Origin of the sequence: Citroniella saccharovorans (assembly GCF_035481615.1) — a bacterium.
GTDB classification, from domain to species: domain Bacteria; phylum Bacillota; class Clostridia; order Tissierellales; family Peptoniphilaceae; genus Citroniella; species Citroniella saccharovorans.
In genome coordinates, this window is the sequence record NZ_JAYKOT010000003.1 from 1153426 (window position 1) to 1211096 (window position 57671).

Annotated in this window: 43 protein-coding genes, 19 tRNA genes and 3 rRNA genes (2 of these 65 only partly in view); 3 read left to right on the plus strand and 62 right to left on the minus strand. The window is 32.9% G+C overall.

The window, feature by feature from the left end; all coding sequences use genetic code 11:
- The 5 genes in view from VLK81_RS08125 to VLK81_RS08145 are tightly spaced (at most 20 nt apart) and all read right to left on the minus strand, a layout consistent with a single transcriptional unit that may run on beyond the window.
- Window positions 1–538, minus strand: the 5' portion of a protein-coding gene (locus tag VLK81_RS08125) for an ATPase domain-containing protein (RefSeq protein WP_324620128.1). Its footprint begins 857 nt before the window's first position; the window shows 538 of its 1395 coding nt (coding positions 1–538); the start codon lies at window positions 536–538; its stop codon lies off the left edge, out of view.
- Between the two features lie 20 nt (window positions 539–558).
- On the minus strand, window positions 559–2991 hold the full coding sequence (locus tag VLK81_RS08130) for an ATP-dependent Clp protease ATP-binding subunit (RefSeq protein ID WP_324620129.1): 2433 nt from the start codon (window positions 2989–2991) through the stop codon (window positions 559–561).
- A 12-nt stretch (window positions 2992–3003) separates the two neighbouring features.
- The gene (locus VLK81_RS08135) at window positions 3004–3996 is read right to left on the minus strand and encodes a hypothetical protein (protein ID WP_324620130.1); all 993 of its coding nucleotides are present in this window, start codon (window positions 3994–3996) and stop codon (window positions 3004–3006) included.
- A complete protein-coding gene (locus tag VLK81_RS08140; RefSeq protein ID WP_324620131.1) occupies window positions 3980–4558 on the minus strand; it encodes a UvrB/UvrC motif-containing protein in 579 nt (192 codons plus the stop codon). Before VLK81_RS08140 ends, VLK81_RS08135 begins: the two co-directional genes overlap by 17 nt.
- 9 nt (window positions 4559–4567) lie before the next feature.
- On the minus strand, window positions 4568–5026 hold the full coding sequence (locus VLK81_RS08145; protein WP_324620132.1) for a CtsR family transcriptional regulator: 459 nt from the start codon (window positions 5024–5026) through the stop codon (window positions 4568–4570).
- A gap of 290 nt (window positions 5027–5316) precedes the next feature.
- On the opposite strand from VLK81_RS08145, the gene VLK81_RS08150 reads away from it, so the two are divergent.
- Together VLK81_RS08150 and VLK81_RS08155 are read left to right on the plus strand one after the other, a co-directional pair.
- Window positions 5317–5982 carry a hypothetical protein gene (locus VLK81_RS08150; protein ID WP_324620133.1) on the plus strand — a complete coding sequence of 222 codons (666 nt, stop codon included), beginning with the start codon at window positions 5317–5319 and terminating at the stop codon, window positions 5980–5982.
- Between the two features lie 12 nt (window positions 5983–5994).
- A complete protein-coding gene (locus VLK81_RS08155; RefSeq protein ID WP_324620134.1) occupies window positions 5995–7206 on the plus strand; it encodes an AI-2E family transporter in 1212 nt (403 codons plus the stop codon).
- 480 nt (window positions 7207–7686) lie between these two features.
- Here the strand turns inward: VLK81_RS08155 and VLK81_RS08160 are convergent, their stop codons facing one another.
- The 24 genes from VLK81_RS08160 to VLK81_RS08275 form a co-directional block, all read right to left on the minus strand.
- A complete protein-coding gene (locus tag VLK81_RS08160) occupies window positions 7687–7878 on the minus strand; it encodes a hypothetical protein (protein WP_324620530.1) in 192 nt (63 codons plus the stop codon).
- Window positions 7879–8075: 197 nt separating this feature from the next.
- The gene (locus tag VLK81_RS08165; RefSeq protein WP_324620135.1) at window positions 8076–8834 is read right to left on the minus strand and encodes an EFR1 family ferrodoxin; all 759 of its coding nucleotides are present in this window, start codon (window positions 8832–8834) and stop codon (window positions 8076–8078) included.
- Window positions 8835–8983: 149 nt separating this feature from the next.
- Window positions 8984–9060, minus strand: a tRNA-Ile gene (locus VLK81_RS08170).
- A 12-nt stretch (window positions 9061–9072) separates the two neighbouring features.
- Window positions 9073–9149: transfer RNA gene (locus tag VLK81_RS08175), tRNA-Ile, on the minus strand.
- 21 nt (window positions 9150–9170) lie between these two features.
- Window positions 9171–9245: transfer RNA gene (locus VLK81_RS08180), tRNA-Trp, on the minus strand.
- A gap of 16 nt (window positions 9246–9261) precedes the next feature.
- Window positions 9262–9337 (minus strand) — tRNA-Phe (locus tag VLK81_RS08185).
- Between the two features lie 27 nt (window positions 9338–9364).
- A tRNA-Ser gene (locus tag VLK81_RS08190) sits at window positions 9365–9456 on the minus strand.
- Between the two features lie 9 nt (window positions 9457–9465).
- Window positions 9466–9554: transfer RNA gene (locus VLK81_RS08195), tRNA-Ser, on the minus strand.
- A gap of 25 nt (window positions 9555–9579) precedes the next feature.
- Window positions 9580–9655 (minus strand) — tRNA-Lys (locus tag VLK81_RS08200).
- 8 nt (window positions 9656–9663) lie between these two features.
- A tRNA-Gln gene (locus VLK81_RS08205) sits at window positions 9664–9740 on the minus strand.
- Between the two features lie 3 nt (window positions 9741–9743).
- Window positions 9744–9820 (minus strand) — tRNA-Arg (locus tag VLK81_RS08210).
- A 3-nt stretch (window positions 9821–9823) separates the two neighbouring features.
- Window positions 9824–9897: transfer RNA gene (locus tag VLK81_RS08215), tRNA-Gly, on the minus strand.
- A gap of 53 nt (window positions 9898–9950) precedes the next feature.
- Window positions 9951–10036, minus strand: a tRNA-Tyr gene (locus VLK81_RS08220).
- A gap of 5 nt (window positions 10037–10041) precedes the next feature.
- Window positions 10042–10117 (minus strand) — tRNA-Thr (locus tag VLK81_RS08225).
- Between the two features lie 28 nt (window positions 10118–10145).
- Window positions 10146–10221, minus strand: a tRNA-Val gene (locus VLK81_RS08230).
- A 35-nt stretch (window positions 10222–10256) separates the two neighbouring features.
- A tRNA-Glu gene (locus tag VLK81_RS08235) sits at window positions 10257–10331 on the minus strand.
- A 98-nt stretch (window positions 10332–10429) separates the two neighbouring features.
- Window positions 10430–10506, minus strand: a tRNA-Asp gene (locus tag VLK81_RS08240).
- Window positions 10507–10545: 39 nt separating this feature from the next.
- Window positions 10546–10622 (minus strand) — tRNA-Met (locus VLK81_RS08245).
- Between the two features lie 7 nt (window positions 10623–10629).
- A tRNA-Leu gene (locus tag VLK81_RS08250) sits at window positions 10630–10718 on the minus strand.
- A 5-nt stretch (window positions 10719–10723) separates the two neighbouring features.
- Window positions 10724–10798: transfer RNA gene (locus tag VLK81_RS08255), tRNA-Asn, on the minus strand.
- Between the two features lie 31 nt (window positions 10799–10829).
- Window positions 10830–10946 (minus strand): 5S ribosomal RNA (rrf, locus tag VLK81_RS08260).
- 53 nt (window positions 10947–10999) lie between these two features.
- A 23S ribosomal RNA gene (locus VLK81_RS08265) occupies window positions 11000–13886 on the minus strand.
- Window positions 13887–14019: 133 nt separating this feature from the next.
- Window positions 14020–14095, minus strand: a tRNA-Ala gene (locus tag VLK81_RS08270).
- Window positions 14096–14197: 102 nt separating this feature from the next.
- Window positions 14198–15716, minus strand: a 16S ribosomal RNA gene (locus VLK81_RS08275).
- The 16S, 23S and 5S rRNA genes sit together here with 19 tRNA genes alongside, the layout of an rRNA operon.
- 553 nt (window positions 15717–16269) lie before the next feature.
- Between VLK81_RS08275 and VLK81_RS08280 the strand changes: the two genes are divergently transcribed.
- On the plus strand, window positions 16270–16911 hold the full coding sequence (locus tag VLK81_RS08280; protein ID WP_324620136.1) for a hypothetical protein: 642 nt from the start codon (window positions 16270–16272) through the stop codon (window positions 16909–16911).
- 214 nt (window positions 16912–17125) lie between these two features.
- Here VLK81_RS08280 and VLK81_RS08285 read toward each other — a convergent pair whose 3' ends face one another.
- The 33 genes from VLK81_RS08285 to rpoB form a co-directional block, all read right to left on the minus strand.
- The gene (locus VLK81_RS08285; protein ID WP_324620137.1) at window positions 17126–18019 is read right to left on the minus strand and encodes a hypothetical protein; all 894 of its coding nucleotides are present in this window, start codon (window positions 18017–18019) and stop codon (window positions 17126–17128) included.
- 51 nt (window positions 18020–18070) lie between these two features.
- Window positions 18071–18268, minus strand: a complete 198-nt coding sequence (locus VLK81_RS08290; protein WP_324620138.1) for a hypothetical protein — start codon at window positions 18266–18268, stop codon at window positions 18071–18073.
- Between the two features lie 34 nt (window positions 18269–18302).
- Window positions 18303–19436 (minus strand): amidase domain-containing protein, encoded by a 1134-nt coding sequence (locus VLK81_RS08295; RefSeq protein WP_324620139.1) that lies wholly within the window; start codon window positions 19434–19436, stop codon window positions 18303–18305.
- Window positions 19437–19608: 172 nt separating this feature from the next.
- The gene (locus VLK81_RS08300) at window positions 19609–19878 is read right to left on the minus strand and encodes a YhbY family RNA-binding protein (RefSeq protein WP_324620140.1); all 270 of its coding nucleotides are present in this window, start codon (window positions 19876–19878) and stop codon (window positions 19609–19611) included.
- A 9-nt stretch (window positions 19879–19887) separates the two neighbouring features.
- Window positions 19888–21165 (minus strand): GTPase ObgE, encoded by a 1278-nt coding sequence (gene obgE / locus VLK81_RS08305; protein WP_324620141.1) that lies wholly within the window; start codon window positions 21163–21165, stop codon window positions 19888–19890.
- A gap of 47 nt (window positions 21166–21212) precedes the next feature.
- Window positions 21213–21500 (minus strand): 50S ribosomal protein L27, encoded by a 288-nt coding sequence (gene rpmA, locus VLK81_RS08310; protein ID WP_324620142.1) that lies wholly within the window; start codon window positions 21498–21500, stop codon window positions 21213–21215.
- Entirely contained in the window at window positions 21493–21846 is a 354-nt protein-coding gene (locus VLK81_RS08315; RefSeq protein ID WP_324620144.1) for a ribosomal-processing cysteine protease Prp, read from the minus strand. Before VLK81_RS08315 ends, rpmA begins: the two co-directional genes overlap by 8 nt.
- Before the next feature lie 2 nt (window positions 21847–21848).
- Window positions 21849–22160, minus strand: a complete 312-nt coding sequence (gene rplU, locus VLK81_RS08320; protein WP_324620145.1) for a 50S ribosomal protein L21 — start codon at window positions 22158–22160, stop codon at window positions 21849–21851.
- Window positions 22161–22315: 155 nt separating this feature from the next.
- On the minus strand, window positions 22316–23776 hold the full coding sequence (cls, locus tag VLK81_RS08325) for a cardiolipin synthase (protein WP_324620507.1): 1461 nt from the start codon (window positions 23774–23776) through the stop codon (window positions 22316–22318).
- A 3-nt stretch (window positions 23777–23779) separates the two neighbouring features.
- Complete coding sequence (typA, locus tag VLK81_RS08330) at window positions 23780–25606, minus strand: translational GTPase TypA (protein ID WP_324620509.1); 1827 nt, start codon at window positions 25604–25606, stop codon at window positions 23780–23782.
- A gap of 190 nt (window positions 25607–25796) precedes the next feature.
- Window positions 25797–27062 (minus strand): glucose-6-phosphate isomerase, encoded by a 1266-nt coding sequence (locus VLK81_RS08335; RefSeq protein WP_324620146.1) that lies wholly within the window; start codon window positions 27060–27062, stop codon window positions 25797–25799.
- A gap of 3 nt (window positions 27063–27065) precedes the next feature.
- A complete protein-coding gene (locus VLK81_RS08340) occupies window positions 27066–28193 on the minus strand; it encodes a SpoIIE family protein phosphatase (RefSeq protein ID WP_324620148.1) in 1128 nt (375 codons plus the stop codon).
- 2 nt (window positions 28194–28195) lie between these two features.
- The gene (locus VLK81_RS08345; RefSeq protein ID WP_324620150.1) at window positions 28196–29359 is read right to left on the minus strand and encodes a THUMP domain-containing class I SAM-dependent RNA methyltransferase; all 1164 of its coding nucleotides are present in this window, start codon (window positions 29357–29359) and stop codon (window positions 28196–28198) included.
- Window positions 29360–29489: 130 nt separating this feature from the next.
- Window positions 29490–30020, minus strand: coding sequence for a HutD family protein (locus VLK81_RS08350; protein ID WP_324620152.1), 531 nt, complete (start codon window positions 30018–30020; stop codon window positions 29490–29492).
- Complete coding sequence (locus VLK81_RS08355) at window positions 30013–31728, minus strand: proline--tRNA ligase (RefSeq protein WP_324620154.1); 1716 nt, start codon at window positions 31726–31728, stop codon at window positions 30013–30015. The genes VLK81_RS08350 and VLK81_RS08355 overlap by 8 nt, the downstream gene beginning before the upstream one ends.
- Before the next feature lie 411 nt (window positions 31729–32139).
- On the minus strand, window positions 32140–32556 hold the full coding sequence (locus VLK81_RS08360) for a DUF5301 domain-containing protein (protein WP_324620155.1): 417 nt from the start codon (window positions 32554–32556) through the stop codon (window positions 32140–32142).
- 170 nt (window positions 32557–32726) lie between these two features.
- Entirely contained in the window at window positions 32727–33263 is a 537-nt protein-coding gene (locus tag VLK81_RS08365; protein WP_324620156.1) for a flavin reductase, read from the minus strand.
- A 49-nt stretch (window positions 33264–33312) separates the two neighbouring features.
- Window positions 33313–33834 (minus strand): methylated-DNA--[protein]-cysteine S-methyltransferase, encoded by a 522-nt coding sequence (locus tag VLK81_RS08370; RefSeq protein WP_324620157.1) that lies wholly within the window; start codon window positions 33832–33834, stop codon window positions 33313–33315.
- A gap of 52 nt (window positions 33835–33886) precedes the next feature.
- Complete coding sequence (locus tag VLK81_RS08375) at window positions 33887–34798, minus strand: DUF422 domain-containing protein (RefSeq protein ID WP_324620158.1); 912 nt, start codon at window positions 34796–34798, stop codon at window positions 33887–33889.
- Window positions 34799–35334: 536 nt separating this feature from the next.
- A complete protein-coding gene (locus VLK81_RS08380; protein WP_324620159.1) occupies window positions 35335–37755 on the minus strand; it encodes a cell wall-binding repeat-containing protein in 2421 nt (806 codons plus the stop codon).
- A gap of 535 nt (window positions 37756–38290) precedes the next feature.
- Window positions 38291–39334 carry a hypothetical protein gene (locus tag VLK81_RS08385; RefSeq protein WP_324620161.1) on the minus strand — a complete coding sequence of 348 codons (1044 nt, stop codon included), beginning with the start codon at window positions 39332–39334 and terminating at the stop codon, window positions 38291–38293.
- Window positions 39335–39431: 97 nt separating this feature from the next.
- On the minus strand, window positions 39432–42290 hold the full coding sequence (locus VLK81_RS08390) for a cell wall-binding repeat-containing protein (protein WP_324620163.1): 2859 nt from the start codon (window positions 42288–42290) through the stop codon (window positions 39432–39434).
- 938 nt (window positions 42291–43228) lie between these two features.
- Entirely contained in the window at window positions 43229–44089 is an 861-nt protein-coding gene (locus VLK81_RS08395; RefSeq protein WP_324620165.1) for an aminoglycoside 6-adenylyltransferase, read from the minus strand.
- Window positions 44090–44113: 24 nt separating this feature from the next.
- The gene (gene rlmD, locus VLK81_RS08400; protein WP_324620167.1) at window positions 44114–45526 is read right to left on the minus strand and encodes a 23S rRNA (uracil(1939)-C(5))-methyltransferase RlmD; all 1413 of its coding nucleotides are present in this window, start codon (window positions 45524–45526) and stop codon (window positions 44114–44116) included.
- Window positions 45526–46974 carry a TrkH family potassium uptake protein gene (locus tag VLK81_RS08405; protein WP_324620169.1) on the minus strand — a complete coding sequence of 483 codons (1449 nt, stop codon included), beginning with the start codon at window positions 46972–46974 and terminating at the stop codon, window positions 45526–45528. Before VLK81_RS08405 ends, rlmD begins: the two co-directional genes overlap by 1 nt.
- A 1-nt stretch (window position 46975) precedes the next feature.
- Entirely contained in the window at window positions 46976–47587 is a 612-nt protein-coding gene (locus VLK81_RS08410; protein ID WP_324620170.1) for an NAD-binding protein, read from the minus strand.
- Entirely contained in the window at window positions 47550–48329 is a 780-nt protein-coding gene (locus VLK81_RS08415) for an NAD-binding protein (RefSeq protein WP_324620172.1), read from the minus strand. The genes VLK81_RS08410 and VLK81_RS08415 overlap by 38 nt, the downstream gene beginning before the upstream one ends.
- A gap of 208 nt (window positions 48330–48537) precedes the next feature.
- A complete protein-coding gene (tuf, locus tag VLK81_RS08420; protein ID WP_324620173.1) occupies window positions 48538–49731 on the minus strand; it encodes an elongation factor Tu in 1194 nt (397 codons plus the stop codon).
- Window positions 49732–49759: 28 nt separating this feature from the next.
- Window positions 49760–51841 carry an elongation factor G gene (gene fusA, locus VLK81_RS08425; protein ID WP_324620174.1) on the minus strand — a complete coding sequence of 694 codons (2082 nt, stop codon included), beginning with the start codon at window positions 51839–51841 and terminating at the stop codon, window positions 49760–49762.
- A gap of 27 nt (window positions 51842–51868) precedes the next feature.
- Entirely contained in the window at window positions 51869–52339 is a 471-nt protein-coding gene (gene rpsG / locus VLK81_RS08430; RefSeq protein ID WP_324620175.1) for a 30S ribosomal protein S7, read from the minus strand.
- Window positions 52340–52458: 119 nt separating this feature from the next.
- On the minus strand, window positions 52459–52872 hold the full coding sequence (gene rpsL / locus VLK81_RS08435; RefSeq protein WP_324620177.1) for a 30S ribosomal protein S12: 414 nt from the start codon (window positions 52870–52872) through the stop codon (window positions 52459–52461).
- Between the two features lie 437 nt (window positions 52873–53309).
- Window positions 53310–56939: a DNA-directed RNA polymerase subunit beta' gene (rpoC, locus tag VLK81_RS08440; RefSeq protein WP_324620178.1), complete on the minus strand. Its 3630-nt coding sequence runs from the start codon at window positions 56937–56939 to the stop codon at window positions 53310–53312.
- A 32-nt stretch (window positions 56940–56971) separates the two neighbouring features.
- A protein-coding gene (gene rpoB / locus VLK81_RS08445) for a DNA-directed RNA polymerase subunit beta (RefSeq protein ID WP_324620179.1) crosses the window boundary here: on the minus strand, window positions 56972–57671 show its 3' end. The gene runs 3167 nt beyond the window's last position; only the last 700 of its 3867 coding nucleotides appear in the window; its start codon lies off the right edge, out of view — the gene reads right to left on this strand; the stop codon is at window positions 56972–56974.

The following is a 57671-nucleotide window of genomic DNA, read 5'->3' on the forward strand; positions in this document are numbered from 1 at the left end:
GCCTTACAGTTTGAATACTATCTAAAAATATAATATCTGGATCAATTTCTTCTATGGCATTTAATCCATCATCAAGAATTGATGTAGAAACAATCCAAATACTCTCAGGCAGCTTAGAATTTATCCTCAGAGCTCTAGATTTAATTTGAGATGCTGATTCTTCTCCTGATATATATAAAACTTTTAATCCTTTACTAGCATAGCAAATGGATAGTTCAAGAATAAGTGTTGACTTGCCTGCTCCCGGAACAGCTGTAAGTATTGTGACTGAATCTTTTACTAAGCCTAGACCAATAGTCCTATCAAACTCAGATATTCCTGATAAATATCTTTCATTTCCTTCGATTTTTATATCTTTTAATTTTTTAATATCATTATTAGATTTTCCTTTATCGGATCTAGAAAAAGTTTTTTTATTCTCATCTGATAGGATTTTCTCTTCAATAGAATCCCAAGCTCCACAATTTGGGCATCTTCCCATCCAGCCATTAGTCTTATAGTTACACTCTTTGCAAATATATTCCTTTTTAATTTTCATTTTAAAAAACCTTGAAGAGGTTATTTAACCTCTTCATAATCCTTTTCTTCTTCAAATATTATTTCGTCGTCTTTAATATCAATATATAAACTATTATTTTTAATTTCACCCATAAGAATTTTTTCAGAAAGTGTATCTTCTATTTTATTTCTAATAAATCTTTCTATTGGCCTTGCTCCATAAGTCTTGTCATATCCCTTATCGGCGACATAATTAATTATATTTTCACTATACTTTGCACAAAGTCCTATTTTAGAAATCTTTTCAATCATTTTGTCAAGTAAAAGCTTGGAAATTTTTTTTGTAGCATCGAAATTTAGACTGTTAAATACAACTATATCGTCAATTCTATTTAAAAATTCGGGCTTAAATGTATTTTTAAGTTCCCTATCTACAACAGATACAATTCTTTCATATTCAGTCTTATCTTCATCATTTAATGTTCCAAATCCTAGAGTGGACTTTTTATCAAGTAAGTCTGCCCCAACATTTGATGTTAAAACAATAATTGTATTCTTGAAATTTACAGTTTTACCTTTTGAGTCTGTAAGTCTTCCTTCATCCAGAATTTGTAGAAGCATATTAAAAACATCTGGGTGTGCTTTTTCAATTTCATCAAAAAGTACAACCGAATAAGGTTTTCTTCTTACTTTTTCTGTAAGCTGTCCACCTTCATCAAAACCAACATATCCTGGAGGAGAGCCAACTAATCTTGCCACAGAATGTTTTTCCATATACTCACTCATATCTATCCTAATAATAGCATCTTCGTCTCCAAAAAGAACCTTAGCTAGAGATTTTGCCAAAAATGTTTTACCAACTCCTGTAGGGCCTACAAAGATGAATGAACCTACTGGCTTGTTTGGATCTTTAAGTCCGACTCTAGCTCTTTTTATAGCCTTTGAAATAGATTCTACCGCCTCATCTTGACCAATTATGAATTCTTTTAGTTTTTTATCTAAGTTTAAATATTTTGACTTTTCTTCTCCAGTCATCCTATTTACAGGAACATTTGACCAATCTGATACAATTTGGGCGATTTCATTATAACCTATTTTTAAATCTTTATTGTTTTTTTCTTTTGACCAACCCTTTTCTAACTCTTCAAGTTCTTTCCTTAACTCTTTTATTTCATCCCTTTTTTCAGCCGCCTTTTCAAATTCTTGCAAAGTTATTGCCTGTTCTTTTTCCTGAACTACCATATCAATCTTATTCTCTAAAGCTTTTTTATCTTTTGGTGGAATATAATTTTTAACTCTTATTTTTGATGCGGCCTCATCAATAAGGTCAATTGCCTTATCAGGAAGAAATCTATCAGTTAAATATCTTGATGAAAGCTCTGCAGCTGCTACAATCGCTTCATCTGTAATTTCAACTTTGTGATGAGCTTCATACTTGTCCCTAATTCCTTTTAAAATAGAAATTGTATCCGATACCGTAGGCTCATCAACCATTATCGGCTGAAGCCTTCTTTCAAACGCCTTATCCTTTTCAATATGCTTTCTATACTCATCTATAGTAGTAGCTCCAATTATTTGTAGCTGGCCCTTAGTTAATAAAGGTTTTAGAATATTTGAAGCATCCATAGCTCCTTCTGCACCACCAGCTCCAATCACATTGTGAATCTCGTCTATAAATAGAATAGTATTATCCATCTTGATTAAGTCTTCGGTAAGATTTTTTAGCCTTTCTTCAAAATCCCCCCTATACTTTGTGCCAGCAATTAAAGAACCCATATCTAAACTTAAGATTCTATAATCTTTTATTATTTCAGGTACATCTTTTTCGACAATTCTTTGGGCCAATCCTTCAGCAATTGCAGTTTTTCCCACTCCTGGTTCACCAATTAAAACAGGGTTATTCTTGGTTCTTCTTAAAAGAACTTGAATTATTCTCTCAATTTCTTTTTGTCTACCAATAACAGGGTCAATTTTTCCATCTTCAGCAAAACTATTTAAATCTTTAACAAATTTTACCTCAGTATTCTCATCCTCATCTCCCATAGCTGAATCCTCATCCTTAGAATTTTTAAATCCCATTATTTTAGCAAGCTCTTCAATAACTCTTGTAGGATGAACACCTGAAAGAGTTAAAAGAACATAGGCAAAAGAGTCTCTATCTTCCATAAGTGAAATTAATAGATGCTCTTGACCAACATAGTTATGGCCAAATTTTCTAGCAATAATTCTAGCATTATCTATTATTTTTTTAACCCTAGGAGAAAGAGATGCTGGTGGCATAAGTGCCTCTCCATATCCTATATTTGAGATAACAAAATTTTTTATAACATCGTAGTCAACTCCAGCGTTTTGAAGTGCCATAGCATCTACTCCGTTTGATGTTATGTGAGCGAGGAGTAGATGCTCTGTACCTATATAATTATGTTTCAATTTATAAGCTTCTTCTTTAGCTTTATTTATAATACTATCAATACTTCCATAATTTTTATCCATATAAGCCCTCCTTTACAAATGATCTCTTATATATTTTGCCCTAGCTTCATTTTCACTTAAATTAGGGCAGAATTCTTTTTTATAAGCAAGTATATGGTTCTTTTGAATATTTTTACTTAAATCAAAAAGCATCTTATAATCATAAGAGTTTAAGACACCTAAACTAATACCCAATCTAATATTTGAAATCTCTAATAAGGCTTCATCTAGACCAATACTTCTGGCATATTTTAGGGTTCCAAGACCTCTATAAATTTTATCTTCAAAAAATAATTTATACTTTTCATAAAATGTTTCTCTAAAACTTGATTCAGTTTTAATTAGTTTATCAGCTACCTTTTTAATATTATCTATAGTGTCTACTTCGCTAATTCCAATATTTTTACTATTATATATAGAAAACATTGCAGAATCAGAAAGAGACTTAGACCCATTAATATCTTCAATTTTTACACCATCAATTTGGATACCATTCAATATTTCAGTTAAAATTCCAGATCTTTTAGATACTGGAAGGTGCAAATAAAGATCAGCTCTCATAGCATTGCCAGTAATGGAAACATCACTAGTAAGAGCACCAAAATAATTATCATAAGAGAATTTTAAACTTGGATCAAGTTCATTAATTAGAGATTTGCTGCTAGAAAATAATTTTTCTAAATCCATATCATTTGAATAAATATCAAGTTTAAAATGTTCGCTTCCTAAAATTGAAATTATAAGTGACCTATTGTCATTTATATAAAACGAAGAAAAATCCCTATTAGATAATAAATCACTAGTTATTAATCCATCTTCAAAGTAAATTTCAGGACTTTCAATTTCAGATAATTTTATACACTTAAGTTTATCCTTAAAAATTCTTTGAATTTCATTTTCTATTTTTTTTTGAATACTTAAGCTAGAGGAATCGTTAAGATTTGATGTAAAATTAAATCCATTGAGATTCCTAGATATGCTTAATTTAGATCCAAGAACAATCTCAGAATTAATCTCTTTTCCCATCTAATTTTTCACCCTCCTCTTTTAGAGCCTTAATCTCATCTCTAAGGTAAGCTGCTTTTTCATAATACTCATCCTTTATTGCAGCTTCAAGCTCTAGCTTCTTTTGCCTAATTAATAAATCTTTTTCATTTATACTACTAGAATTTGAATTTTCTGAATCTAATAAACTCATTTTTTCATCTAAGTTATTGTTTTTATGATTAAAATAAGATTTATTTTCTAAAGTTTTACTATCTTTAGATAAATACTTTAAAATCTCATCTCGAAAAGCTTCATAACAAGAACTACAGCCAAGCTTTTTATTTTTATAAAAATCTTTTAAAGTTAATCCACAATTTTGGCAAGTCTTGTCTTGAAGATTTTTTTCTTCATCCAAAATAGCATTAAAAATACTTTTTGCTAAATCTTTCATATAGTTAGGATTAAATTCCCCAGTATTTGAAAGATTTTCACTCAGCATATTAGAGTAGCAATTAAAACATAGATTAAGTTTTTCTTCAATACCATCTGCCTTTAAGAAAATTTCAATATTGGCATCTTTCCCGCACTTATCACACTTCAAAAAAATCACCTACCTTAAAAAGACTAAAAGCATATTTTTTAGAATATCTGATCTAACATAATTCTTCAAATCCATAGATACATTAGAAAGAGCATAGTCTTCAGTAGCATGGATCATAAGAAGAGCTTCATTTTTACTTATTAGCTCATCATTATATAGCTCCTTAATTATATCCTGGGCCTTGTTTTTTGTAATTCTATCTCCTATACTTTTATCTAAAAGATCTTTAAAAACAGTATCTTCATCAATATCAGCTTTAATTATTTTTATATATCCGCTACCGCCTCTTCTACTTTCAATAAAATATCCTTGGGCTGGTGTGAACCTAGTTTTTAGTACATAGTTTATTTGAGAAGGAGCACAGTCAAACCTAATTGCAAGATCATTTCTACCAAATTCAATAAGACCCCCTTCTTCTTTTAAAAGTTCCTTTAAAAAATTTTCTATACTATTAGATAAACCGCTCATTTTTCCTCCTACATAATAATTTTTATATTGACTTTCTTTGACTTTTAATATTTTAAAAAAAGCCTAATTTCTTAGGCTAATTTAAGTGTAGCATATATTATTTAAAAAAACAAGTTCAATCTTGAACATATTTAAATAAATTATAAATTATTTGAAATTTATTCAAAAAAAGAAATAAAGTATTATAATCATGATAAATAGCCTATTGATTTTATTTTCAATTATAAAATTACAACTTCTTTATAAAATGTTATATAATAGTAATGATTAAACAAATAGGAGACAAAAATATGGATTTAAACTTACTAAAAAAAGATTTACAATTAGAAAAGGAAAAAATAGATATAGATAAGAGAATTGATTTTAGCAATTCTTTCAAGGTTGAACTTTCACTAACTTTAAAACAAAATCAAAACATGTTAAACAAAGACGAAATTAAGAGAATAATTATTTATAAAGAGTCTGTTATTTCTAATAATATTTTTAACCTATTTGAGGTGTTTAATATTAATAAAGCTTATGAATTTCTTTTAGAAAATTTAAATTTTGATATATCTTTCCCACTAGTAGAAAAAATTGTAGAAACTTTAAGCTTTTACGATAATGATGATATATTTTTCAATTCAAACGCACCTAAAAATACAGAGGCTGAACTATTTATGAATAAGCAAAAGAGAAAACTCGATTTTGAAAACTTTTTAAATTTATACTATGATCAAAAATCAAAATTAAAGCCTATAGAGCTTGCAGCTTTTGTTTTAGAAAATATATATAATATGAAATCTCTATATAATTTAAACAAAATATTATCTATTTTATTTATGAATTTTATACTTATTAAAAATTCTTATCTGCCAATAATTTTCGATGATTTTGATAATTTAAATAATACTTTTGAAACAATATATAATAAAGAAATTTTACAGATTAATAATTTCTTAAATCTAGCTAAATAAAGTGGGTGCAAAATGAAATTTATTCCAGAAAAAAAATACACAACTATAGCTATTTACGCTTTTATAGTGCTTGCTGCAGCAATAATATTTTCAGAATTAGTAAAAAACTACCAAAAGTTTTTAGATTTTTTTAATCTACTAAAAACTGTTTTAAGCCCTGTTATAATAGGATTTGCCTTGGCATATTTTTTAAATCTATTAACAAATCTTTTTGAAAGGAAATTATTTTCTCATATTCCGCTTTTTAGAGAAAAAAAATTTATGTCCTCAAGATCTATTTCAATTCTCTTCACTTATGTACTTATAATTGTAATTTTTGTAGCCTTGGTTGTAGTTTTTATTCCAAAAACTATAAACTCAATCTCAAAACTTATAAAAGACTTACCAAGCTATGCAAATACTGCTACAAACTGGCTATATGAAACAACTGATAAGCTAAATATTGATAGATCTATCTATACAAATATTACAAAAAAAGTTAATGACTTTACAATGAACCTAGATAATATTTTTACCTCTATAATTCCAAGGCTTGGAGGTATAATAACGAGTTTATTATCTTCCATTACGACAATTATTATATCAATAATAATTTCTATCTATGTATTAATTGAAAAAGATAAATTTAAAGCCCAAATTAAAATGATTTTTTACTCTATATTTTCAGTAGAAAAATCAAATTCTTTTTTTAACCTAGCTAGTAGAATGAACGATATCATGAAGAAATTTATTTTTGCTCAAGGATTTGTGTCACTTATAGTAGGTATTTCGTTTTTTATAGTTTTAAATATAATGAAAGTAGAATATCCTGGAATATTAGCTACAATTCTTGGTTTTACTAATATGATTCCTTGGATTGGACCTTGGCTAGGAACTATACCATCAGCTATTATTATACTTTTTCAAAGTCCAATAAAAGCTCTATGGTTCTTAATAGCAGTTCTTGTGGTTCAACAAGTTAATGGAAATCTGATCTCTCCAAGAATTCATGGCGACTCACTTGGAGTTTCTGCTTTTTGGATTATTTTTTCAATATTAATAGGAAATGCACTATTTGGTTTTGTTGGAATGCTTTTAGGAATACCTGTTTTTGTAATGATCTATACTCTTATAAAAGAGGGGGTAGAAAGGAAGTTAAAAAAGAAATGTTTGCCAACAAAATCATCCTTCTACACTAGATTTCACATAGAAGAAAATTCTTCTGAAAAAGACAATATAAATTAAATTTTTTAATACTTAAATTTATATTAATCAAGATTACTTTAATATTTAAGGGAGTTTAGTTTTCTATATCTTTATGTTAAGCTATACTCCCTATTAATAACTTATATATTTGATTTTTTTAAAATAAATTGTCTTAGTTATAGAGTTTTATAGGTAATATTCGCTATTATTTTTTCTTCACGAAATTATATTTATAGATAAAAAATAGGGACAATAATACATTGCCACTCAAGTTGTTGACAAAGTAGCAAAATCCAAAAGGTAGCGCTTTATACGAAAGAAATTGTAAGAAATTTAAATTGAAATAATCCGCCCGTAAACCAAACTGTTTGAGCGTTAGTGAGTTTGCGATTTACAGGATTATGAGATTTAGAATTTTTGGGTTTCTGCAGTCGGAAAAGCGTTTTTGGATTTTGTCTACACTCTGAGGGACAATAATAAATTGTCTCTATTTTAATTTAAATTAAATAATTAAAAAGATTAAATAATATTGAATTCTTTAAGCATTTCTTCTATATCTGTACCCTTAATAAGTTTTTCAAGCTTCATCTTTAATAATGGATTAAGTGGAAGATAAGGTTTTTCTCCATCAGATAAAGCAATTATACCATTTAGTAAATATCTTAAATCATATCTTGATATATAAGCTTCAAGAAAGGCTATATTTAGCAAATCTTTCTTGTTTAATAGATTTAAAATTCTTCTTTAAAAAGAATTTTAGTATAATTCTTACTCGTAAATTAACACCATCCTCAATAATATAAAAACAATATCTAATATCTTTAGATTACTTAAAATAAAGAATATTCAAAAATCTAATTTGAGACTTTATATAATTAATTTTCTATCTCAAAAAGAAAAATATTTAATTACTTATTAAATAAATTTTTTAATAGATATCTCTTTTTACCTAAAGTCTTATTTCCATATTCAATTGCTGAAGCTGGACACTTGCATATACAAGCTGCACAATGAGTACAGTTTCCATTCCATTTTGGATAACCATTTTCATAGCTGATATTATTTAATACACATACCTTCTCGCAAAGTCCACACTTAATGCATTTTTTACTATAATAAAATTTCTTATCCTTAACTATAAATTTAAAAAATAGTGGGTTTATTAAGCCTGACTCAAATTTTCCAATAAAACCGCTATTATTCTTTGGAAAATCCTCATTATTTTTTATATATTCACTTATTTTATTTAACTTATCTTTAGATTTTAAAACAATCTCCCTATTTTTCTCATCATTATCTAAATCAAAAAGCATAAGATAGTTTTCAGGCATCTTGATCCCATATAATCCCCTAAAATTTAGACCTAATTTTTCTATATCTTTTTTTAAATATATTTCTGCATTTCCAAATGAATCTCCAAAATTTAGAATTACATATATATCAGATGAACCAGAGAATTTACACTTACCTAGATAATTCGATATGAATCTTGGAAGTCTCCAACTATATGTAGGAGCAATTAAAATAAAAGGCTTATCAGAATAAAAATCAGTTATTCTATTTTCTTTAATAAAATCAAAAAGGTTTAAAATACTATCCTCTAAAATCTTCCCTAATTCTTCTGCCAAAAATTCACTATTACCTGTTCCTGAAAAATATAAAATCATATATACTCCTTAATAAAATAAATTAATAATATTTCAAATAAAAAAAATTTCACCTTTATTATAATCCATAATAAAATAATTTTATAGTAAAACAAAAAAAACGTGCAAATAGCACGTTCATACAAAAGACTTGTATTAATAAATACTTATGGTGGGCCTTCGGGGACTCGAACCCAGGACCTACCGGTTATGAGCCGGGCGCTCTAACCAACTGAGCTAAAGGCCCATAAGAAATTTATGGTGGACCTGGGTGGACTCGAACCACCGACCTCACGCTTATCAGGCGTGCGCTCTAACCAGCTGAGCTACAGGTCCAAAATATATTAATAAAGTATGTGGCAGGGGTAGCAGGATTTGAACCCACGACATTCGGTTTTGGAGACCGACGTTCTACCACTGAACTATACCCCTCTACCAGATTGTCAAATGGTGCCCAGAGCCGGAATCGAACCAGCGACACGAGGATTTTCAGTCCTCTGCTCTACCGACTGAGCTATCTGGGCATAAGTAAATTTTCCTACTCAGCCTTATGGCGGAGAAGGAGGGATTTGAACCCTCGCATCCCTATTCGAGATCTACTCCCTTAGCAGGGGAGCCTCTTCAGCCACTTGAGTACTTCTCCCAATTTGAATGGCGGAGAGGGTGGGATTCGAACCCACGTGGGCTTGCGCCCTAACGGTTTTCAAGACCGCCCCGTTATGACCACTTCGGTACCTCTCCATTTAAAATATTATAAAATAAAAATTGGTGACCCATCCGCGATTCGAACGCGGGACACCTTGATTAAAAGTCAAGTGCTCTGCCGACTGAGCTAATGGGTCATAAAAATTGGTTGGGGTGACAGGACTCGAACCTGTGGAATGCCAGAGTCAAAGTCTGGTGCCTTACCGACTTGGCTACACCCCAATGTGGCGCACCTAAGAGGATTCGAACCTCTGACACACGGATTAGAAGTCCGTTGCTCTATCCAGCTGAGCTATAGGTGCAGATGGAGCGGGTGAAGGGAATCGAACCCTCGCAACCAGCTTGGAAGGCTGGGGCTCTACCACTGAGCTACACCCGCCTATAAAATCAGCGTGTATAAATCCATAATAAATCCCAAAGAGAAAATCAAATTGGTGGAGGAGAGTGGATTCGAACCACTGAAAGCGTAGCTAACGGATTTACAGTCCGTCCCCTTTGGCCAACTCGGGAACTCCTCCAAAAATGGAGCTGGTGGGAGGACTTGAACCCCTAACCTACTGATTACAAGTCAGTTGCTCTACCAATTGAGCTACACCAGCATAAAGACTTTCATTATTTAATTATAAATGGTGGGCGCAATAGGGCTCGAACCTATGACCCCCTGCTTGTAAGGCAGATGCTCTCCCAACTGAGCTATGCGCCCGCAGAAGCTCGATGTATTTAACCTCAAACTTCCGATGGTGACCCTACCGGGATTCGAACCCGGGATACCGCCGTGAAAGGGCGATGTCTTAACCGCTTGACCATAGGGCCTTAATATAAATTTACAAATCACTAATAGTAACAAAATACAATTAATGAATTATTAATATAATAACTATTATAAATAATAATTAACTATAATAATAAAATGGCGACCTGGATCGGGCTCGAACCGACGACCTCCAGCGTGACAGGCTGGCATTCTAACCAACTGAACTACCAGGCCAGAAAATAAATATAGTTTTTAATATTATAATAATTTTTATGGTTGCGGGAGCAGGATTTGAACCTACGACCTCCGGGTTATGAGCCCGACGAGCTACCAAACTGCTCCATCCCGCGATAATAATGGTGCCGAGAATCGGAATCGAACCGATACGGTGTTTGACCACCGCAGGATTTTAAGTCCTGTGCGTCTGCCAGTTCCGCCACCCCGGCTAAAATGGCTCCCAGGGTGGGATTCGAACCCACAGCCTATCGGTTAACAGCCGAGTGCTCCACCATTGAGCTACCTAGGATTATATCAAGGAGAAGAAAAATTCTTCTCCTGTCTGGCACCGTGCTACTCTCCCAGTTCGTTTCCAAACTAGTACCATCACCGCTCGGAGACTTAACTTCTGTGTTCGAGATGGGAACAGGTGTATCCCTCCTGCTATTAGCGCCATACATATAAACCTTAAAACTTAAGATTTAAGTATTACTTAAAGTAATACATATATCCGGTCAAGGATTCGAATTATTAGTATCAGTTAGCTGAAAATATTACTATTCTTACACCTCTGACCTATCTACCAGATTTTCTGTCTGGATTCTTAAAGAAATATCATCTTGAGGGGGGCTTCGTGCTTAGATGCTTTCAGCACTTATCCTTTCCAAACGTAGCTATTGGGCTCTGCTCCTGGCGGAACAACCCATACACCAGAGGTTTGTCCATCCCGGTCCTCTCGTACTAAGGACAGCTCCTCTCAAATTTCTTACGCCCACGACGGATAGGGACCGAACTGTCTCACGACGTTCTGAACCCAGCTCGCGTGCCTCTTTAATGGGCGAACAGCCCAACCCTTGGGACATACTCCAGCCCCAGGATGAGACGAGCCGACATCGAGGTGCCAAACACCCCCGTCGATGTGGACTCTTGGGGGGTATAAGCCTGTTATCCCCGAGGTAGCTTTTATCCGTTGAGCGATGGCCCTTCCATGCGGTACCACCGGATCACTAAGTCCGACTTTCGTCTCTGTTCCACTTGTTGGTGTCACAGTTAAGCCTGCTTTTGCCTTTGTACTCTTTGAATGATTTCCAACCATTCTGAGCAGACCTTTGAACGCCTCCGTTACTCTTTAGGAGGCGACCGCCCCAGTCAAACTGCCCAACTGACAGTGTCCCTGTACCAGATTCATGGCACCAGGTTAGAATTCAAAAGTTAAAAGAGTGGTATCCCAAGGGTGACTCCACTAAAACTGACGCCCTAGTTTCTTTGTCTCCCACTTATCCTGTACATTTAACTCCTAAATCCAATATCAGCCTGCAGTAAAGCTCTACGGGGTCTTTCCGTCCTGTCGTGGGTAATGCGCATCTTCACGCATACTACAATTTCACCGGATCCATTGTTGAGACAGTGCCCAAATCGTTACACCTTTCGTGCGGGTCGGAACTTACCCGACAAGGAATTTCGCTACCTTAGGACCGTTATAGTTACGGCCGCCGTTTACTGGGGCTTAAGTTCTAAGCTTCGCCTTGCGGCTAACTCTTCCCCTTAACCTTCCAGCACCGGGCAGGTGTCAGCACCTATACTTCATCTTTCGATTTAGCAGATACTTGTGTTTTTGGTAAACAGTCGCTTGGGCCTATTCTCTTAGGCCGAATTTTGCTTTTAAAGTAAATTCTATACAATCTTCGGCATCCCTTCTCCCTAAGTTACGGGATTATTTTGCCGAGTTCCTTAACAATGGTTCTTCCGCGCGTCTTAGGATTCTCTCCTCGCCTACCTGTGTCGGTTTGCGGTACGGGCAATTACTTACTCGATAGTGCCTTTTCTTGGCAGCCTGGAATCTACTACTTCACTACTTATTTTTCGCTCCTCATCACATCTCGGTATTTTTAGCTCTGCGGATTTGCCTACAGTGCCTACCTACTTGCTTGAACGTACTCTTCCTTCCGTACGCTTAGTATATCCTTCTGCGTCAACACTTCTCTCTAACGCTTGTAATTGGTACTGGAATTTCAACCAGTTGTCCATCGCCTACGCTTTTCAGCCTCGGCTTAGGCCCCGACTTACCCTGAGTGGACGAGCCTTGCTCAGGAAACCTTGGGCTTTCGACGGGTGAGATTCTCACTCACCTTTTTCGCTACTCATGCCAGCATTCTCTCTTGTATAGGGTCCAATTTGCCTTACGACTTATCTTCTTCCTCTATACATTGCTCCTCTACCGATTAGTTACCTAATCCCAAAGCTTCGGTAATGGATTTTAGCCCCGTGTATCTTCGGCGCATTACCACTTGACCAGTGAGCTATTACGCACTCTTTGAATGTATGGCTGCTTCTAAGCCAACATCCTGGTTGTCTGAGTAGTATTACATCCTTTTCCACTTAATCCATATTTAGGGACCTTAGCTGTTGATCTGGGTTCTTTCCCTTTTGACTATGAAGCTTATCCCACATAGTCTGACTCCTATTTATATATATCAGGTATTCGGAGTTTGATAGGCTTTGGTAACGTCTAACGCCCCTTAGCCATTCAGTGCTCTACCCCCTGTATACTTAAAATAAGGCTAGCCCTAAAGCTATTTCGAGGAGAACCAGCTATCTCCAGGTTCGATTGGCTTTTCACCCCTATCCACAAGTCATCCGATAACTTTTAAACGTTACCCGGTTCGAGCCTCCAGAGAATTTTACTTCACCTTCACTCTGCCCATGGATAGATCACCTGGTTTCGGGTCTACACCATGCAACTTATTCGCCCTATTAAGACTCGGTTTCCCTACGACTTCGTAACTTAATTACTTAATCTTGCTGCATAGCGTAACTCGCTGGCCCGTTCTACAAAAAGTACGACATCAGAGCTTATGCTCCTCTGTCTGCTTGTAAGCATAAGGTTTCAGGTTCTATTTCACTCCCCTCCGGGGTTCTTTTCACCTTTCCCTCACGGTACTTGTTCTCTATCGGTCACTAGGTAGTATTTAGCCTTAGGAGATGGTCCTCCCATGTTCACGCATGATTCCTCGTGTCGTGCGCTACTCGTTTGCTAAGTCCACTTTACTCTTTCGACTACAAGACTGTTACTTTCTTTGGTGCTTCTTCCCAAAAGCTTCGTCTAGATTTACGCTTCTCTTAGCTGGGCTCTTCCCCGTTCGCTCGCCGCTACTTAGGGAATCGATGTTTCTTTCTTTTCCTCGGGCTACTTAGATGTTTCAGTTCGCCCGGTTTAGCTCCTGTAAAGCTATTTTGTTCACTTTACGGTACTTGAAGTTTGTTCAAGTGGGTTTCCCCATTCGGATATCTGTGGTTTATCGTATATTTGCTACTACCCACAGCTTTTCGCAGCTTATCGCGTCCTTCTTCGCCTCCTAGTGCCAAGGCATCCGCCTTATGCTCTTTGTTTCTTGACCGGAAATATCTATCACTTTAATTCTATTTTCTCTTCTTTGTTTGAAGTTTCTTTACTTATATCTCTCGTTCTATTGGTTTATATTTAGTTTTTATGGTTCGGTATTTTTTTGATTTCCATCCTTAACTTACGAATGGTGGAGATGAGGAGATTCGAACTCCTGACCCCCTGCTTGCAAGGCAGGTGCTCTCCCAACTGAGCTACACCCCCAAATAATAAATAATGGAGATTAAACTCAAAAAAATAAGAATTAAATCATTTTGAATTTTTTCAATTAATAGAAGTACTTTGACGGAACACATACATCCTTAGAAAGGAGGTGATCCAGCCGCACCTTCCGATACGGCTACCTTGTTACGACTTCACCCCAGTCATTAGCCCTACCTTCGGCACCTGCCGTGAAGCTCAGTGACTTCGGGTATTTCTAACTCCCATGGTGTGACGGGCGGTGTGTACAAGACCCGGGAACGCATTCACCGCAGCATTCTGATCTGCGATTACTAGCAACTCCGACTTCATGCACTCGAGTTGCAGAGTGCAATCCGAACTGGGATCGGCTTTATGAGATTCGCTTAATATCGCTATCTTGCTTCCCTTTGTTCCGACCATTGTAGCACGTGTGTAGCCCAGGACATAAAGGGCATGATGATTTGACGTCATCCCCACCTTCCTCCGGTTTGTCACCGGCAGTCTACTTAGAGTCCTCACCCGTAGTGTTAGTAACTAAGTATAGGGGTTGCGCTCGTTGCGGGACTTAACCCAACATCTCACGACACGAGCTGACGACAACCATGCACCACCTGTATGGCTGCTCCGAAGAGGGCACGTATCTCTACGTGTTTCACCCATATGTCAAGCCCTGGTAAGGTTCTTCGCGTTGCCTCGAATTAAACCACATGCTCCGCTGCTTGTGCGGGTCCCCGTCAATTCCTTTGAGTTTCACACTTGCGTGCGTACTCCCCAGGCGGAATGCTTAATGTGTTAACTGCGGCACCGAGGTTTGACCCCCAATACCTAGCATTCATCGTTTACGGCGTGGACTACCAGGGTATCTAATCCTGTTTGCTCCCCACGCTTTCGTACCTCAGCGTCAGTTTGTGTCCAGAAAGTCGCCTTCGCCACCGGTATTCCTCCTAATATCTACGCATTTCACCGCTACACTAGGAATTCCACTTTCCTCTCCACTACTCAAGTCTACTAGTTTCAACTGCTTAATAGGGTTGAGCCCTACGATTTCACAGATGACTTGATAGACCGCCTACGTACCCTTTACGCCCAATAATTCCGGACAACGCTCGCCCCATACGTATTACCGCGGCTGCTGGCACGTATTTAGCCGGGCTTCCTCCTAAAGTACTGTCATTATCTTCCTTTAGGACAGAGCTTTACAATCCGAAGACCTTCTTCGCTCACGCGGCGTCGCTGCATCAGGGTTGCCCCCATTGTGCAATATTCCCCACTGCTGCCTCCCGTAGGAGTTTGGACCGTGTCTCAGTTCCAATGTGACCGTTCACCCTCTCAGGCCGGTTACCCATCGTCGCCTTGGTGAGCTTTTATCTCACCAACTAGCTAATGGGACGCGAGCCCATCTTACACCGATAAATCTTTGATATTTATTTCATGCGAATTAAATATTTCATAAGGTATTAATCCCGGTTTCCCGAGGCTATCCCTTTGTGTAAGGCAGGTTGCTCACGCGTTACTCACCCGTCCGCCACTTTCCATTTGATCTATTCGACCGAAGTTTCATTTCTCAAATTTCTCGTTCGACTTGCATGTGTTAGGCACGCCGCCAGCGTTCGTCCTGAGCCAGGATCAAACTCTCAATAAAAAGTTTGATTCTAGCTTAAACATTTAAATTATTTTTCGTACGTTTCCTCAAAGTACTTCTTTAATTGTTTGGTTCATTGCCGCCTCTCTTGAGGTGCCTAATTAGTATATCAGGCTTTTTTCCTTTTGTCAACACTTTTTGAAAAGTTTTTTTATCTTTTTTTATTTTGCGTTAACTTGGATTTTACTTCAAGTAGAAGCAACTTTTATATTGTATCACCTTTGTTTTATTATGTCAATACTTTTTGAAAAAAATTTTTTGACTTTAATTTGCATTTCGCGATACAACTTTTTCAGTTTATCATCTTTCTCTATGCTTGTCAAGTCTTTTTTTTCTTTTTTTAAAATTTTTATTTAGTATTAACTTAGATTTTTCTTTTCCAAAGGGAACTTCTATATATTACCAATATTTTTTTTATTAGTCAATACTTTTTTTGAATTTTTTTCATATTAGTTTTTTATTTATATTTTTTTTAAATTATTCACTTTTTACTTTTTTATATTTTATATTATATGGTATAATTGAATATATAATTTATCTTTGGAGGGATTTAATGAATAAAAAGCTAAGTTACATATTTATTTCTTCTATTTTATTATCTATTATACTTACATCTGTTTATTATTCTTTTTTTTATAAACTTCCTAATGGTGATAATGTTAATGAAGAACTTAATAAGTTTAATACTTACACCTCTAATAATATTAGTGATGAAGGTTTTTCAGAAATTAAGCAATCAGAGAATGTAAATACTAAAGAAAATTTTCTAGATCTTTCTAATTTAAAGGCTGATTTTTATGATATAGAATTTATTGGAAGTGGTTTTTTTTCTATAAGTGATAATGATAATCTTATTTCTTATGAAACTTTTGAAGATAATTTTATCTATCGAGCTTATATTGATCCAACTTACAAGTTTTTTGTTTCCAATAATGTAAAAGTTTTATTTAATGATAAACTTGATTCTTCTAAAATTATTAATGGCTACAATTTTGTTAATGAACCTTTTTATAACTCTTTTATTCCCAAGGATATATTTTCTGATATGGCAAGGCTAGATTTTTTTAAAAATGGTAAACTTATTGAAGAAATTAGCTTAAGTAAAAGTGATGAATCTTCTATAAAAGTCTTTAGTGCTAAAGATTATGATTTAATTAATGTAAACGGCGTTAAGGAAATTGAATTTACAAAATAAAAAACTTATTCATTTAAAGGTTTTTCCTTTTTGAATAAGTTTTTTATTTGTTTATTATTTACTTTTAGATAAAAGTATTAGCTTTTATTTTGATTGCTATTTTATATATTTTTTTGATTTGAAAGTACTTATAAAAAGACTATAGCTCCTATTTTCTTATTAAAATAACTTTTATACAATCTTTTAATAGAATTATTGAGTCCTTTAATATTTTTTATTCCTCTCTAATAAAACTTGATAAACTACATATTCCTATCTCTTCTAGGGTATTTGTTGAAACTAGAATTTTAGTTTTGTTTTTTTCCTTTTTACCAGTAGATTCATCTTTATAATTCTCTTCATACTCTAGTATGTAGGCTTTTAGATTTCGACCGTCTTCAGTTAGAGTATCCTCTTTAGTCCCACCACCTACATATGTAATTGTTTGATTTTCAATATAAGCTAAGACTGCAAAATTACATATAGATAGTTCAATTCTTGTAGGCTCTTTATCATTATAGAGGTACGAATTTGATCCTTTAAGCTCTTCTATGCTTTTTTCTACTTCTACCTCTTGATTTTCCAATTCAAACTCTCTTATTTTAATAATTCTTTTAATAGATGTGTCAGAGTAAGAAACAAAAGCTGCATTGGAATAATTGCTTATATTATCTATGTTTGGTAGTAAGACTTTTACCCTGTCTTGTTTTAAGTCCCCATGAAGCTTATAATCTCCTAGGATTTTTGATTTAATAAGTTCATCAAATATATTATTATTTTCTAATTTTTTGTATATTTTAGAATCAAAATAAACTAATTCTTTATTCTTATCAAAGATAAGTATAGATCCCTCTTTAGATGAGAATACCAGATCGCCTTCTTTATATATTTGAATATCTGGAAATGGAACTATAGCGCTTGGAGTCGCTAAATTAACTCCAATATTCTTATTTAAGTACTCGCCAATTGTTTTACTTTTCTTATCATCCAGTTTTTTAAATTTCTCACTACTTAAGTAATTTTGTATAAAATCTATTTTTTCTTTGCTAAATTCTTCTTCTAAATATGTTTGCTTCTTGCAAGATACAAGGAAGAGAGCTGTTAGTGCAAAAAATATTAATTTTTTCATTTATGCCTCCTATTAAATAAAATAAAAAAGGATACAATGAAGTATCCGATTTTAATATCTATACTTTAAATTAAATCCACAAGCCTTATCATATAGGTTATTGTCCAATTTTTTATTAAGAGGTTCATCTTTCACATTTAATGAATGTGCACAATATTTAGCTGTATCTCTTGTACCTTGATCTGTAATTACTAGTACGTCCCTAGCCCATCCATTGTTTGCTCCTTCACTTGTGCATAGAAAAACCAAATCTCCTGGACGATGGGTATTATCTTCTTCTCGGTCAAACCAAGTAGCTTTTGTATAAATTGGTTCTCTTTGTGTAATATTTTGTATTATTTATTATAAATTCTTTCAGATGCTGAGCGTCAGCCCATGGATAACTCCTAATCGAACCTCCACTCATGGCGAACCATTCATTATTTTTATTGGAAGTATCCGTTGTACTAAAAGGTACTCCCGCCTCATGTAGAACCTGGGAGGCAAAGTTGGTACAATCAAAATTACCTGGTGCTACATGAGGTATATATTGGTATCTTTTGCTATCACAATATGGTGGCGTTGTCGCCCATTTTCTAGCATACTCTCTTGCCTTTGTTCTATTAAGATCATAAGTGCTAGAAGCCCTAAGTGCTAACATCTTAACTAAGTCATTGTTGTAATTTGCTGATGATGATTCTTTTACGTCTTCTAATAAACCTTCATTGTAATTTTCATGAGCTTCAGTGTCTTTAAAAAAAGAATCCTCAAGATAAATCTTTCCAAGCCTTCCATCAATATACATTTTAGCTCTTTTCATAATTTCTTCATGGCTACGCTTAACTTCAACTTTTGTGTTTGAGCTGGTATTTTCTAATGATTGTTTAGACACTGAAGGGTAAGGTGAACTTGGTTTATCAAAAAAATAAGATATACCATCATAGATATCAAATAATTTTAATCCAGTTTCCGTTTTTTCTAACTTAATAAAAATTTTGGCAGGAAGCATGTTAATATCTGTCATACTACCATCTAAATTTTTATAAGTGTAATATTTTTCTAACTCAACTCCAACTATATAGTATGAGTCTTCTTCATTTACATCAAATTGACTAAGAAAATTTGTCCTGCTAGAAATAAGCTCACTTCCGTCGCCATAATCCCTGTCGTTAACTGTATTCCTATAATAAAATCTTAACTTCATCTCGTCATTAAAGTCAGTATTATTAGGATCTAAATATTTTTCTAAAAATTCTTCATACACTATATTTTTATCTGATAAATGATAATTTGAAAGAAAATCTTTAGAAAATTCTATTGGGTCGTCAGTGGTAACTGTCCTACTAAACTCATCTGCAAATACTATTATGCTATTTGACGAAATAATGATAGCTAATACTAGAAAAGCAGATAAAATTTTTTTCAGTAAATCTTTCATGGCATCCTCCTTCTAGTTATAATTTTTAATTTCTAAGTAAAATTGTCCTACTCACTGTATCCACTTATGTTTTATCACTAAAAAGCTAATTTGTTTCACCTCTAACATTACAATTTCATTACAATTTATTTCAGCAAAATAAAAAGACCACAAAACTTTGCGGTCATTACTTTTACTCTTCTTCTTTTTCTCTATATATTACAAGCTTATTTCCTATTTGATCCACATATTCAGAATCTGTTGATTCGATTATTTCATTTAATAGGTCTTTTCTATCATCTAGGTTGTTGTTTAAAACCTTAATTTTAACTAATTCATCTTTTTTTAGTAATTCATCAATTGCACCAATTACTTTTTCATCTATGCCATTTTTCCCTATGATAAGTTTTTCTTTTATTAAATTTGCTTCTTTTTTTAAATTTCTTCTTTTAGTTTTTTCCATTATATCCTCTTATTCCATATATTCAAACTCGTATCCTGCTACGAATATAGAGTCATGTTCCCGAGCTCCCAGCTCTTTTATTTTTTCAATAATTCCCACTTCAGTTAGCCTTTTATAGAAATAATCTAAAGATTCGTAATTATCTATATTTGTTCTGTATAGAAGATTTTCTACAAATGGTCCTTCTACATATATAGTGTCATCTACTTTTTCTACTGTCCAAGGCTCCTGTTCTTCAGGTGCATCTATTTTTTCATCATAGTATTCATCAAAGGTTTCTTCTTCAATTGGTAATTTTTGAAGCTCATTATATATCTTATATTTTAATTCTTTTAGCCCAGTCCTAGTAATTGAGGAAGTTACCAAAACTTCATAGCCCCTATCTTCTAGATTTTTTTTAGTAATTTCTAAAAAAAGCTCTGAGTCTTCAATGTCAACCTTGTTTAAAACTACTATTTGCTTCTTTTCAAGTAATTTTTCGCTATAATCTCTAAGTTCATTATTAATTAAGTCAAAATCTTCAAGTGGATCTCTATTTTCTGAACCTGAAACGTCTAGCACGTGAACTAAAAGTCTTGTTCTTTCAATGTGTCTTAAAAAGTCATGCCCTAGCCCTAAGCCATCTTTAGCGCCTTCGATAAGTCCTGGTATATCGGCTATTAAGTAGCTTTTTCCTTCTTCAATATTTACTACTCCAAGATTAGGCGAAAGGGTTGTAAAATGATAGTTGGCAATTTTAGGCTTAGCTTCTGTAAGTATTGATAAGATTGAACTTTTTCCAACATTTGGTAGGCCAATTAGACCAACATCTGCTATAGTTTTAACTTCTAATATTACATTTGTCTCCTGGCCTTTAAGACCACTTTGAGCATATCTAGGAGTTTTTTTAATTGAAGAAGCAAATTTAACATTACCTCTTCCGCCCCTACCTCCTTTTAAAACTAAAACTTTTTCTCCTTCATTTTTAATATCAAAAAGTACCTTTCCAGTTCTTTCATCCTTAATGAGGGTTCCAAGTGGTACTTTTAAAATTAAATCCTGACCTTTTTTCCCGTAGCAGTTTTTCTTCTTACCATCTTCTCCATTTTCTGCACTATATTTTGTCTTATATTTAAAATCCATGAGGGTTCTTAAATTTCTATCTCCAACGAAGTAAATGCTACCGCCATCTCCTCCATCTCCTCCGTCAGGTCCACCATTTGGAACGTATTTCTCTCTTCTAAAAGAAATAGCCCCATCTCCACCCTTTCCAGATTTTAAACTAATAGCCGCTATATCTATAAACATAAAATTCTCCTTTTTAAAAAAACCTGCCAATATTGGCAGGTTTTGTTTTATGCAGATTGTTCTTGGTAAACACAAACTCTTTTTTTGTCACGTCCGAATTTTTCAAATTTTACATATCCTTCAGTTACAGCAAATAGAGTATCGTCTCCACCTTTTTTAACTCCTACGCCAGGATGAATCTTAGTTCCTCTTTGTCTAACTAAGATATTTCCTGCTAAAACATATTCACCGTCTCCACGTTTTGTTCCAAGTCTTTTAGCTCTTGAATCTCTACCATTTTTAGTAGATCCAAGACCTTTTTTACTTGAGAAAAATTGTATATCAAGTCTAAACATCTTTATCCTCCTTTACTAAAATCTTTATATGATTTTTAAATTCTCTTCTAATTTGTGTTAAGCCTACCATAAGAAATTCTATCAATAAATCAAGTTCCCTATTAGATTTAATAAGATCTCTATTAAAATCTATTTTGATTAAGGCTTGTTTTTTATTGATGGTAATATTATAGGTACTTTTATTAAGTCTAAGAACTCTTTCTAGTGAATTAATAAAAGTATAAACCAAAGAAGAAATTGCAGCGCAAACTATATCTTCTCCAGTTTTAGCATATTGTGCGTGATCCTCAATTACTATGCTCTTAATTCTTTTTTTTGAATCCTTTAAGACTTTAACCCTAGTCATTATTAGTAAGCGATTGATTTGATTTTTACTTTTGTGTATGGTTGTCTATGACCATTTTTCTTTCTATAGTTTTTCTTTGCTCTGTATCTAAATACGATAACTTTTTTAGCTTTTCCTTGTTCTAAAACTTCAGCTTCAACCTTTGCTCCTTCAAGAATTGGTTTTCCAGCCTTAATTCCATTATCATCTGATACAAGTAATACTTTGTCAAAACTAATACCCTCTCCAACTTCAGCTTGTAATTTTTCTACCTTAATTACATCTCCTTCTTTTACTTGGTATTGTTTTGCTCCTGTTTCTATAACTGCGTACATAGCGTGCACCTCCTTTTCTAATTTTCTCGCCGATAAAGGTGGCAATTGCACTTGAAACCTTTCTCGAGCGGTTTACACGCATACTTTATATTATCAAAAACTAAATAATAAGTCAAGTTTTTGCATAGAAAATTATATCATAAAAAATATTATTTTTAAAGTATAGGAGAAAGTAGTCTAGAAAAAGATTCTTTAATTTTTACTAATTTATTTCTACTTTCATATTTTTCTAAGGTAAGTTCTTCTGAATTTTTTACATCTTCAAGAAATTGATTGTATAGTTTTTGATTTACATCATCATCAAATATAAGGGCATTTGATTCAAAATTCAAGCTGAAACTTCTTATATCCATATTGGCAGAACCTATAGTAGATAAATATTCATCAACAAGAAGCATCTTACAGTGCATAAAGCCCTCATCATATAGGTATGCCTTTGCTCCAGAAGCAATCACCTCGCCAAGATAAGATAGTGATGCCCACAATACAAATGGATGGTCAGGATTTTTTGGAATCATAATAGAAACGTCAACTCCACTTACTGAGGCAGTTTTTATTGCATCCAAAATTGTATCATCCGGAATAAAATAAGGAGTTTGAATTACTACCCTATCTTTAGCAGAAGTTATCATTTTAAACATCATATTTTTAATATTTTCATATTTTGTATCTGGTCCAGATGTAATAATTTGAATTCCAGAATTTCCAGCTGTTTTAGATGGTCTAGAAAATGATTCAGCTCTTGGATCTGTTTTTTTGGATGCATAGTTAAAATCTTTTAAAAACCTAAACTTTATACCTGCTACAGCTGATCCCTCAACTCTTATGTGGGTATCTCGCCAAAATCCAAAATTTTTATCAAGTCCCAAATACTCATCTCCGACATTGAAACCTCCTATATATCCAATCTTATTGTCAATTATAACAAGTTTTCTATGGTTTCTATAATTAAGTCTTAGATTAAACCTACGAATTAGATTTGGAAAGAATATCTCCACATCAGCTCCAAGCTCCTTTAATTTATCTAAGTCGTGCTTTTTTAAGAATCTGCCCCCAACTCCATCATAAAGTAGTCTAACTTTTACACCTTGAGCTTGTTTGTTTTCTAGCCTTCTAATAAGCTCACTTCCAATTAAGTCACTTTTAAAAATGTAATATTGTATATCTATTGAACTTTCAGCATTATCTATATCATTTAATAAAGATTCAAATTTAGTCTTACCCTGAAAGAAAATATCAATTTTATTATCGTCAGTGTAAAATGACTCATCGGAATTGAGATTTAACCTAATTAAATCATAATACTCTTTAGTTTTTTCGTTGTTACCTAAAAATTTGCCACTTTCCATAAAATTAGCTTGATAGTTAGTAATAGAAGATAAAAAATAATCCTCTTCCTCTTTTAGCTTAAACATTTTTCTTTTTTTGTAGTCTTGTCCTAAAAGTAAGTACAAAATAAACCCTACAATAGGTATCAAAGTCATAACCATAGCCCACATAAGTGTAGACTTTGGAGATTTATGTCTACCTAAAAAGATTATTATAAAAACTAGTCCAATATTAAGAAATAAAAGTATACTAGGTTTTAAACTAATAAAATCAAAAATTTTAATCAGCCCCTATTTTTTATATTTTTTAGATTTATATCTTAGGTTGCTATCGAGAATGTCCTTTCTAAGTCTTAGTGATTTAGGAGTAATTTCAATAAATTCATCTTCTTCAATAAATTCCATTAACTCCTCTAAACTCATAATCTTAGCTGGAGTCAATTGAATTTTTTCATCTGCAGCGCTAGATCTTATATTGGTTTGTTGCTTTTTCTTGCAAACATTAACTTCTACATCAAGGCCCTTAGGATTTTGTCCAACAACCATTCCCTCATAAACTTCATCTCCAGGAACTACAAATAAAAGTCCTCTTTCTTGAGCTGCTCCAAGTCCGTATGCACTAGCAGTTCCAGTTTCAAAAGCTATAAGTGAGCCTAAAATTCTCTTTGGAATTTCTCCTTTAAATGGCTCATATCCATAAAACTCAGAATTTAAAATTCCATTTCCTCTTGTGTCAGTTAAAAACTCTTGCCTATAACCTATCATTCCTCTTGCTGGAACCTTAAATATAAGCCTTGTATAGCCAGATCTTCCCGGCTTCATATCAATAAGCTCAGCCTTTCTTGATCCAAGTTTTTCTATAATATTTCCAACATAAATTTCATCACAATCAATAGTTACATTTTCTATTGGTTCTAAAAGTTTACCATTTTCATCTTTTTTAAATAAAACTTCAGGTTTAGAAATCATAAATTCAAAACCTTCTCTTCTCATATTTTCAATAAGAACAGAAATATGAAGTTCTCCCCTGCCTGAAACCTTAAATGAATCTGTAGAATCTGTATCTTCAACTCTCAAAGAAACATCAGTTTCAAGTTCCTTGTAAAGCCTGCTTCTTATTTGTCTAGATGTAACAAACTTTCCTTCTCTACCTGCAAAAGGTGATGTATTTACTGAAAATTTTACAGCAAGAGTAGGCTCAGATATTTTTACAAATTCTAGTGGACTATCATCTTCTGGATCTGTAAGAGTATCTCCTATATTTATTCCCTCAACGCCAGATAAGGCAACTATGTTACCAGCTGAGGATGATTGAACCTCAACTCTTTTTAAGCCTTCAAATTCATATATCTTAGTTATGTGAATCTTCTTTCTTTTATCTTTTTCGTTGTGATTTACTATTAAAAGCTCATCTCCAACCTTAACCTTGCCTGAATTTATTTTTCCAATACCAATTCTACCAACATAGTCATTAAAGTCAGTAGTAGATATTAGAAGTTTAAATAAGGCATTTTCATCTCCTTCTGGTTCTGGAATATAGGAAATAATTTTATCTAGTAGATCATTCATATTTTCCTTTGGCTCATCTAAACTACTTGAAGCCCATCCATTTCTAGCTGAAGCGTAGATAAATGGAGAATCAAGATAGGATTCATCAGCATCCATTTGTATAAATAAACTTAGAATCTCATCTTCAACTTCAGCAACCCTAGCTTCCTTTCTGTCAACTTTATTTATACATACAAGAACTGGTAGTTTAAGTTCAAAAGCTTTAGAAAGTACAAACTTAGTTTGAGGCATTGGTCCTTCAAATGCATCTACAACAAGTACAACTCCATCAGCCATTTTTAAAACACGCTCAACTTCTCCTCCAAAGTCAGCATGGCCCGGCGTATCAATAATATTTATTTTGTAGTCCTTATATAAAACTGCAGTATTTTTTGAAAGAATTGTAATTCCTCTTTCTTTTTCTATATCTCCAGAGTCCATTACCCTATCTTTTACAGCTTCATTTTCTCTAAAAACTCCAGATGATCTTAAAATACCATCAACTAGAGTAGTCTTGCCATGATCAACGTGGGCAACAATTGCCACATTCCTAATTTTATCTTTTTTCATCATAATAACCTTTCTATAAATTAACTTTTCCATCTAATTTTATCAAAAATATCGAAAGTATTCAATTTTGTTATTTAATATTTTAAAAATATTCCTAAAGCTTAGTAGTCTCAAAAATAAAAGCAAATGACCAAATGGATTAGTCATTTGCAAAAATAAATCTATCTTAACTATTAAAAATTTTTTTAATTTAATCTCTACCTAGTAATTTAAACATATTTTTCTTATATGCCTCAACTCCTGGTTGATCAAAAGGATTGACTCCCTCAATATAAGCTGAAATTGCACAGGAAATCATAAAGAAATAAATAAGTTTACCTAGATTATATTCATCTAATGAAGGTAGATTAATAACAATATTTGGGCAAAGTCCATCTACATGGGCCTGGATAACACCTTCTTTAGCCTTGTTTTGAACATAAGAAAAGTTCTTTCCTTGGAGATAATTTAAATTATCTAAATTTTCTTCATCATAAGGAATCGCCATATCAAACTTTTCCTCTTCAATATATATAATGGTTTCAAAAATATTTCTCTTTCCATCTTGAATAAGCTGACCAATTGAATGAAGATCAGTTGTAAAAGTTGCAGAAGCTGGGAATATCCCAAGTCCATCCTTTCCTTCTGATTCTCCGAAAAGCTGCTTTAGCCACTCTTTTATATAATTTAATTTTGGTTCGTATGATGCAAATATCTCTATATCTTTACCAGCCTCTCTATATTGCTGTCTAAGAGCGGCATATCTTAGAGCATTATTTTCTTTAAATAAAACTGTGTACTCCTTAGATGCTGTAAGTGCCCCAGAGAGAAGCTCTCTGATATTTAATCCAGCTGCCGCAATAGGAATTAGACCAACATCAGTTAGAACTGAGTATCTTCCGCCAATATCTGAAGGAACTACAAACTTTTCAAGTCCCATATTATCTGCTAAAGTTTTTAAAGCTCCCTTTTCCCTGTCAGTTGTAACAATAATCCTTTCTCTTAATTCATCTTTATTATACTTGGTTTCAAGAAGCTTACGAACAGCTCTAAAAGTTAAGGCTGGCTCCAGAGTAGTTCCGGACTTAGAGATAACATTAACGTAAAAATCTTTATCTTGTAAGTATTCAATTAATTCAACAAGTCTTTGAGGAGAAAGATCGCAGCCTGCAAAAATAACTTCAAAATTTTCTTTTTTATATGTCTTTTTTAAAGCTTCTATAACAGCCCTTGCCCCAAGATAAGATCCTCCTATTCCAATAACAACTAAAACATCCGCATTTTTTCTCATTTTGGCTGCAAGTTTTTCAATCCTAACAATATTATCTTCATTGATATTTTTAGGTAATTCTACCCATCCTGTAAATTCACTGCCTTTTCCATTTTTATTAATTAATTTTTCTAAAGATTCTAAAGCATCATTTACATATTTTTCTTTTAACTTGTCAGCCCTACTTAAATCAACTTTTAACTCCATTTTTTACTCTCCTATTTTTAAAACTAATATTGCAATATCATCTGAAATTGTATTCCAAGAAAAATCAGATGTACCTATCAATATATTTTCTATTACATTGCCTTTTTTTTCAACAGATTCCATAATTCTATGAGTTCCATACTCTTCATTTTCATAATTTTTAAATTCCACAAGTCCATCCGTATAAAGCACCAGCCTATCTCCAGAATTTAAAGTTACCTGTGCCTCTTTATATTCATAATCAGGTAAAATATTTGAAATAGGAAGCCCAGTTATGTCTAAAAATTCAGTTTTATTGGATCTTTTTACAATTGGTGGAGCATTGTGACCAGCATTTGAGTAGGTTAATGTCTTTTCCTTTTTAGAATAAATAGCGAAAAATCCAGTTAAATATATACTATCATCAAGCTGAAGATTTTGAAATCTAGTTTTTAGTTCTCCCATTACTAATTTAGTACTTGTAGTACCATAATCCTCTACAATATCTAAAAATGAAATCTTAACAAAAACAGTAAGCATAGCAGCTGAGATACCATGGCCCACAACATCTGCAATATATATGCCCAGTTTATCATCATCTATTTTAAAAACATCGAAAATATCTCCAGATAAATGTTCAGACGGCCTATATATATAATCAAAATATGAACCGTTAATAACTCTTTTCTTAGGAAGAAGAGTGTGCTGGATTTTGTTTGCAAGAGCAATGTCGTAGGCAACTTTTTTGTGTGTTTTAAAAAGTGACCTTCTTATTCCCAGTTCATTTTCAATATCACTAAAAACCTCAACAGCTCCAATTACTTCATTTTTCCTATTAAAAATAGGTGATGATTTAACCTTCATAGCCCTGTCATTTAAAAGAATTTCCTTGGATTGAGCTTTTTTAGTTTTAAATGTAAAAGAAGAAAAAGATTCTGGCAGGGTCTCTATAATTTCTTCGCCCAAATTTGACAATTCAACAGAGTATTTTAAATCAATGGCAAATTCATTTGCCATCTTTTTATTGATAAAAATAGTCCTCTCATCTCTATCAACAACTCTTACCCAATCGTCCATGGCGTTGAGAATCCCAAAGTCGACTTTTTCTTTTAGAAAAATATCTTCACTAAAGTCCTTAATCATCTCTTCCATAATTAAACCTCTTTTGGCTTGTTGCCGTAGTATTGGTAGTAATTAGTTTTAATCTTACCATTATATAACTTTCTCTTCCTGTCTGCTTTTCTTCCAAAAAAATGCTCAAATTCATCAAAAGATGTTAAAAAATAAAGGCTGAGATTTTTAAACTTACTAAACTTTTCACCCAAATCAATTGAAAGTTTTTCAATTTCTTTCTCTTCACCCAATCTAACACCATAAGGAGGATTTGAAATGAGAACAGAGTGGTCATCTCTTAAATCTAATTTTCTAAAATCTTTAACAAAAAATCTAATGTCATCTTCTAGCCCGAGCCTTGAAGCATTATCTTTAGCCTTTATTATTTGCCACTTGTCGATATCAGAGGCTATTATACTAAGTTTTTTATCAAAATCTATTTTAGACATTGCTTCACTTCTAGCTTCTTCGTAAGCCTTGTCAAAGCCTAAATTATCCCAATACATGAAATCAAACTCCCTATCAAGTCCAGGAGCAATATTTCTTTTTATCATAGCAGCTTCAATTGGAATAGTTCCAGACCCGCAAAAAGGGTCAATCAAAGTTCTTTTTTGATCCAGACTATAAAAAGACAGATAAACTAAAGCCGCTGCCAAAGTTTCTTTAAGCGGAGCATCTCCCGCCCTAGTTCTATATCCTCTTCTATGAAGTCCTCTTCCAGATGTGTCAAGAGTTATGGTAGCTATGTCACTATTAAGATCTATTTCAAGCTGGTATCTAGGTCCATCTTCATTTACCCAATCAGTTTTATATTCACTTTTTAGCCTTTCAGCAATTGCTTTTTTTACAATTCTCTGGGAATCTGAAATAGAAAAAAGTTTAGACTTATAACTCTTGCCATTAACTGGAAAAGCTCCTCCTTTTTTAATAATATCCATCCAATTAAAACTATAGGTTTTATCAAAAAGCTCTTCAAAGCTTGTAGTCTTAAAACTTGTTAAGGCTATATAGACTCTTTCTGCGCACCTTAGATTTATATTTAGTCTTGCAATATCATTTGCTGTTCCTTCAAGTTCAATTTTTCTATCTGAAACTTTAAGCTTGTCATAGCCAAGAGAAAATAGCTCTCTTTTTACAACTGCTTCCAGGCCAAAATTTGTAGTTATAATTATCTTGTATTTGTGATTTAAATTTAAATTTTCCATACTTTTATTATAACATACTGTACTTAAAATTAATCGAAAGTATATATAAATATTTAGTAGATTATCATATAAAAAAAGAGATAGAAAAATCCATAAAAGAATTTTCTATCTCTTTGTAATTGATTTTATCTTATTTTTCAAATTCAGCTAGAAAAAATTTACCGCTCAAACTAATTTTTTCTTCATTCTCAATATATACAGAGTTAAGCTCCTTTATATCTTCATTATTTAATTGAGAATCTTCAAAGGCTGTTAAAATATAAGCTTTATTTAAAGCTAAAGGAAAAATCTCTCCTTTTTTTTCAATAGCCATAAGTTTAGCGTTTATATTATTTTTATAAATTAAATTAAAATCCCTAACTTTTCCAAAAGATTTTACCTTATCTTCACCAGAAAACTTAAAAATTTCAAATGGTTTAAGATTTCTTTCTTCTCCATTAACTAAAAGCTTAAGAGGATTATCAAAAGTAGAAATATATCTTGTATAGGAAGAATAATCTGAGAAAGTTGACTCTTCCACTTCTGTAGTTGCAGTAGACACTCTTATAGAAAAATTTCTTTCTCCTACACTTGCATTTTCGGGATAAATAAATATTTCAGATGTAAGGCCTCCAGACCACTTAGTATCCTTGTAATCTTTGAAGGTAATTTTTTTAATCATTTAGAGCCTCATCTTTTAATTTTAATATCTTTTCAATTGCTTCAGATCTAAGTAAAACTTCATTTTCCCTTTCCTTCCTAGTAGAAAACTCAACCTTACCTTCTTTTGCAAGCTTACCAACAGTAATTCTTAAAGGAATTCCAATAAGGTCCCTATCGGCGAATTTTATTCCAGCTCTTTCCTTTCTATCATCAAGCATGGCATCAACTCCCCTAGACTTAAGCTCATTATATATTTCTTCTCCAAGTTTTAATTGATCCTCATCCTTATTATTTATAATAGTAACTATAGCTTCATAAGGAGCAACAGCAATTGGCCAAATAATACCATCATCATCGTGATTTTGTTCAATAATTGCAGTTACAGATCTAGTAACGCCAATTCCATAAGATCCCATATAAAAATTAACTTCCTTACCATTTTCATCTAAGAAAGAAGCATGTAAGGGTTTAGAGTATTTTTCTCCAAATAAAAAGATATTTCCTACTTCAATTCCCCTTTTGAATTTTAATTTTTTACCACACTCTGGGCAAATATCTCCTTCCTTTGCACAAAGAAGATCCTCTGCGACCTCTCCCTCAAAGTCTCTTGAATAATTCACATTCTTATAATGGTAATTTGTTTTATTTGCACCGGTGATTAAATTATTAATTTTTGTAACAGACCTGTCGATAATTACCCTAACTCCATCTTTTAAGCCTACAGGTCCAGTAAAACCAGGTTCAGCTCCACTTACCCTAACAATATCATCTCTTTCAGCCATGGATATAAGGTGTTCAGGAACCTTTAAGTAGGAAACAAGCTTAGCCATATTAAGCTCCCTATCCCCAGGAATAAATACAATTGTAGGCTCTCCATCTACAATCAAATCAACAGCCTTTAGGCACTTCTTAGGATCTTTTTCAAAAAACTTACTTATATCTTCAATAGTTTTTAAATCTTCAGTCAAAACTTCTTCAAGCTCTAACATATCTTCATGAGATTCTTGGACTACAACCTTAGCTTTCTCATCAGTAGCTGCATAAGAACATTCTTCACAAAAAGCAATAACACCTTCTCCAGTTTCAGATAGGGCTATAAACTCGTGGGACATATCTCCTCCCATAGCTCCAGAATCTCCTTCAACAATCTTATAATCAAGTTTTAGTCTATCAAAAACTTTTTCATAGGCCTTCCACTGACCCTTGTAAGACTCTAAGCCAGTTTCTCTACAAGTATCAAATGAATAAGCATCTTTCATTAGAAACTCTCTAGCTCTATTAATTCCAAATCTTGGTCTTTTTTCATCCCTATACTTAGTTTGAATTTGATAGATTACAAGTGGAAGCTGCTTGTAAGATTTTACCTCATCCCTAATAAGAGTAGTGAAATATTCTTCAGCAGTTGGTCCAAGACAAAAATCTCTATCATTCCTATCCTTTAATTTAAACATTTCTGGGCCAAAAACTTGCCACCTGCCAGACTCTTCCCAAATTTCCTTTGGCTGAATAGCTGACATTAGTATCTCCTGTGCTCCAGAATTATCCATCTCTTCCCTAACAATTTTTTCAATTTTTTTAACAACCCTAAGTCCAAGTGGAAGATAAGAATAAATTCCAGATGCAGATTTTCTAATCATACCAGCCCTAAGTAAAAACTTGTGACTGGCAACTTCTGCATCTCCTGGAGTTTCCTTAAGTGTTGGCATATACATTTTTGACATTCTCATAAAATTACCTCCTAAAAAATAAAAACTCTCATCTCATAAGAGACGAGAGTTAAAACAATCGCGGTACCACTCTAATAAAACCAAAAGGTTTCACTTTTAAAGCATAAAGCTGCTTAAAACTTGGCTACTCAAAAAGCAGGTTCAAAATTCTAGTTTCCAGTAAGCTCTAACCACCCTTACCTCGCTGTAGGACTTAAAAAAATTTACTAGTCTTTCTTCATCATAGCTATTTATATCAAATATTATAACATAAAATTAAAATTCTTTCTAGTGAAATCTTAGTGGTATAAAAATATTAGTAAAAGCTTCTTATATTTTATTATAAATAACTTTTATTCTAAAATTTTCTATGGTCTATGCCCTCTCCCAGCCCTAGACCTACTTAAACAGGAAAAAAATCTATATAATCTATCATTTTTTATTAAAGTTTAGATTATAAATATTATCATATATTTCTTCATCTAGCTCCCAGATTCCTTCATAAGGTTTTTCTATATAGTACTTATCATCTTCTTTGTATAAATAAAGAGTTGTCGGATTTTCTTCAGGCTCTTTAGAATTAAATTGGATAAGTGTATAAATTTCAATATTAGTAGGTTCGTCATTTATACTTTTTTTCTTTGTTTTATTTGAATTTTCTTTAATTTCATCTAATAATAAAGATATTTTATCCCTATCCTTGATAGTATATATAGAATCCATAACATTAAGAGAAATTCCAATATCTTCTATCCTATCCAATTCTGGTAGTGGTATGTTTTTGCTGCTCTTACAAGCAGTTAAAAATATAAAGCAAAAAGTTATTGCAATTAGAATATTTCTTTTCATTATTTTATCCTCCAAAATTATTGTAAGATTCTCTCACTTAAAGTCCTATATTAAAATAGACCTATAAATTTTTTAAAAGTTTATAAATTATTTTTTCAAAAGCACAAATATACATTTTAAAAGTTAATACTCCTAGAAAAAAGTAACTATATTCGTAAAATTCATAAAAGCTATCTCTCATCCAGGGCTTCTATTATCCTACCGATAAAGACAATATGTCCCTGCCAGCCTCCTTTATAATCAGGAAAAACCTTCGGCTTAGAAGAATAATAGTCTTTAATCTCATCTGCCATGCCCTCTTTAGAAAATTGATGCTGATAAATCTTTTTACAAAGAAAAGTTAAGTTTGCTTCACTGTAAGTTACGCTTTTCCCTATTTTAACTGGGCTAAATCCACTAGCTTCTACTTTGTTAGTATCCCTACCAGAATGAGAACCCATATAGGCTAAAGCTTTTTTATATTTTTCTGGGAAAAAACTAACTGTAAATGTATCATTTTCTTTTAAAAACTCACTTGTATATCTATCTGGGTGAACATAGATGGTAACCGTCTGAAAGCTTCTTCTCCCATCTCCCCAGATATTGCCAAGGCTTCCCCAGCCAAGAGTGCAGCTATTAAAATTATCAATTGTCCCTGCAGTTACTAAAGCCCAATTATCTTCAAACATTTTAAAAACTTCATATTTTTTTTCCTTTAAATTTTCCATTTTCTATCTCCAAAAAATATTTTATAAAATATTTATACCCGATATTAAATTAAACAATAACCCTTAGCTTTTCATCAATATTAAGTCCCTCAAGTCTTAGAAGTTGAAGTTTTTTATCTAAACCAGCAGAATATCCTCTAAGGTCTCCATTACTAGCTATAACTCTATGGCAGGGAATAATAATACTTATTGGGTTTTCTCCAACAGCCCTACCAATAGCTTGGGCTGACATAGCTTTTTTTGAGAGCTTACTTGCAACTTTTTTTGCAACCTGCCCATAACTTCTAGTAGTTCCGTAGGAAATATTAAGTAATTCCATCCAAACAATTAGGTTAAAATTAGTACCAGTAAGCTTAATTGGAATATTAAAATCCGGCTTGCTTCCAGAAAAGTAAATATCAAGCCAACTTTTTGTTAACTTAATAATATCCGTCTCCCTATATAGAGAATTTACATCTAATCCTTTTCCATAATATTTTGAGCCTTCTAGCCAAAGACCTGTTAGAGAATTTTCATCTGAAGCCAAAAGAATCTTTGAAATAAATGACTTATATTCATATATAAATTTCATAGATAAAAATTACCACCTTTGCAAGTCTATAAATAGACCCAATAGAATAATTTTACTTAAGTGTTTTTTCATCTCCCACATTCATAAAAGAAAGGCTTAAGGTAATTAGCATAAGTAAAATAGCAAAAATGCCATATAAGAAAACCTCTTTAAATATCTTTAGCTTAATAAGAGCACAAATACAATAAGTATAAATACTTAGCCAAAAAATAATAAGTGCGTAGTCTTTCTTTCCAGAAAAAGATATATCTTTTCTATGTCTTATTATAATAATAATCAGCCTAACAAATACAAAAATCCAAATTAGGATAAATGCTAAAAAAGAGAACCACTCATCGCTAAGCCTATTCAAAAAAAGAGCTACTGTGCTAGATAGGGCAACAAAAACTACCCCAGCAAAAGCAATTAATATAGATTTTAAAAGATTTATACTATCTTTGCTATTAGACTTCTCCCAGTGGCTTAGGGTCATATAGATAATAGCTGGAACCTCAAACATATAGCCAAAAAAATTTACCCAAATAACGCTCATAAACATATGATGATTAATGATAAGATTTATAGGCCTACCATCCCAAACCCAAAAACCTCCATCAAGTCTTATAGCTACTACATCTAAAAATAGGTCCATGCTGACAATTAAAAAGCCGGATAACAGAGCCTTGGTAAATTTATCTGTAGAAAACTTATTTGCTATTCTTAAAGCACAAACGCTAACTCCTCCCCACATAAGTCCGCCAAAAAAAGGAAATTGATAGTTCGACTTACCAATACTTATATAAAAATCCTTACTATAATGATAAATATCTGTAAATCTTACTGCTAAAAGTTCCAAGCAAAAGCCAGCCAAGGCTCCAGAAATCAAAAGCCCAAGCTCCCTATAGCTTTTTCCTTTTACAATATCTATTATTAATATTAAAACCAAAAAATAGCAAATTATTTCAAAACTATTTATCCAGTTCATCCTATCCTCCTATTCAAGCTTAAAATAAAAATTTAACCTAGCTAAAATAAATTAGAATCTAGACCTTAATACGTCCATTTTGAAAAAATAATAGTAGTAAAGCAACTTTCTTTAAAAATATGTATAATAAAACAAAAATATTAAAATATTTTTCTTTGTAATTATTATTTGATTATAATAATTATATCAGAGTTTTAAATCTAATTCACTAATATAACTCACAAATAAAAAAGCAGATTTTATCTTAAAAAATGGTAAATTTTTTATTATTTAATTATGTAAAAAGGCTAGCAAAAGCTAGCCTCAAGTTGTTGACAAAGTAGCAAAATCCAAAAGGTAGCGTTCCATACGAAAGAAATTGTAAGAAATTTAAATTGAAATAATCCGCCCGTAAATCGCACTGTTTGAGCGTTAGCGAGTTTGCGATTTACAGGATTATGAGATTTAGAATTTCTCAATTTCTGCAGTCGGAAAAGCGTTTTTGGATTTTGTCTACACTCTGAGGCTAGCAAAAGCTAGCCTTAAATAAGTTAGATTTAATTATCTTTTTTCTTTTCAGTCTTAGGTGGATTTAATGCCTTAAATGCTTCTATTACAGAGTCAGAAACTGAATTTACTCCGCCTACTACAACTGCATTTTCAATTTTGTTATCTTTAAGATAAGCTAATGCAAATTTGCCTGCATTATCCTTATTAACAAGTATGATAGGCATTTTACCTGTACTTGCATAAAGAGCTGATGCTAGGGCATCAATATTATTTAAACCATTTACTAAAACTGCTGATTTAGCATCTGGATAAGCTTTCGCAGCTAGTAAAGTAGCTGTTTCAAATCTATCTTTTCCGCCAATTCTTGTAGTAAATAAATCTTTTAAGCCGCTTTCAAATTTAGTAGAAACTGCTTCATTACCACCAACAATTTGAACTTCCTTTACGCCCTTTTCCTTTATATATTCGCTAAGTTCGCTAGAGATATCTTTACCATCTGTTAAAACAATTGCTAAGGCATTTTGAGCTGCATAGCCACTAACTGCTAGAGCATCGGCTGTCTTAAATCCATTTGTAAGGATTAAACCCTTAAAGCCAAACTTAGAATCTAACTCTTCAGCAACTTTAAGAGAAGTTTCAAATCTATCTTTTCCAGAAATTCTACTTACTTTAATATTTAGGTCTTCAAGTTCTTTAACAAGATTTTGACCTACTGAATTTTCTCCACCCACAATAATAATATTTTCTGGGCTAAGTCTCTTTATTTCATCTAAAACATTTGTAGGTATAGAACTGCTCTTAACAAGTAGGATTGGGCTAGCATTTTTAATTGAAAGTGGGCCAGCTGCTAGAGCATCTGCTGTAGCCTTATCTTCACCAGAAGCTAAGATAATAGTCTTTGGCTTAACATCATTTTCAAATAATTTTTGAGAAATTTCTACAGCTGTTTGATACCTATCTTTACCAGAAATTCTATCGGCATCGTTAACCACTTCAGCCTTTGGAACTTTGATTTTTAGGGTTTCACTTTTCTTGTCACTTCCTAGTTTTGCAACAAGTTCAATAATTTCTTCACCCTTTAGTCCTGTTACAAGATTTATAGAGAATTTTCCATCTTTTCCAGCCTTAACTTCAAATGGTTTTTCAAATCCTTCTCTTTTTAAAGTAACAGTTGCATCTGCTTCAGTTTTTCCTGTAAGAATCTTGTCCCCAGCCTTTACTTCATCATGAGATATATCAATTTTTATAAACTCAGATTTTACAACAGATCTTTTAACATATCTACCATCTTCTAATACTGTTAAAAGTCCAATTTCCTCTCCAACTTTAGTAATTTCATCTGCTAGATAAACAACTACAACATCGCCTACCAAAAAGCTACATGATTTTTTATAAATATGTCCATTAACTACAGAATAGATATTCTTTATCTTAAGATCATCATTAGATTTGCTTAAATGAAGTCCAATTTTAGTATCTCCTACTAGGGCATCTAGTACAGTATAATAATCCTGCATTTCAATTTCTTCAGCTAAATTTAAAGTAACTTCACTTACATCCTTTGGAGCAGTAAATACAATCTTTCCATCTTCCATTGAAAGATAAGGATTATTTTCAAGTGGGTCTATAATTAATTTAGCATTATTTGAAGTGCTTGCAGTAACTACATATTTCTTGCCTGGTTCAACTAAAAGTCCAGTAACTGGAATATTAGTTCCATCAAGAGCTGCTGATTTAAATCCGCTTGGGAATTTATGGAAAACTCTAACCTTTCCAGGAAGCTTTTCAAGTTCAAGTTCTGCTTTACTAGTCCATGATCTTGGATTTCCTTTAAGCTCAGTCCAATCACCTAACTTGTCATCAGCTTCATACTTATTTATTTTAATAACATTAGAACCCTTAAACTTATATCCACTATTTTCTTTTAGAGTAAATTCTAGCTTATGATCATTTTTAATGTCTATATCATTTTTGCTAAGTTCATTTAAATCTACTCCGTCAAGCTTTATAGATAAAATACTATTAACTTCTTCTTTTGTTAAACTCTTATCCTTTGACTTAACTGAAATAGTAAGCTCGCCCTTAAAAGTGTCTTCAGCTTTTTTTACAAGTTCAACTGTCTTAGAAGCCACCCATTTATCATCTTTTAAAAGCCAGTCTCCCTTGTTTGTTTCATCTGTATATTTTTTTATAGTAAGGTCTAAAGACTTTCCTAAATTTTCCTTAAAAACATATTCACTATCCTCTTTAACTTTTAAGGTAACTTTATTATCTTCTTTAATCTTATACTCACCTGTAGGAAGGTAATTTACTTGACCTTCTTCTGAAAAACTAACTATAACCATACCCACTGTAGTATCATCAACTACAGGAGTATTATCTGCATATACTTTTAGGCTAGCAAGTGGTGCAAGTAAAAAAGTAAATGCAAGAATAAGTGCTAAAAATCTAAAACTTTTTCTTTTCATATTATTCCTCCTTAGATTTAGTAACATATATATTATATCATTTTCGAGACCCAGTGTAAATAAATAGGGATATCTCTTTAATGTGAGAAATTAAGTTCATTAAAGAAATTAATAACTATTAGAAAAAACAATTTCTAATTTAAGCTTAGATCTTTTATAATTAAAATTAAAAAAGGAAACTATAAATTAGTTTCCTCAAGTTGTTGACAAAGTATCAAAATCCAAAAGGTACGCTGCAACGACAAAAATTGTAAGAAATTTAAATTGAAATAATCCGCCCGTAAATAGCACTGTTTGAGCGTTAGCGAGCTATCGATTTACAGGATTATGAGATTTAGAATTTTGGGGTTTCTGTAGTCGGAAAAGCATTTTTGGATTTTGTCTACACTCTGAATAAACTATAAATTAGTTTCCTCATATTTAATAATTGGTCTATAAAAAAATTTTTATTTCTAAAAAATCCTTTTTAATTAGGCTAAAAATATTTATAAAATTTCTAAAAAAAAGAGTAGGAAGCCTCCTACGCATCGCATCCTCACTCTTCAACATCTCTTATTCTTACAGGAATATATCCTCCATTACCTACACTATCCTCATAAGCAAGGCTTAAATAAAATCCCTGATCTTTTACAAAAATAACTAAGCTTTCTAAGTCTTCAAAATTTGGAAGCTTAAGCTTTAATTTTTCTCCATCAACTTCTATTTCAGGATTATCTTCTATAAACTTTTCTGAAGCCTTCTTTATATCTTCGACCTTTAAGTCATAAGCCTTTAAAAATTCTTCATTGTTAATAGGTTCTAAGCCCTTCCATAACATATTTCTTACAAAAATTTTCTTGTTATCTAAAACGCCCTGACTTATATACCTATCAGAAAAAACAAAGGAAAGAACAGTATCATCTCCAGAAAATTCATAGTCCAAACTAGCAAGAGTATCGGTTGTCTTATCTTCTAAAATAGAATTAATTAAGGATAATTTTTCTCCTGTAGCATCCGCTAATAATATTTGCCAGGCATTTTGTGCATTTTCATATTTTTTACTCATACCTAAAATAGGTATTCTATAATAAGAATACTCACTTTTAGAAAGTGGACTTTCAAAAAATTCTGAAGAGCTAGGAGAGACTGCAAACTCGTAAGATCTTATAAATAAAATATAGGCATCTTTCTTTGTACCGTCCTCGAAAGTTAAGTCAACTCTTTTTAAACCTTCTAAAGGTTTATCTAGGACAAATTCTCCCTTTGGCCCTTCCTTTAAAACTTTTCCATCAATCTCAGCCTTAAATGGTCTATAGGTAAATCTATTGTAAACATTTTTGTCTTCATTTGGTCCAATAAGTGGAAGATGAAACTTATATCCCTCAGAAAGAAAAACAATCCCATCACACTCCATATACTTTCCAACTTCTTTTTGAACCTCTTCAATCGACATTAATTTTTTATTTTTTTCTCCATTATTCTCTTTGTTTTCTGTTTGCTTTTCCTTATTTTCTTTAGGTGAATCTACCCCTTTATCACAAGCAGAAAATAAACTTAAACACAAAACCAGTAAGCTTAAAATCTTAAGTAATTTTTTCATCTCAACCTCCAAATATAAAATTAGGATAACATAATATTATTTACAAATCAAGAATTTTATGTAAAAAAAGAGCGGCTAAGCCGCTCTTTTGAATATTTTAGTGAATTCCAGGGTACTCAGTTCTAAGATTTAAAATGTTAGCTAATTGTTCTCTAACATTTGTAGAAATTTGATCAGTACCACCGAAGATTGTTCCTTCAGAAATATTGTTATCCTTTAAGAATTTAACTACTTCTTCAGAAACTTTATCTCTTTCAACTAAGATTATAGGAGCTTTAACTCTTGCGCCAAATGGAGCAGCTGCTAATGCATCAGCAAATGCAGTTCCGTTAGCGAAGAATACTCTTGTAACGTCTTCGAAGAAAGTACCAGCTATCTTCATAGAAGTAAGTTGTCTTGTAGCTCCGAAGAATCTTTCTACTGAATATCCATGTCCTAAGTTAGCAAGTTCGTTTTCAACTTTCTTAGAAACTGAATTTTCTCCACCTACGATAATAACTTTTTCAATGTCCCAATCCTTAAGAGCTTGGATTGTTTCTGGAGCAAGTTTATCACCATGAGTTAGAAGAATTGGAATTCCATAGTAAGCTGCAGGAACAGAAGCTGTTAAAGCATCTGCAAAGTTGTAAGCGTTAGCTAGGAATACAGTAGCTTTTGTATCATAACCTAGGTTGAATGCAGGTTTTTGGTTACCAGCTTGGATTAGACCTCTGAAAGCCTCTCCAACTTGTTGAGCTGTGCCAAATCTGTTATCGCCAGAAATTCTCTTAACAACAACTCCAAGAGCTCTGATTTCATCAGCAGTCTTGTTAGAAATTGTGTTAGGTCCACCAACGATAATAACTCTTTCAGCGTTATCAGCTATATATTTAGCTGTAACTTCTGGAAGTGTATCTTTAGTTACCATTAGAAGTGGAGCGTTGTATTCGTAAGCAACTACGCCAGCTGTTAAAGCGTCAGCGAAAGTACCAACTTCAGCAACAACTACATTCTTGTAACCGTCTTTCTTTTCAAGTCCGTTAGGGAATTGTTTGTCAGCTATAGCTACAGCTGTTTCAAATCTATCCTTACCAGCAACTCTGTTGTCCATACCGAAGAAATCAGCGTGGTTTTCGATTTCGATATCTAATACAGAACCATATTCAGATCTTGTAATAGTAAGATCAGTTCTAGGACTAGATGAACCATTTTCAGTTTCAAAGTAACCTTGAGTTGTGATAATGTTTGGATAAGGTGCTAGACCTTCGTGGTTACCAGTGTCTAATTGCTTAATCATATAAGGCATTGAAACTCCTCTATATGCATTTCCGCCATTAAGTTCTGGGTAGAAGAAAGTCTTAACATTTGAAATAGGAAGTCCCTTAAATTCAACTATACCATAATTGTCAGTTTCTTTAACTAGAAGTTCTTTTCCAAGTTTAAGTTCTTCGCCTATCATAGTGTTTCCATTTTCATATAGACCAACTTTAGCTCCTGTAACAGGTTGTCTAACTTGTGGAGTTCTTCCAGCGTTAAAGATTTTAACTCTGATAGTAGCATATAAATCAGCAAATGGAACAGTAACTACAACTTTATCTTCTCTAAGTTCGTAAACTTCCTTAGGGTCGATTGAAGGTTTCTTTTGAGCTTCGTTATATCTCTTAACATCTTTGATCTTCCAAAGATTTAGAGGATATACATTTCCATTATACTTATATCCAGATTCAGCAGCACGTGCTTCATCTTGGAATGTACCTTCAATAGCTTTAACACCTAATATTTCACCTGTTCTTAATTCATAAGTTTCATTAGGAGTACCATCTGTATTTCTTGAAAGAACAATTGAAACAACACCAGTTTGATTATTTACAAGAATATCATCTCTCTTAATTCCAGTATATCCATTCCAGTTAGTTGGTTCTGTAACATAGATTGGAGCATCTGGGTTTTTAAGAATTAAATTACCATCTTGGTCTTTCTTATAGTGGAAAGCATCAGTTTGGTCTAATACATAGATACCAAATTGAACTTTTCTAACAGGTTGGTTATTAGTTCCAATAGCTCTAATTAGGTATTGTCCTAATTCAACTGGAGTAAGTCTTACGCCAAATTCTAATGTGTTTGTTTGGTTACCCTTTTCATCTCTTTCGATAACCCATTCTTTAGCTCCGTCAACTAATTTAGTTTTAGTTTGAACGTGGAATAATTTTCTTACAGCATAACCTTCATCATTAAGTTCAGCTGGTGTTTCAAATATAAAGCCATTAGCTTTATATTCTACATAGTAGTCTTTACCTACTACTAAATTTCCAGTAAAGCAAAGTTTTCCGTCAGTTCCAATTTCTACATCTTTAACATCATAATCTTTGTCATTTCCATTCATGTGATAAATGTTAGCTTGTAGATTAGTGTAAAGAGCGTATTTGTCTTGAGCAGCATTTGGATCGCTGTAGAAGAATCTTACGCAGAATTTAGCTGGTTTAGTAACGTTAACTTGTTCTGATTCTTTTACTGGTTGGATGTTTTTGTTGTGACCTAGATCATCAAAAGCCCATCCTTGAACTCCCTTAGAAGTTCCATCAGAATTAAGTTCTTCAGATACTAATCCTGAATTAGCTAGAGAAATTCTCCAATATCTAGTTTGAGCATTATCTTTATCAAAAATAGATACAAAGATTTCATTATCAAATTCTACATATTGTTTTACATTTCCATCAGCATCTGGTTTAAGTTCTTTAGCATTTTGGTTGTTATCTGCATCAAAAACATCTTGGAAAGTAGTTCCATAGAATATTCTTGATTTTTCATGATTAACGCTAAAGTTGAACCATAATTTTCCATCAACCAATTTAAGGATTGGTGGGTTGTTAGCTGCGTTAGTGTTATCAGTATTAGTAGCTAATACTGGAACAGCAGCTGCAAAAACCATTACAAATGCAAGCATAAAAGCAAGCACTCTTCTTATGTTTTTGTTCATATTATATTCACTCCTCCGTAAATAATATTTTTCTAAAACTTCCGCCAGACTACCACATCGGCGTTTTCACGTGGGGCAATCCCCTTAAACGTGGATACTGAAAAATTCACCAAATATCCACTCCACATCGAAATCTACGAATGGGTGGACACATCCTTTAAGTAGCTTCGATGTGCTACGTAGTATGTGCGGACTTTCCAGTGTTTAGATTTTTCAATGTACGCTCGAAAAAACATAGACTAATAATTGCAGTTATTAAATGGCACTTTTGCCTCTATGTTTAGTCTTGGGTAGTTTTAGATAAATCAAGGTTTATCCTTGATACATTTATTATAAAGGGTAATTTGGAAAAATGCAAGTTTTAAAATTAAAAATGCCTTAAAAGATTTTCTAATTTCCTCAATTTTATATTTTTATTTAAACTATGAATACAAAAAATATTAATTTTTCTTTTTAAAAATTTTTTTCTTCTTCGTAAAACGTTGAAATATAGTATTTTTAGCTAGGGCGACTTTTCTCTTAGATTGTTTTATCTATTTATTATACTAAAAATATTAATAAATATTAAAAATTACTTTTTGTTAACATTTTGTAACTTTTAGGATTTTTTCCATTTTAAATGTCTATTTTTAGGCTTTATATCTCCCATTTCTTTTATGGTGTTTCTTTTTGCTTTATTTAAGTATATTTCATTTAGTCATTCTTACAGATTTAATATGCATTAAATTTATGGATTATTTTAAAATATTTTAATATTCATTATATCTAAAGTATAAAAAGTTTTTCTTTAAAATATATGTAAAATCGGCGAAAAAAATGGATGCTTCCCTTATAATTTGGTCTGCATCCAGCTATAAATTTTACTTTTTTCTAATACTAGCTTTTTCCCTCCTAGAAAAAAAGTAATTTAATTATTCTATTTTTGAGTTTATAAGACTCTAGTATATTCTTCTTTGGTCTTTTTTTTGATAGGCTTCTCTTATATATCTAGTCATAGATACATCTAAGTTTTTTGGATAGTTATAGCCAAGTCTTTCTGCTAGAGTAAGTCCAAATTTTCTAAAAAGAGCTAGGGCTTCTAAAAGTGCAACAAAGTAGGACTCTCTATCTACTGCCTGGTAAAGTCTTAGGTAGGCTTCTTTAAAATTTTCTTCTATATTTTCAAGTATAAATCTATTATTTTTCCCTAGATTGATTTTGTACTCTTTTTCTTCTGCTATAAGCCAGCCTAAAACTATATTTAGCGAGGAAATTATATGTTGGTAGACTTTATAAGATCCAACCATATCTCCTCTTATAAGATAGGGAACTATGTCAAGCGAGTAGTAGAAAAATTCCCTGCACTTATTTTCAAAAATATTTTTAGTCGGCCTATCTATTCTATAAGATATATCCGATGAGATTGGAAGTTCCTTTATTATATTGTCCTTATCCATCAAAAGATTTATTAGGGTGTTTTCTATTATAAGGCTACTTATTTTACTTATGGGGTAAAAACTTAAATCAATTCTCACACCGTCTATTAGTAGAAGTGTCCATACAAAAGATGCTCCACCAACTTCTTCTTTTTCTGGGCCTAAAAAATAAGTAAATATCCTCTCTCCAAATTTTTCTAAGAAATCCTCCCTATTTATAAATATTTCAGGGTCTTTTACGCAGTAGATTATATCGTAGTCTTGGTATATATCTCTTTTTACATTTGGATTTACTCTGGATCCTGTTTGAAAAACTGCCCTAATGTCTGGTTCTTCCTTGGCTGATGTAAGAACTATGTCCATTATCTGACTTGAGTCACGCAAATTATTACCTTTCTTTCTATTTTTTTATATTTCAAAAACCATTACCATCTCCAAATGATAGGTTCTAGTAAATTGGTCAAAAACAAAGATGTCTTTTATCTTGTAGCCGGCATCTTTTAGTTTTACTGCATCTTCCATAAGTTTTTTAGGGTTGCAGGAGATGTAGATTATTTTTGATGCCTTTTTATCTATAAGTTTTCCTATTGTCTTTGGACTTATTCCGCTTCTAGGTGGATCTAAGACTACTATTGAATTTTCTCCGTCAAGATTTTCTATATATTCATCTACATTTTGGCAAATAAATTCTACATTTTCTATTCCATTTAGTTTTTTGTTGAGATTAGCTGCCTCACATGCTTCTTCTATAAGCTCTACTCCAATAACTTCTTTTACATTCTTTGAAAGGATGATGGAGATTGTACCAGTTCCGCAGTATAGGTCGTAGACTTTTTTTTCTGTTTCACCAATTATATCTGAAACTTTTTTATATAATTTTTTTATAGAAAATACATTTGGCTGAAAGAATGAGAATGGAGAAATTCTAAAGTTTAATCCAAAAAGAGACTCTGTAATAAAGCTCTCTCCATATAAAATTTTTAAATCTCCCTTAACTACTGCGTCTTGCAAGGAATCTGTTACTGTCCAAACTACACTCTTTAAATCAGCTTTTAAGTCTAAAGATTTAAGCATATTTACAAATTCTTCTTCTAAAAGTTCGCCTTTTGATGATGTTACTAGGTGAACCATTATCTCTCCTGTAAAATGTGCTTTTCTAATTACAAGGTACTTTAAAAATCCTTCTTTTTTAATTTTATTGTAAAAAGGTGTATTTTTTTCTCTAAAGTATGATTCTACAGCCCCTCTTATTTTTCTAAAATCTATGTCTATAAGGTTGCAGCCTAGGGTTGGAGTTTTTTCGTGATACTTGCCTTTTTTATTAAGTCCAAGTACTAAATCTCCCCCTAAGCATGAGTCCCCAAATGAATATTCCATTTTGTTTCTATATTCAAAAGGAATAGGATTTGCTTCAAATTTAAAATCATCTTCTATTCCATATTCGTCTAAAAGTCCCCTAACCATATCGACTTTTATATCAATTTCATCTTCTATAAAAATTGTTTGGAAGAAACACCCGCTGCACTCATCGTAGTTATCGCAAAGCCTAATGCTGTCTTTATCTTCAGCTTCATCATCTATTTGACTTCCTCTAATTATTTCATAGGCATAATCTTCTTCCATAAATGACATAGCTAGAATGTCTGTAATCGTTCCTTCTCTATAGCCATCTTTTTTCTTTCCTAGATATCCACTTACTTTTTGACCAACTAAGCCACCTCTAAATACAACTTTTTCTCCTTCAAATGTTGACATAGATTTGTTGGGATATATGTTTTTTTCTAAATAAAATTCATGTAATTCTCTTTTTTTTCTTGTCATTATCTTTTTCTCCATAAATTTGATGTAAAAAGTACCAAAACTGGATATATTTCCAGTCTGCCTATTATCATTGCCATACTAAATACTAATTTAGAAAAGTTGGAATATGCTGCAAAGCTTCCGTCAGGTCCAACTATTCCAAGTCCTGGGCCTATGTTATTCATTGTTGCAGCAACTGCGGAAAAATTCGAAAGAAAGTCTCCTTCTTTAAAAGATACTAGAAAGAAAATTCCCGCAAATACAAATATATAAACTATTATATATGCTTTTATTCCAGAAAGTACACTTTTCTTGAGGGGACGGTTGTTTTCTCTAATGAAAATAACCTTGTCCGGATTCATTATTTTTATTACTTCACTCTTTGCTATTTTAAAAAGGGAATTTATTCTAGAGACCTTTATCCCCCCTGCCGTAGAACCTGACATTCCACCAATAAACATAAGGGCAAGCAAAACTACGTGACTAAACAGTGGCCACTTGTTAAAATTAACAGTTGCGTAGCCAGTTGTTGTAACTATAGAGGAGACCTGAAACAAGGTATCTCTAAAAAGTTTTTCCCCTGAATTGTATCCTCTAAATATATTTACCATAATTAATATTATAGCTCCTGTTACTACAAAAAAATATACCTTAAGCTCTTCATTGGAGAAAACCTCCTTAAACTTTTTAAGTAGTAGGTAGTAATAAAGGTTAAAGTTTATTCCGTAAAGAAGCATAGCTATTGCTAGAGTATATTCAATAGCAGGAGAATTAAAGTAAGCAACTGATGTTGCTTTGTTTGAAAATCCTCCAGTTCCAGCGGCTCCAAATGCATGAACCATCGCATCTATTGGACTCATACCCAAAAGAAGTAAGATAATTATTAGAACTAGGGTCATAATTATATAAATTTTATAAAGTATCATGGCTGTAATGCTTGCCTTTGAAACTAGCTTTCCAAATTGAGGGCCAGGCACTTCAGCTTTCATTACATTTACATCTCCCCTAACTCCCTTAGGTAGTACAGCTAGTGCAAAAACTAAGATTCCCATCCCACCTATAAAGTGGGTAAAACTTCTCCAAAATGTCATAGAAATTGGGAGCTTTTCTACATCTGTTAGGATTGAAGCACCGGTTGTCGTAAATCCAGAAGTTGTTTCGAAAAATGCATCTACTAGACTAGGTATGCTTTTCGATATAACAAAGGGAAGTGATCCAAAAAAAGATAGGACTATCCAGGATATAGAAACTATCCCCAGACCTTCTTTTACCCCAATAATCTGTCCTTTTGTGTTAATCCTAGTTAGTAAAAGTCCTAAAAGTGTTATAAACGCTCCAACTTTTAAAAAGGATAGGTAGATGTAAGTGGAATCTTTGTAAATTATCCCAATTATTAGGGGTAGGATCATTAATATGCCTTCAAGAATGAGTAGTTCGCCGATTGTTTTTAGTACAACTCTCTTGTTCATATTATATAAATAAGTCAGATATTCTAGTTACGTCTTCAAAGGATGTTATAATAACAACCCTATCTCCCATTTTTAGAACATCTTCTCCCGTTGGAAATATTATGTGGTTTTTTCTATAAATAAATGCAATTAAGGTGTTTTCTTTCATAGATAAATCTTTTAATTTTATATCTGTATAATCGGCTTTTTCTTTAATAACAAACTCAATCGCTTCTATTCTTCTATTTGAAAGTTTATATAAGTTCTCTATTGTTGAGTTTCCAGAATCCATCTTGGATCTTACAAACCTAATTATTTGGTTAGCTATAATTCCCTTTGGCACAACAGCTGTATCAAGTCCCTTATTTTCAATAAGTTTAATCATATTTATACGATTTACTTTTGCTATAGACTTATTTACTCCAAGGTATGATGAGTAAAGGGATAAAATAATATTTTCTTCATCTATACCAGTTAGTGACACTACACAGTCATAGGATGTTATGCCCTCTTCAATTAGGTAATTTTGATTTGTACCATCCTTATTTATAACTGTGGCTTCTGGATATTTTATAGCAATTTCTTCAGCGATACTTCTATCTATTTCTATAATCTTGACATCTTTTTTTTTCATTTAATAGTAGTTCTGTTAGGAAGAAACAAATTTTACTAGCTCCAATTAGCATGACTTTTTTTATCTTTTTTGTTTTGACATTTATGGAGTCGTAGAATTTATCCATATCTTTTTTAGATCCAGTTACATAAATGTTATCATTTGATCTAAGAATAGTATCTCCCTTTGGGATAATAACTTCCTCTCCTCTTTCTACTATACAAACTATCATATTGTATCCTAGGGTTTTTCTAAAACTTTTTAGGTCAATTCCATCTAAATAAGATCCATTTGGAATTTTAAACTCTACCATTTGAAGTTTTTTATTTGCAAAATGCTCTATGGATTTTGCTAGTGGATACTTGATTATTTCAAGAATTTGAACAGCAGCTTCTTCATCTGGATTTATAAGCTTTGTGATATTTAGAGAAGAGCTTAAAAATTTTGCACTTTTAGAATATTCAGGAGACCTAACTCTTGCTACAGTTGATTTTGCACCAAGTTTATTTGCAATCATTGAGCTAATTATATTTAGCTCATCAGACCCTGTTACAGATATAAAAATATCAGCATTTTTAGCTCCAGCTTCTTTTAAAACATCAACATTTACTGCATTTCCAAGGATTGATTGTATGTCATATTCGCTAGTTATATCTTCAATTATTTTTTCGCTATTTTCTATAAGAACTATATCGCAAGAATCTGAAAGTTCTCCTATTATTTGTCTGCCAACTTTTCCAGCTCCAACAACTATAATATTCACCAAATTGCCTCCTAATAAACTGCTATATACAGTATATAATAAGTTTTGTCTATTTTCAAGAATTAAAATATCAGCAAATTATATGTAAAACCTCTATTTTTGTAATTAAGATACCCTAGGAAAATATATTTTTTATGTACTTTTTTCTTTATTAAAAAATACTAATAAAAAAAGAGCCTTTTCAGGCTCTTTAATTTTATTTGTTTTATTATTCGATTATCTTAGAAACTACTCCAGCTCCTACTGTTCTTCCGCCTTCTCTTATTGCAAATCTTAGTCCTTCTTCGATTGCGATTGGGTGGATTAATTCGATTATGAATTTTGCGTTATCTCCTGGTACTACCATTTCTACGCCGTCTTCTAGTTCGATGTTTCCTGTTACGTCTGTTGTTCTGAAGTAGAATTGTGGTCTATAGCCTGAGAAGAATGGTGTGTGTCTTCCTCCTTCGTCTTTTGTTAGTACGTATACTTCTGCTTCAAATTTTGTGTGTGGCTTTATTGTTCCTGGTGCTGCTAGTACTTGACCTCTTTGGATTTCGTTTCTTTGTACTCCTCTTAGTAGTAGTCCGATGTTATCTCCTGCTTCGGCTTGGTCTAGTAGTTTCTTGAACATTTCTACTCCTGTTACTACTAGGTCTCTTGGCTTTTCTTGGATTCCTACTAGTTCTACTGTGTCACCTACTTTTACTGTTCCTCTTTCTACTCTTCCTGTTGCTACTGTTCCTCTTCCTGTGATTGAGAAGATGTCTTCTACTGGCATTAGGAATGGTTGGTCTGTTGCTCTTTCTGGTTGTGGAATGTATTCGTCTACTGCTTCCATTAGTTTTACGATTTTATCTCCCCATTCTCCGTCTGGATCTTCTAGGGCTTTTAGTGCTGATCCTACTACGATTGGTGTGTCGTCTCCTGGGAAGTCGTATTCGTTTAGTAGGTCTCTTACTTCCATTTCTACTAGTTCGATTAGTTCTGGATCGTCTACTTGGTCTTCTTTGTTTAGGAATACTACTATCTTTGGTACGCCTACTTGTCTTGCTAGTAGGATGTGTTCTCTTGTTTGTGGCATTGGTCCGTCTGCTGCACTTACGATTAGGATTGCTCCGTCCATTTGTGCTGCTCCTGTGATCATGTTCTTTACGTAGTCAGCATGGCCTGGACAGTCTACGTGTGCGTAGTGTCTTTTTGGTGTTTCATATTCTACGTGTGATGTTGAGATTGTGATTCCTCTTTCTCTTTCTTCTGGTGCTTTGTCTATGTGTGCGTAGTCTATGAATTCTCCTGAGCCGAATCTCTTGTTTAGTACTAGTGTGATTGCTGCTGTTGTTGTTGTCTTACCATGGTCTACGTGTCCTATTGTTCCTATGTTAACGTGTGGTTTTGTTCTTTCAAATTTTGCTTTAGCCATTATTTTCCTCCTAATTTATAATTTAAAATTATTCTGCATTTCTTTCGCCAAGTACCTTTTCTTGAATTGAAGCTGGTACTTTGTCATAGTGGTCAAATTGCATTGAATATGTTGCTCTACCTTGTGTGTTACTTCTAAGGTCTGTTGCATATCCAAACATTTCTGAAAGTGGAATGAATGCATCAAGTATATGAACTCCATTTTTAGGATTCATTCCTTTTATATTTCCTCTTCTTGATGAAACATCTCCCATTACATCTCCAAGATATTCATCTGGAGTTGTTATTTCTACAGAAACGTATGGTTCAAGTAAAACTGGATCTGCTTTTAGTACTGCATTTCTAAGTCCCATAGATCCTGCTATTTTAAATGCCATTTCACTTGAGTCAACTTCGTGGTATGATCCATCATATAATTCAACTTTAATGTCTAGGATTGGGAAGCCTCCAAGTGGTCCAGAGTTTACTGCTTCTTCTATACCAGCTTGTACTGATCCTATATATTCTTTAGGGATTGCTCCTCCAACGATTGAGTTGATAAATTCAAATCCCTTACCTGGTTCGTTAGGTGAAACTCTAAGTTTACAGTGTCCATATTGTCCACGTCCACCAGATTGTCTTACATATTTTCCTTCAGCTTCAGCATCTTTAGAAATAGACTCTCTATATGATACTTGTGGATTACCTACATTTGCTTCTACTTTAAATTCTCTTAGTAGTCTATCTACGATAATTTCTAGGTGAAGCTCACCCATACCGGCAATTATTGTTTGTCCAGTTTCTTCATTTGTGTAAGTCTTGAATGTTGGGTCTTCTTCTGCAAGTTTTCCAAGTGCAATACTCATCTTTTCTTGAGATGCTTTTGTCTTTGGTTCAATAGCTACAGAAATAACTGGTTCAGGGAATTCCATGTTTTCAAGAATAATTGGATGATCCATATCTGAAAGTGAATCTCCTGTTGTAGTATCTTTTAAACCAACAGTTCCAGCAATATCTCCAGTGTAAACTGTATCTATTTCTTCTCTCTTGTTAGCATGCATCATAAGAATTCTTCCAAGTCTTTCTCTCTTGTTCTTTGTTGTATTTAATACGTAAGAACCAGCATCAAGTTTACCTGAATAAACTCTAAAGTATGCAAGCTTTCCAACAAATGGGTCTGCAACTATTTTAAATGCTAATGCTGAGAATGGTTCATCATCATCGGCATGTCTAACTTCTGTTTCTTCGTCTGATCCTGGAAGGAATCCTTTGATTGGTGGTACATCAAGTGGAGAAGGCATATATTTTAGAATTGCATCAAGTAGTGGTTGAACTCCCTTGTTTTTGTATGCTGAACCGCATAGTACAGGGTTAATTTCATTAGCTATTGTTGCCTTTCTAATTGCTCTTTCGATTTCTTCAATTGTAAGTTCTTCACCTTCAAGGTATTTTTCCATAAGGCCTTCATCGAAATCAGCTATGTTTTCAATAAGGTTTGTTCTATATTCTTCTGCTAGGTCTTTTAATTCATCTGGAATTTCTTCTTCTGTAATATCTGTACCTAGGTCGTTGTTATATACAGTAGCCTTCATTGTAATAAGGTCTACTACTCCAATAAATTTATCTTCAGCTCCAATAGGAATTTCAATTGGAACTGCATTTGCTTTTAGTCTTTCTCTAATGGTTTTAATTGATTCAAAGTAGTCGGCTCCAGTAGCATCCATCTTATTTATAAAACAAATTCTAGGAACGCCGTATTTGTCAGCTTGTCTCCAAACTGTTTCTGATTGAGGTTCTACCCCACTCTTTGCATCAAATAATGCTACAGATCCATCAAGTACCCTAAGTGATCTTTCAACTTCAACTGTAAAGTCAACGTGACCTGGTGTATCTATAATATTGATTCTATGGTTTTTCCAGATACAAGTTGTAGCAGCAGAAGTAATTGTAATACCTCTTTCTTGCTCTTGTTGCATCCAGTCCATTTGAGCATTTCCATCATGAGTGTCGCCTATTTTGTGAATTTTACCTGTGTAGTATAAAATTCTTTCTGTAGTCGTAGTTTTACCTGCGTCTATATGAGCCATGATACCAATGTTTCTGGTATCTTTAAGTTGATATTTTCTTGGCACGCTCTAAACTCCCTTCCTTTAAAAATCTTAGAATCTATAATGTGCGAAAGCCTTATTAGCTTCTGCCATTCTGTGCATTTCTTCTCTTTTCTTAACAGCACCGCCTGTGTTGTTTGAAGCATCTAAGATTTCTTTTGTAAGTCTTTCTTCCATAGTTCTTTCGCCTCTTTTTCTAGCGAAACCTACAAGCCATCTTAATCCTAAAGTTTGTCTTCTTTCAGGTCTAACTTCAAGTGGTACTTGGTAGTTTGCTCCACCTATACGGCGAGCCTTAACTTCAAGTACAGGCATAATGTTATTTAGTGCTTTGTAGAATACTTCTATTGCATCTTCTCCAGTTTCTTCTTTAACTTTTTCTAGAGAATTGTAAACTATTCTTTGAGCTACCCCTTTTTTTCCGTCAAGCATTACGTTGTTGATAAGTTTTGTTATAACAACTTCGCCATATACTGGATCTGGTAGTACGTCTCTTTTTGGCACATGTCCTTTTCTTGGCACTTTTCTTCCCTCCTTACCATGATTTAGTATTATCTTCGGTACTCGGTTTCTTATCCCGATAAGTGCGCTTGATTATAATATATTTATTAAAAAACATATAAACCTAAGCGCTTATTAAATTATTTTGCGTTTTTCTTTGCACCATATTTTGATCTGGCTTGTTGACGACCATTTACTCCAGCAGTATCTAGGGCACCTCTTACAATGTGGTATCTTACCCCTGGAAGGTCCTTTACTCTTCCTCCCCTTATAAGAACAACACTATGTTCTTGTAGGTTGTGTCCAATTCCTGGAATGTAAGCTGTAACTTCCATTTGGTTTGTTAGTCTTACTCTGGCTACCTTTCTAAGAGCTGAGTTAGGCTTCTTAGGTGTAACTGTCTTAACAGATGTACAAACTCCTCTTTTTTGTGGAGAGTTGCTGTGTACATATTGTTTTTTAAGTGTATTGTAGTTATAGCCTAAAGCTGGTGATTTGGACTTGTAAGTTGATCTTTTTCTACCGCTTTTAACCAGTTGGTTTATAGTTGGCATTAGTTCACCTCCTGTTTTTTAATAAATATATTTTTTCACACAAAAAAATATGTGGGATTAAAAAATAATCCTTATACATTTTATCATTAAGGGTAACAAGTGTCAATCAATTTAAAGATTTTTTGACCTTTTTTACTCATTTTTTACAAAATGTAGATGAGGATTAAGTAATCTTTTTATCTCACACATCTATTATATCATATTTAGTTTTTAAAAGAAAGCTGAATTTTTTAAAATACCAGTTTTATATTAGATTAGATAATTTACTCTTTTTTAACATTTCTTAAAAAATTTTTTCCTAAGAATAGGCTAAAATGTCCATTATTAAATTTTATTTTTTCATAATATTATTTTTTTAATTTGAAATTTTATCCAATTAAAAAACCCTCTTTACAAAAAGTAAAAAGGGCTTTTAATAAAAATTGTTATGTCAAAAATTATTCAAGGTCAAGTTCTTCTTCGATTAAATCTTTTTCTGTCTTTTCTTCCAATTTCTTTAGTCTATCTTCTTCTTCTTTTTCCTTAGTCTCATAGTCTATATCAATTTGGTCGTAAAGTCTCATACCAGTTCCAGCAGGGATAAGTTTTCCTATAATTACATTTTCCTTTAAGCCTAAAAGATCATCTTTCTTTCCTTGAACTGAAGCTTCTGTTAAAACTCTAGTTGTTTCTTGGAAGGAAGCTGCTGATAGGAAGGAATCTGTTGCAAGAGATGCCTTGGTTATTCCAAGTAGATCTCTATGTCCATCTGCAGGAATTTTGCCCTCTGCTTCTAGTCTTTCATTTTCATCTTCAAAATCTCTAAAGTTTACTAGGGAACCTGGAAGGAAGTGCGAATCTCCCGGATCTTTAACCTTAACTTTTGAAAGCATTTGTTTAATAATTATTTCTATATGTTTATAGTCAATATCTACCCCTTGGAGTCTATAAACATTTAAAACTTCTCTCATGATATAGTCCTGAACTCCCTGAACTCCCTTAACTCTAAGGATGTCATGTGGATTAACTGAACCTTCTGTTAACATATCTCCAGCTTCAATCTTTTGGCCTTCTTTTACCTTAAATCTTGAGCCAAATGGAATTTGATAAACTGTTTCTTCTCCATCTTCTCCAGTTACAACTATATCCATTCTCTTTTTATTTTCTCTAAAGCTTACTATACCATCAACTTCTGTTATATATGCAAGTCCTTTTGGCTTTCTTGCTTCAAAAAGTTCTTCAACTCTAGGAAGACCTTGGGTAATTCCTGTTCCTGCTATACCACCTGAGTGGAATGTTCTCATTGTAAGCTGTGTACCAGGCTCACCTATTGATTGAGCTGCAATTATACCAACTGCTTCTCCAATATTTACCGGGTTTCCAGTTGCTAGATTTCTTCCGTAGCACTTAGCGCAAACGCCGTGCTTGCATTTACAAGTTAGAACGCTTCTAACCTTAACTTCTTTTATTCCCTTACTAACAATAAGATCAGCTTTTGCTTCATCGATCATTTCGTTTTTGTAGACGATAATTTCTCCAGTATCTAGGTTTAAAATATCTTCAAAAGCGTATCTACCGATGATTTGTGATTTTATAGAATCTAAAACTTCTCCATCTTCGGTTATATCTTTTGCTACTACATATTTTTTAGTGCCACAATCTTCTTCGGTTATTATAACGTCTTGGGATACATCAACAAGTCTTCTAGTTAAATATCCTGAGTCTGCTGTTCTAAGCGCAGTATCTGAAAGTCCCTTTCTAGAACCGTGAGTTGAGATAAAGAATTCTTGTACAGAAAGTCCTTCTCTAAAGTTTGCTTTGATTGGAACTTCGATAGTTCTACCTGCAGCAGATGACATAAGTCCACGCATACCTGCAAGCTGACGAATTTGTTTTTCTGAACCTCTGGCTCCAGAGTTTGCCATGATGGCGATATTGTTTTTAGGGTCAAGGTCTTTTAAAAGAGCTTCTGTAACTTCTTCAGTTGCATTTTCCCAAATATCTATAACTCTTTCATATCTTTCTTCTTCTAGTACAAGACCTCTTCTCATAAGTTTTTCGTATTTAGAAACTTCTTCATCTGCTTTTTTTAGTATTTCCTTTTTCTCTTCAGGAACCTGCACATCATTCATGGAGATTGAAAGAGCTCCTATTGTAGAGTATTTGTAGCCAATTGATTTGATATAGTCAAGTAGTCTTGCTGTTCTTATGTTTCCATGCTTTCTAAATGACTTATCTATAATATCTCCAAGTGCTTTTTTATCTACTAATTTATCTACTTCAAGTGAATAAGGGTCTTCATTTCTATCTACATATCCTAAATCTTGAGGAATACCCATATTAAATATAAATCTACCAACAGTAGAGTTAACAAGCTTTCCTCTAAGATCCTCTTCTCCATGATATACTTTTACAAAAACTTTTGAGTGAAGACTTACTTCTTTATTGTAATAGGCTTTTATCATCTCTTCAATGTCTTTGAAGATCATTCCTTCTCCCTTGCAGCCTTCGTCTTCACTTGTTAAATAATAAGCTCCAAGTACCATATCTTGAGATGGAGTTGTAATTGGCTTACCATCTTTTGGTGCTAGGATATTATTTGTTGACATCATAAGCATTCTGGCTTCAGCTTGAGCTTCAGTTGACAAAGGAAGGTGAACTGCCATTTGGTCTCCATCAAAGTCAGCATTATAAGCTGTACAAGCAAGTGGATGAAGCTTGATAGCCTTTCCTTCAACAAGTACTGGCTCAAAAGCTTGGATACCAAGTCTATGAAGGGTCGGTGCCCTATTTAAAAGTACAGGATGGTCTTTTATAACTTCAGCTAATACATCCCAAACCTTAGGACTGTTCTTTTCAACCATTTTCTTAGCTGATTTTATATTTGGAGCAACTTCCTTTTCCACAAGCTTATTCATAACAAATGGTTTGAAAAGTTCCATCGCCATCCTCTTAGGAAGTCCGCATTGGTGGAATTTAAGTTCAGGTCCAACAACAATTACAGATCTACCAGAATAGTCAACTCTCTTTCCAAGTAGGTTTTGTCTAAATCTACCAGTCTTACCCTTTAACATGTCAGATAGGGATTTAAGATTTCTATTCCCAGCTCCAGTTACAGCCTTTCCTCTTCTACCATTGTCTATAAGAGCATCAACTGCTTCTTGAAGCATTCTTTTTTCATTTCTAATAATAATATCTGGTGCACCAATATCTAAAAGTCTTTTAAGTCTATTGTTTCTATTTATAACTCTTCTATAAAGATCATTAAGGTCACTTGTTGCAAATCTTCCACCTTCAAGTTGAACCATTGGTCTTAAATCTGGAGGGATAACTGGAATGACATCTAATATCATCCACTCTGGTCTATTTCCAGATTTTATAAAGCCATCTACAACTTGAAGTCTTCTTGAGACCCTAACTCTTTTTTGACCAGTGGCATCAATCATTTCTTCTTCTAGAAACTTTTTTTGCTCCTCTAAGTCAATTTCTTGTAAAAGTCTTTTTATAGCTTCAGCGCCCATTCCAACTTCAAAAGTATCTCCATAGTCTTCAAGAGCTTGGTTATATTCGATTTCTGTTAAAAGTTGTTTCTTGTAAAGTTTATTTGGAGTCTTGTCCTCTGAAACCTCCTTGTATTTTTTTGAAGCTTCCCTGTAATTTTCTTCAGTAGGAGGCTCAAGTACAACGTATGAGGCAAAGTATAAAACTTTTTCAAGCTCCTTTGGAGTCATGTCTAATATAAGACCCATTCTAGAAGGGATTCCCTTAAAGTACCAAATATGTGAAACAGGTGTTGCAAGCTCAATATGACCCATACGTTCACGTCTAACTTTGGCTTTTGTTACTTCTACTCCACACTTTTCACAGACTACTCCCTTGTATCTGATTCTCTTATATTTTCCACAGTTACATTCCCAGTCCTTAGTTGGTCCGAAGATTTTTTCGCAAAATAGACCTTCTTTTTCTGGCTTTAATGTCCTATAATTAATAGTTTCGGGCTTTTTAACTTCTCCTTTAGAAAGAGCTCTTATTTTATCAGGTGAAGCAAGTCCAATTCTTATTGAATCAAAGGTATTTAATTCTAACAAGATCTTTCTCCTTTCAATTTGTAGAGTAAAAGTTAAATTTCAGTTTCAGTAAAATCATCAGAGTCTTCCTCGTCATATTCATCATCGTCATAATCACGAGAATCATCCTCATCATAATCATCAGAATCATAGTCTTTTTTATTGAAGTTTAAGAATTTTAAACCCTCATCATCTTCATCTTCATCAAAAACTTCTTCTTCTGTAAAGTCCTCATCTTCTTCACTATAAATAGACTTATTATTATCTAGTCCCCTATCCTTTATATATTGTTTTTTAGGCCTATTAACAGAATTTTCTTCGTCTATTTCATGAATTGATTTTACATCTTCTGAGGTTGTATCTTTTAATTTAATTTCATTTTCATCTTTATCTAAAAGCTTAATATCTAAGGCTAGAGATTGAAGTTCTTTGATAAGAACCTTAAATGATTCTGGAATACCTGGTTCTGGAATAGTTTCTCCCTTTATAATAGCTTCATAGGTTCTAACCCTACCTACTATATCGTCACTCTTTACAGTAAGCATTTCTTGGAGTGTATGACTGGCTCCGTAAGCTTCAAGAGCCCAAACTTCCATCTCACCAAATCTTTGTCCACCAAATTGAGCCTTACCTCCAAGTGGTTGTTGAGTTACAAGTGAGTATGGTCCAGTTGAACGAGCATGAATCTTTTCATCTACAAGGTGGTGAAGTTTAAGCATATACATAACCCCAACAGTAACCTTGTTGTCAAAA

What these genes read in the sequence shown, in the direction of transcription:
- VLK81_RS08405 (WP_324620169.1), bottom strand. Translation starts at nt 46,974, where the DNA reads ATGAACAAGAGAGTTGTACTAAAAACAATCGGCGAACTACTCATTCTT.
- VLK81_RS08350 (WP_324620152.1), bottom strand. Translation starts at nt 30,020, where the DNA reads ATGATTAAAAAAATTACCTTCAAAGATTACAAGGATACTAAGTGGTCT.
- VLK81_RS08375 (WP_324620158.1), bottom strand. Translation starts at nt 34,798, where the DNA reads ATGAACTGGATAAATAGTTTTGAAATAATTTGCTATTTTTTGGTTTTA.
- VLK81_RS08370 (WP_324620157.1), bottom strand. Translation starts at nt 33,834, where the DNA reads ATGAAATTTATATATGAATATAAGTCATTTATTTCAAAGATTCTTTTG.
- typA (WP_324620509.1), bottom strand. Translation starts at nt 25,606, where the DNA reads ATGAAAAAAGATAAAATTAGGAATGTGGCAATTGTTGCCCACGTTGAT.
- VLK81_RS08315 (WP_324620144.1), bottom strand. Translation starts at nt 21,846, where the DNA reads ATGACTAGGGTTAAAGTCTTAAAGGATTCAAAAAAAAGAATTAAGAGC.
- rplU (WP_324620145.1), bottom strand. Translation starts at nt 22,160, where the DNA reads ATGTACGCAGTTATAGAAACAGGAGCAAAACAATACCAAGTAAAAGAA.
- VLK81_RS08365 (WP_324620156.1), bottom strand. Translation starts at nt 33,263, where the DNA reads ATGGAAAATTTAAAGGAAAAAAAATATGAAGTTTTTAAAATGTTTGAA.
- VLK81_RS08285 (WP_324620137.1), bottom strand. Translation starts at nt 18,019, where the DNA reads ATGAAAAAATTAATATTTTTTGCACTAACAGCTCTCTTCCTTGTATCT.
- VLK81_RS08145 (WP_324620132.1), bottom strand. Translation starts at nt 5,026, where the DNA reads ATGAGCGGTTTATCTAATAGTATAGAAAATTTTTTAAAGGAACTTTTA.
- VLK81_RS08135 (WP_324620130.1), bottom strand. Translation starts at nt 3,996, where the DNA reads ATGGGAAAAGAGATTAATTCTGAGATTGTTCTTGGATCTAAATTAAGC.
- rlmD (WP_324620167.1), bottom strand. Translation starts at nt 45,526, where the DNA reads ATGACAAGAAAAAAAAGAGAATTACATGAATTTTATTTAGAAAAAAAC.
- VLK81_RS08410 (WP_324620170.1), bottom strand. Translation starts at nt 47,587, where the DNA reads ATGAAAAAAAAAGATGTCAAGATTATAGAAATAGATAGAAGTATCGCT.
- VLK81_RS08340 (WP_324620148.1), bottom strand. Translation starts at nt 28,193, where the DNA reads ATGGAAGAGATGATTAAGGACTTTAGTGAAGATATTTTTCTAAAAGAA.
- VLK81_RS08130 (WP_324620129.1), bottom strand. Translation starts at nt 2,991, where the DNA reads ATGGATAAAAATTATGGAAGTATTGATAGTATTATAAATAAAGCTAAA.
- VLK81_RS08295 (WP_324620139.1), bottom strand. Translation starts at nt 19,436, where the DNA reads ATGAAAGATTTACTGAAAAAAATTTTATCTGCTTTTCTAGTATTAGCT.
- tuf (WP_324620173.1), bottom strand. Translation starts at nt 49,731, where the DNA reads ATGGCTAAAGCAAAATTTGAAAGAACAAAACCACACGTTAACATAGGA.
- VLK81_RS08280 (WP_324620136.1), top strand. Translation starts at nt 16,270, where the DNA reads ATGAATAAAAAGCTAAGTTACATATTTATTTCTTCTATTTTATTATCT.
- VLK81_RS08150 (WP_324620133.1), top strand. Translation starts at nt 5,317, where the DNA reads ATGGATTTAAACTTACTAAAAAAAGATTTACAATTAGAAAAGGAAAAA.
- VLK81_RS08390 (WP_324620163.1), bottom strand. Translation starts at nt 42,290, where the DNA reads ATGAACAAAAACATAAGAAGAGTGCTTGCTTTTATGCTTGCATTTGTA.
- rpmA (WP_324620142.1), bottom strand. Translation starts at nt 21,500, where the DNA reads ATGTTTAGACTTGATATACAATTTTTCTCAAGTAAAAAAGGTCTTGGA.
- rpsL (WP_324620177.1), bottom strand. Translation starts at nt 52,872, where the DNA reads ATGCCAACTATAAACCAACTGGTTAAAAGCGGTAGAAAAAGATCAACT.
- VLK81_RS08355 (WP_324620154.1), bottom strand. Translation starts at nt 31,728, where the DNA reads ATGAGAATGTCAAAAATGTATATGCCAACACTTAAGGAAACTCCAGGA.
- VLK81_RS08300 (WP_324620140.1), bottom strand. Translation starts at nt 19,878, where the DNA reads ATGGAAAAAACTAAAAGAAGAAATTTAAAAAAAGAAGCAAATTTAATA.
- VLK81_RS08345 (WP_324620150.1), bottom strand. Translation starts at nt 29,359, where the DNA reads ATGGAAAATTTAAATTTAAATCACAAATACAAGATAATTATAACTACA.
- VLK81_RS08385 (WP_324620161.1), bottom strand. Translation starts at nt 39,334, where the DNA reads ATGAAAAAATTACTTAAGATTTTAAGCTTACTGGTTTTGTGTTTAAGT.
- VLK81_RS08335 (WP_324620146.1), bottom strand. Translation starts at nt 27,062, where the DNA reads ATGGAGTTAAAAGTTGATTTAAGTAGGGCTGACAAGTTAAAAGAAAAA.
- VLK81_RS08360 (WP_324620155.1), bottom strand. Translation starts at nt 32,556, where the DNA reads ATGAAAAGAAATATTCTAATTGCAATAACTTTTTGCTTTATATTTTTA.
- VLK81_RS08380 (WP_324620159.1), bottom strand. Translation starts at nt 37,755, where the DNA reads ATGAAAAGAAAAAGTTTTAGATTTTTAGCACTTATTCTTGCATTTACT.
- VLK81_RS08155 (WP_324620134.1), top strand. Translation starts at nt 5,995, where the DNA reads ATGAAATTTATTCCAGAAAAAAAATACACAACTATAGCTATTTACGCT.
- VLK81_RS08165 (WP_324620135.1), bottom strand. Translation starts at nt 8,834, where the DNA reads ATGATTTTATATTTTTCAGGAACAGGTAATAGTGAATTTTTGGCAGAA.
- obgE (WP_324620141.1), bottom strand. Translation starts at nt 21,165, where the DNA reads ATGTTTATAGATATAGCGGCTATTAGTTTAAAATCTGGAAAGGGTGGA.